Annotated in this window: 55 protein-coding genes, 3 pseudogenes and 3 riboswitches (1 of these 61 running past the window's edge); of the genes and pseudogenes, 43 read left to right on the plus strand and 15 right to left on the minus strand. The window is 35.3% G+C overall.

What is annotated here, in order from left to right; translation table 11 throughout:
- Positions 1–221: 221 nt before the first annotated feature.
- From ACX5JI_RS18990 to ACX5JI_RS19020, 7 genes and pseudogenes are all read left to right on the plus strand, one after another.
- A pseudogene (locus tag ACX5JI_RS18990) lies at positions 222–590 on the plus strand (formylglycine-generating enzyme family protein); the annotation flags it as partial.
- Between the two features lie 151 nt (positions 591–741).
- On the plus strand, positions 742–1,413 hold the full coding sequence (locus ACX5JI_RS18995) for a response regulator transcription factor (protein ID WP_459502588.1): 672 nt from the start codon (positions 742–744) through the stop codon (positions 1,411–1,413).
- Position 1,414: 1 nt separating this feature from the next.
- On the plus strand, positions 1,415–2,791 hold the full coding sequence (locus tag ACX5JI_RS19000) for a sensor histidine kinase (RefSeq protein ID WP_459502589.1): 1,377 nt from the start codon (positions 1,415–1,417) through the stop codon (positions 2,789–2,791).
- Positions 2,792–3,023: 232 nt separating this feature from the next.
- Positions 3,024–3,779 (plus strand): ABC transporter ATP-binding protein, encoded by a 756-nt coding sequence (locus ACX5JI_RS19005; RefSeq protein ID WP_459502590.1) that lies wholly within the window; start codon positions 3,024–3,026, stop codon positions 3,777–3,779.
- Between the two features lie 23 nt (positions 3,780–3,802).
- Complete coding sequence (locus ACX5JI_RS19010) at positions 3,803–5,773, plus strand: FtsX-like permease family protein (RefSeq protein ID WP_459502591.1); 1,971 nt, start codon at positions 3,803–3,805, stop codon at positions 5,771–5,773.
- A gap of 78 nt (positions 5,774–5,851) precedes the next feature.
- Complete coding sequence (locus ACX5JI_RS19015) at positions 5,852–7,438, plus strand: ATP-binding protein (protein WP_459502592.1); 1,587 nt, start codon at positions 5,852–5,854, stop codon at positions 7,436–7,438.
- The gene (locus tag ACX5JI_RS19020; RefSeq protein ID WP_459502766.1) at positions 7,416–8,033 is read left to right on the plus strand and encodes a response regulator transcription factor; all 618 of its coding nucleotides are present in this window, start codon (positions 7,416–7,418) and stop codon (positions 8,031–8,033) included. The genes ACX5JI_RS19015 and ACX5JI_RS19020 overlap by 23 nt, the downstream gene beginning before the upstream one ends.
- 229 nt (positions 8,034–8,262) lie before the next feature.
- Here the strand turns inward: ACX5JI_RS19020 and ACX5JI_RS19025 are convergent, their stop codons facing one another.
- The 3 genes from ACX5JI_RS19025 to ACX5JI_RS19035 form a co-directional block, all read right to left on the minus strand.
- Complete coding sequence (locus ACX5JI_RS19025; protein WP_459502593.1) at positions 8,263–9,054, minus strand: DUF817 domain-containing protein; 792 nt, start codon at positions 9,052–9,054, stop codon at positions 8,263–8,265.
- A gap of 330 nt (positions 9,055–9,384) precedes the next feature.
- Positions 9,385–9,606: a helix-turn-helix domain-containing protein gene (locus tag ACX5JI_RS19030; RefSeq protein WP_459502594.1), complete on the minus strand. Its 222-nt coding sequence runs from the start codon at positions 9,604–9,606 to the stop codon at positions 9,385–9,387.
- Between the two features lie 10 nt (positions 9,607–9,616).
- Complete coding sequence (locus tag ACX5JI_RS19035; RefSeq protein WP_459502595.1) at positions 9,617–10,093, minus strand: DUF2975 domain-containing protein; 477 nt, start codon at positions 10,091–10,093, stop codon at positions 9,617–9,619.
- Positions 10,094–10,483: 390 nt separating this feature from the next.
- Here ACX5JI_RS19035 and ACX5JI_RS19040 point away from each other — a divergent pair, with 390 nt between their 5' ends.
- The 8 genes and pseudogenes from ACX5JI_RS19040 (at position 10,484) to cuyA (ending at position 17,215) form a co-directional block, all read left to right on the plus strand.
- Positions 10,484–11,149, plus strand: a complete 666-nt coding sequence (locus ACX5JI_RS19040; protein ID WP_459502596.1) for an HAD family hydrolase — start codon at positions 10,484–10,486, stop codon at positions 11,147–11,149.
- Between the two features lie 385 nt (positions 11,150–11,534).
- Positions 11,535–12,476 carry a DMT family transporter gene (locus ACX5JI_RS19045; RefSeq protein WP_459502597.1) on the plus strand — a complete coding sequence of 314 codons (942 nt, stop codon included), beginning with the start codon at positions 11,535–11,537 and terminating at the stop codon, positions 12,474–12,476.
- 117 nt (positions 12,477–12,593) lie between these two features.
- Positions 12,594–13,658 (plus strand): ABC transporter permease, encoded by a 1,065-nt coding sequence (locus ACX5JI_RS19050; RefSeq protein WP_459502598.1) that lies wholly within the window; start codon positions 12,594–12,596, stop codon positions 13,656–13,658.
- Entirely contained in the window at positions 13,658–14,329 is a 672-nt protein-coding gene (locus ACX5JI_RS19055) for an ABC transporter ATP-binding protein (RefSeq protein ID WP_459502599.1), read from the plus strand. The genes ACX5JI_RS19050 and ACX5JI_RS19055 overlap by 1 nt, the downstream gene beginning before the upstream one ends.
- Before the next feature lie 342 nt (positions 14,330–14,671).
- Positions 14,672–15,019, plus strand: coding sequence for a DUF4260 domain-containing protein (locus ACX5JI_RS19060; RefSeq protein ID WP_459502600.1), 348 nt, complete (start codon positions 14,672–14,674; stop codon positions 15,017–15,019).
- A 104-nt stretch (positions 15,020–15,123) separates the two neighbouring features.
- Positions 15,124–15,890 (plus strand): annotated as a pseudogene (locus ACX5JI_RS19065) (CPBP family intramembrane glutamic endopeptidase).
- A 17-nt stretch (positions 15,891–15,907) separates the two neighbouring features.
- Positions 15,908–16,009 carry a hypothetical protein gene (locus ACX5JI_RS19070; RefSeq protein ID WP_459502767.1) on the plus strand — a complete coding sequence of 34 codons (102 nt, stop codon included), beginning with the start codon at positions 15,908–15,910 and terminating at the stop codon, positions 16,007–16,009.
- A 210-nt stretch (positions 16,010–16,219) separates the two neighbouring features.
- Positions 16,220–17,215 (plus strand): D-cysteate sulfo-lyase, encoded by a 996-nt coding sequence (gene cuyA / locus ACX5JI_RS19075; RefSeq protein WP_459502601.1) that lies wholly within the window; start codon positions 16,220–16,222, stop codon positions 17,213–17,215.
- A gap of 100 nt (positions 17,216–17,315) precedes the next feature.
- Here cuyA and ACX5JI_RS19080 read toward each other — a convergent pair whose 3' ends face one another.
- Positions 17,316–17,708 carry a VOC family protein gene (locus ACX5JI_RS19080; protein ID WP_459502602.1) on the minus strand — a complete coding sequence of 131 codons (393 nt, stop codon included), beginning with the start codon at positions 17,706–17,708 and terminating at the stop codon, positions 17,316–17,318.
- A gap of 114 nt (positions 17,709–17,822) precedes the next feature.
- Here ACX5JI_RS19080 and ACX5JI_RS19085 point away from each other — a divergent pair, with 114 nt between their 5' ends.
- The 5 genes from ACX5JI_RS19085 (at position 17,823) to ACX5JI_RS19105 (ending at position 24,764) form a co-directional block, all read left to right on the plus strand.
- A complete protein-coding gene (locus ACX5JI_RS19085; RefSeq protein WP_459502603.1) occupies positions 17,823–20,132 on the plus strand; it encodes an AAA domain-containing protein in 2,310 nt (769 codons plus the stop codon).
- A gap of 86 nt (positions 20,133–20,218) precedes the next feature.
- Positions 20,219–20,323, plus strand: a riboswitch (SAM riboswitch).
- A 91-nt stretch (positions 20,324–20,414) separates the two neighbouring features.
- Positions 20,415–21,617: a M20 family metallopeptidase gene (locus ACX5JI_RS19090; protein WP_459502604.1), complete on the plus strand. Its 1,203-nt coding sequence runs from the start codon at positions 20,415–20,417 to the stop codon at positions 21,615–21,617.
- Positions 21,618–21,733: 116 nt separating this feature from the next.
- Positions 21,734–22,771 (plus strand): phosphotransferase, encoded by a 1,038-nt coding sequence (locus ACX5JI_RS19095; protein ID WP_459502605.1) that lies wholly within the window; start codon positions 21,734–21,736, stop codon positions 22,769–22,771.
- Between the two features lie 32 nt (positions 22,772–22,803).
- Complete coding sequence (locus ACX5JI_RS19100; RefSeq protein WP_459502606.1) at positions 22,804–23,319, plus strand: GNAT family N-acetyltransferase; 516 nt, start codon at positions 22,804–22,806, stop codon at positions 23,317–23,319.
- A 116-nt stretch (positions 23,320–23,435) separates the two neighbouring features.
- Positions 23,436–24,764 (plus strand): YjiH family protein, encoded by a 1,329-nt coding sequence (locus ACX5JI_RS19105; RefSeq protein ID WP_459502607.1) that lies wholly within the window; start codon positions 23,436–23,438, stop codon positions 24,762–24,764.
- A 153-nt stretch (positions 24,765–24,917) separates the two neighbouring features.
- Here the strand turns inward: ACX5JI_RS19105 and ACX5JI_RS19110 are convergent, their stop codons facing one another.
- Entirely contained in the window at positions 24,918–25,262 is a 345-nt protein-coding gene (locus tag ACX5JI_RS19110) for a hypothetical protein (protein WP_459502608.1), read from the minus strand.
- Between the two features lie 236 nt (positions 25,263–25,498).
- Here ACX5JI_RS19110 and ACX5JI_RS19115 point away from each other — a divergent pair, with 236 nt between their 5' ends.
- The 6 genes from ACX5JI_RS19115 to ACX5JI_RS19140 all read left to right on the plus strand — a co-directional run bounded on the left by ACX5JI_RS19115 (position 25,499) and on the right by ACX5JI_RS19140 (position 31,143).
- Positions 25,499–26,077 carry a GNAT family N-acetyltransferase gene (locus tag ACX5JI_RS19115; protein ID WP_459502609.1) on the plus strand — a complete coding sequence of 193 codons (579 nt, stop codon included), beginning with the start codon at positions 25,499–25,501 and terminating at the stop codon, positions 26,075–26,077.
- A gap of 9 nt (positions 26,078–26,086) precedes the next feature.
- Complete coding sequence (locus ACX5JI_RS19120) at positions 26,087–26,584, plus strand: GNAT family N-acetyltransferase (protein ID WP_459502610.1); 498 nt, start codon at positions 26,087–26,089, stop codon at positions 26,582–26,584.
- Positions 26,585–26,898: 314 nt separating this feature from the next.
- Positions 26,899–27,528 (plus strand): YdcF family protein, encoded by a 630-nt coding sequence (locus ACX5JI_RS19125; protein ID WP_459502611.1) that lies wholly within the window; start codon positions 26,899–26,901, stop codon positions 27,526–27,528.
- 244 nt (positions 27,529–27,772) lie between these two features.
- A riboswitch (SAM riboswitch) is annotated at positions 27,773–27,862 on the plus strand.
- 114 nt (positions 27,863–27,976) lie between these two features.
- Positions 27,977–29,137: an acyl-CoA dehydrogenase family protein gene (locus ACX5JI_RS19130; protein ID WP_459502612.1), complete on the plus strand. Its 1,161-nt coding sequence runs from the start codon at positions 27,977–27,979 to the stop codon at positions 29,135–29,137.
- 489 nt (positions 29,138–29,626) lie between these two features.
- Positions 29,627–30,016, plus strand: a complete 390-nt coding sequence (locus tag ACX5JI_RS19135) for a VOC family protein (protein WP_459502613.1) — start codon at positions 29,627–29,629, stop codon at positions 30,014–30,016.
- A 173-nt stretch (positions 30,017–30,189) separates the two neighbouring features.
- Positions 30,190–31,143: a PLP-dependent cysteine synthase family protein gene (locus ACX5JI_RS19140; RefSeq protein WP_459502614.1), complete on the plus strand. Its 954-nt coding sequence runs from the start codon at positions 30,190–30,192 to the stop codon at positions 31,141–31,143.
- 35 nt (positions 31,144–31,178) lie between these two features.
- Here the strand turns inward: ACX5JI_RS19140 and ACX5JI_RS19145 are convergent, their stop codons facing one another.
- Positions 31,179–31,322 (minus strand): alpha/beta-type small acid-soluble spore protein, encoded by a 144-nt coding sequence (locus ACX5JI_RS19145; protein WP_459502615.1) that lies wholly within the window; start codon positions 31,320–31,322, stop codon positions 31,179–31,181.
- 446 nt (positions 31,323–31,768) lie between these two features.
- Between ACX5JI_RS19145 and ACX5JI_RS19150 the strand changes: the two are divergent.
- A pseudogene (locus tag ACX5JI_RS19150) lies at positions 31,769–32,553 on the plus strand (IS200/IS605 family accessory protein TnpB-related protein); the annotation flags it as partial.
- A gap of 370 nt (positions 32,554–32,923) precedes the next feature.
- On the opposite strand, the gene ACX5JI_RS19155 reads toward ACX5JI_RS19150, so the two are convergent.
- Positions 32,924–33,124, minus strand: coding sequence for a DUF1272 domain-containing protein (locus ACX5JI_RS19155; RefSeq protein WP_459502616.1), 201 nt, complete (start codon positions 33,122–33,124; stop codon positions 32,924–32,926).
- Positions 33,125–33,281: 157 nt separating this feature from the next.
- On the opposite strand from ACX5JI_RS19155, the gene ACX5JI_RS19160 reads away from it, so the two are divergent.
- Complete coding sequence (locus ACX5JI_RS19160; RefSeq protein WP_459502617.1) at positions 33,282–33,704, plus strand: Lrp/AsnC family transcriptional regulator; 423 nt, start codon at positions 33,282–33,284, stop codon at positions 33,702–33,704.
- Positions 33,705–33,893: 189 nt separating this feature from the next.
- Here the strand turns inward: ACX5JI_RS19160 and ACX5JI_RS19165 are convergent, their stop codons facing one another.
- Positions 33,894–34,238 (minus strand): hypothetical protein, encoded by a 345-nt coding sequence (locus ACX5JI_RS19165; protein ID WP_459502619.1) that lies wholly within the window; start codon positions 34,236–34,238, stop codon positions 33,894–33,896.
- Positions 34,239–34,722: 484 nt separating this feature from the next.
- Here ACX5JI_RS19165 and ACX5JI_RS19170 point away from each other — a divergent pair, with 484 nt between their 5' ends.
- The 11 genes from ACX5JI_RS19170 to ACX5JI_RS19220 all read left to right on the plus strand — a co-directional run bounded on the left by ACX5JI_RS19170 (position 34,723) and on the right by ACX5JI_RS19220 (position 44,840).
- A complete protein-coding gene (locus ACX5JI_RS19170; protein WP_459502620.1) occupies positions 34,723–35,406 on the plus strand; it encodes a copper homeostasis protein CutC in 684 nt (227 codons plus the stop codon).
- 21 nt (positions 35,407–35,427) lie between these two features.
- The gene (gene lepB / locus ACX5JI_RS19175; protein ID WP_459502621.1) at positions 35,428–35,982 is read left to right on the plus strand and encodes a signal peptidase I; all 555 of its coding nucleotides are present in this window, start codon (positions 35,428–35,430) and stop codon (positions 35,980–35,982) included.
- A 162-nt stretch (positions 35,983–36,144) separates the two neighbouring features.
- Complete coding sequence (locus ACX5JI_RS19180) at positions 36,145–36,912, plus strand: IclR family transcriptional regulator (protein ID WP_459502622.1); 768 nt, start codon at positions 36,145–36,147, stop codon at positions 36,910–36,912.
- The gene (gene pxpB, locus ACX5JI_RS19185; RefSeq protein ID WP_459502623.1) at positions 36,912–37,625 is read left to right on the plus strand and encodes a 5-oxoprolinase subunit PxpB; all 714 of its coding nucleotides are present in this window, start codon (positions 36,912–36,914) and stop codon (positions 37,623–37,625) included. Before ACX5JI_RS19180 ends, pxpB begins: the two co-directional genes overlap by 1 nt.
- Positions 37,615–38,604, plus strand: coding sequence for a 5-oxoprolinase subunit C family protein (locus ACX5JI_RS19190; RefSeq protein WP_459502624.1), 990 nt, complete (start codon positions 37,615–37,617; stop codon positions 38,602–38,604). The genes pxpB and ACX5JI_RS19190 overlap by 11 nt, the downstream gene beginning before the upstream one ends.
- Before the next feature lie 16 nt (positions 38,605–38,620).
- Complete coding sequence (gene pxpA / locus ACX5JI_RS19195; RefSeq protein ID WP_459502625.1) at positions 38,621–39,379, plus strand: 5-oxoprolinase subunit PxpA; 759 nt, start codon at positions 38,621–38,623, stop codon at positions 39,377–39,379.
- Between the two features lie 20 nt (positions 39,380–39,399).
- The gene (locus tag ACX5JI_RS19200; protein WP_459502626.1) at positions 39,400–40,095 is read left to right on the plus strand and encodes a DUF969 domain-containing protein; all 696 of its coding nucleotides are present in this window, start codon (positions 39,400–39,402) and stop codon (positions 40,093–40,095) included.
- A 1-nt stretch (position 40,096) separates the two neighbouring features.
- The gene (locus tag ACX5JI_RS19205) at positions 40,097–41,059 is read left to right on the plus strand and encodes a DUF979 domain-containing protein (protein ID WP_459502627.1); all 963 of its coding nucleotides are present in this window, start codon (positions 40,097–40,099) and stop codon (positions 41,057–41,059) included.
- Between the two features lie 15 nt (positions 41,060–41,074).
- Complete coding sequence (pcp, locus tag ACX5JI_RS19210) at positions 41,075–41,722, plus strand: pyroglutamyl-peptidase I (RefSeq protein ID WP_459502628.1); 648 nt, start codon at positions 41,075–41,077, stop codon at positions 41,720–41,722.
- A gap of 68 nt (positions 41,723–41,790) precedes the next feature.
- Complete coding sequence (locus tag ACX5JI_RS19215; RefSeq protein WP_459502629.1) at positions 41,791–42,510, plus strand: NAD-dependent protein deacylase; 720 nt, start codon at positions 41,791–41,793, stop codon at positions 42,508–42,510.
- 182 nt (positions 42,511–42,692) lie between these two features.
- Positions 42,693–44,840, plus strand: coding sequence for a peptidoglycan D,D-transpeptidase FtsI family protein (locus ACX5JI_RS19220; protein ID WP_459502630.1), 2,148 nt, complete (start codon positions 42,693–42,695; stop codon positions 44,838–44,840).
- 137 nt (positions 44,841–44,977) lie between these two features.
- Here ACX5JI_RS19220 and ACX5JI_RS19225 read toward each other — a convergent pair whose 3' ends face one another.
- Positions 44,978–45,739: a class I SAM-dependent methyltransferase gene (locus ACX5JI_RS19225; protein ID WP_459502631.1), complete on the minus strand. Its 762-nt coding sequence runs from the start codon at positions 45,737–45,739 to the stop codon at positions 44,978–44,980.
- A gap of 876 nt (positions 45,740–46,615) precedes the next feature.
- Here ACX5JI_RS19225 and ACX5JI_RS19230 point away from each other — a divergent pair.
- A complete protein-coding gene (locus ACX5JI_RS19230; protein ID WP_459502632.1) occupies positions 46,616–47,713 on the plus strand; it encodes a response regulator aspartate phosphatase in 1,098 nt (365 codons plus the stop codon).
- The gene (locus tag ACX5JI_RS19235; RefSeq protein ID WP_459502633.1) at positions 47,710–47,865 is read left to right on the plus strand and encodes a hypothetical protein; all 156 of its coding nucleotides are present in this window, start codon (positions 47,710–47,712) and stop codon (positions 47,863–47,865) included. The genes ACX5JI_RS19230 and ACX5JI_RS19235 overlap by 4 nt, the downstream gene beginning before the upstream one ends.
- 441 nt (positions 47,866–48,306) lie before the next feature.
- Here the strand turns inward: ACX5JI_RS19235 and ACX5JI_RS19240 are convergent, their stop codons facing one another.
- Positions 48,307–50,100 (minus strand): response regulator, encoded by a 1,794-nt coding sequence (locus tag ACX5JI_RS19240; RefSeq protein ID WP_459502634.1) that lies wholly within the window; start codon positions 50,098–50,100, stop codon positions 48,307–48,309.
- 281 nt (positions 50,101–50,381) lie between these two features.
- Here ACX5JI_RS19240 and ACX5JI_RS19245 point away from each other — a divergent pair, with 281 nt between their 5' ends.
- Positions 50,382–52,544 carry a serine hydrolase domain-containing protein gene (locus tag ACX5JI_RS19245; RefSeq protein WP_459502635.1) on the plus strand — a complete coding sequence of 721 codons (2,163 nt, stop codon included), beginning with the start codon at positions 50,382–50,384 and terminating at the stop codon, positions 52,542–52,544.
- 122 nt (positions 52,545–52,666) lie between these two features.
- Here ACX5JI_RS19245 and ACX5JI_RS19250 read toward each other — a convergent pair whose 3' ends face one another.
- The 5 genes from ACX5JI_RS19250 to ACX5JI_RS19270 form a co-directional block, all read right to left on the minus strand.
- Positions 52,667–52,972 carry an iron-sulfur cluster biosynthesis family protein gene (locus ACX5JI_RS19250; RefSeq protein WP_459502636.1) on the minus strand — a complete coding sequence of 102 codons (306 nt, stop codon included), beginning with the start codon at positions 52,970–52,972 and terminating at the stop codon, positions 52,667–52,669.
- A 96-nt stretch (positions 52,973–53,068) separates the two neighbouring features.
- The gene (locus tag ACX5JI_RS19255; RefSeq protein WP_459502638.1) at positions 53,069–53,578 is read right to left on the minus strand and encodes a GNAT family N-acetyltransferase; all 510 of its coding nucleotides are present in this window, start codon (positions 53,576–53,578) and stop codon (positions 53,069–53,071) included.
- Positions 53,575–54,147: a GNAT family N-acetyltransferase gene (locus ACX5JI_RS19260; protein WP_459502639.1), complete on the minus strand. Its 573-nt coding sequence runs from the start codon at positions 54,145–54,147 to the stop codon at positions 53,575–53,577. Before ACX5JI_RS19260 ends, ACX5JI_RS19255 begins: the two co-directional genes overlap by 4 nt.
- 129 nt (positions 54,148–54,276) lie before the next feature.
- Positions 54,277–55,740 carry an amino acid permease gene (locus tag ACX5JI_RS19265; protein ID WP_459502640.1) on the minus strand — a complete coding sequence of 488 codons (1,464 nt, stop codon included), beginning with the start codon at positions 55,738–55,740 and terminating at the stop codon, positions 54,277–54,279.
- 112 nt (positions 55,741–55,852) lie between these two features.
- Positions 55,853–56,045, minus strand: a riboswitch (Lysine riboswitch).
- 475 nt (positions 56,046–56,520) lie between these two features.
- Positions 56,521–57,420 (minus strand): sulfite exporter TauE/SafE family protein, encoded by a 900-nt coding sequence (locus ACX5JI_RS19270; RefSeq protein WP_459502641.1) that lies wholly within the window; start codon positions 57,418–57,420, stop codon positions 56,521–56,523.
- 212 nt (positions 57,421–57,632) lie between these two features.
- On the opposite strand from ACX5JI_RS19270, the gene ACX5JI_RS19275 reads away from it, so the two are divergent.
- Positions 57,633–57,671: the 5' portion of a VOC family protein gene (locus ACX5JI_RS19275; protein WP_459502642.1), read on the plus strand. 765 nt of this gene lie beyond the right edge of the window; 39 of the gene's 804 nt are visible here — the first part of the coding sequence; it begins with the start codon at positions 57,633–57,635; its stop codon lies off the right edge, out of view.

Genomic DNA, 57,671 nt, shown 5'->3' on the forward strand with positions numbered 1-57,671 from the left:
CATCGAAATCAATGCAGACGTAAATGCTGCGGCGAATATTTTACGAAAAGTAGTCCCGAATGCATGGAAAAACGGGATAGAGGGGTTAGGCGTGAAACAGCTCGCTAGTGTGTTAACTCCGCTGACGTTAATCGTCCGTTAGGCCGAAACGTTAGAAACCCCCACTTCAAGCTTTGCTAAGTGGGGGAGTATTCATAAGTAATAATGGTGAAAACATCATTTGTAATTGGGAGTCTGACGGCTATCGACTTCCGACAGAAGCAGAATGGCAATATGCATGTAAAGCAGGTACTGCGGGTTATAGATATGGGGAACTTGATAAGATTGCTTGGTATGATGAAAATTCAGGCGGGAAAATCCATGAAGTAGGTAAAAAGGAACCGAATGTATGTGGCCTATATGATATGCTAGGGAATGTTTGGGAGTGGTGCTTTGATTTATATGATGAATAAGTGTACGGCTCTTACCGGATTTTTCGAGGCGGTAGCTGGGCAGAAGCGGCCAGAGGATGCGGAGCTTCATGTCGTCGTCGTAGCCATCCATCATTTTGTATTGACGACCTTGGATTCCGTCTTGCTCGGTCTTTTTAGTTCTTACAAATAAGAAAAGATCCGGTATCTAAATTTAATTAGTCGTTAAAGATACAGTCTTTAATTTTTTTTGCCGTCTTTTTCTTGCAAAAAACATAGGTTTTTCTTAATGTTATGGTGTAGAAGGATAAACGAGGAAGGATTTAACGAGATGATACATATTTTACTAGCAGATGATGATAAACACATTAGAGAATTACTACATTATCATTTACAAAAGGAAGGCTACAAAGTTTTTGAAGCTGAGGATGGAAAAGTGGCGCAATCTATATTAGACAAAGAAAGTATACACCTTGCTATTGTCGATATTATGATGCCATTTGTTGACGGATATACTTTATGCGAAGAGATTAGAAAGTATCATGATATACCTGTTATTTTATTAACTGCAAAAGATCAATTAGTAGATAAAGAAAAAGGATTTATTTCCGGAACAGATGATTATATTGTGAAGCCGTTCGAGCCTGCAGAAGTGATCTTTCGTATGAAAGCATTGCTTCGTCGGTATCAAATGCTGAATGCGGATATTATCACACTTCATGGGACAACGATTGATAGAAAAAGTTTTGAGGTGAAGTGTAATAATCAAACGATTTTACTACCATTAAAGGAATTTGAGCTATTGTCACAACTTGCAAGTTATCCTGGAAGGACATTTTCAAGGGAAGAGTTGATTGAACTCGTTTGGGGGATGGATTTTGAAGGGGATGAGCGTACGGTAGATGTTCATATTAAACGTCTCCGCGATCGTTTTTCAAAGCGAACAGATGATTTTCACATTAAAACAGTACGTGGGCTTGGTTATAAGTTGGAGCTGAAATAAGATGAAGTCACTTTATTCGAGATTTGTATTGATTTCAATTGGAATTATGCTGCTTAGTAGTGTAATTGGTTTTTTATTAACAAATGTTTATTATCAAGTAAAATTAAAACCGTATAATAGTGAAAAAATTTTAAGTTATGCGCAGGAAGTCAAACATTTATATGAAAAACAAAATAAGGAAACAAAGGATGAATATTTACATTCTATTGCGGAATTAGGATATGAGATTTATATAGTAGATGATCAAAAGCAGGGGAAACGCATTGGAAATGCATTTCGTTCAATAAAGATTAGTGATGCTACTATTGAAAAAGTATTACAAGGGGAAACGTTTAACGGTGTTTCTTCGTATCCAACACGCTTATTTATAACTGGTTTTTTTGATAATGAATTAATTAATAGTGTCGGGGTCCCGGTGAAGAATGATGATAAACAATATGCATTATTTCTCCGTCCTGATATTGAACAACAATTCGGTGAAATGCGGATTTTCTTAGCTGTATTACTTGGTTTCATTATTATATTGAGTATTATTTTTATAACGATTGCAGCTGGTTATTTTGTACGGCCCGTTCGTACATTTACAAAAGCAACACAAAAGATTGCGAATGGTGAGTATGATATTGAGTTAGAAGAAGGACGAAAAGACGAAATAGGAACATTATCGACAAGTTTCAAAAAAATGACAAAAAGTATAAAAGAGTTAGATCAAATGAGACAAGAGTTTGTTTCCAATGTATCTCACGAATTTCAATCTCCCCTTTCTTCTATTCAAGGTTTTTCGAAAACGTTACAATCAGCAAAGATGACAGAAGATGAACGGAAGCATTATTTACAAATTATTGAGGGCGAAAGTAAGCGAATGTCTAGTTTATGTAAACAGTTACTTACGCTTGCTTCTTTAGATAAAGAGGAAAAAGTTCTTCAAATAAAAGAGTTTGATTTGCAAAAACAAATGAAGGACGTCATTTTTATGTTGGAATGGAAATGGCGTGAAAGAGATATAGCGGTTGAATTTGACGTACCTAGCATACACATAAAAGGCGATGAGAATTTACTTCACCAAGTTTGGACAAATATATTTACAAATAGTATTAAGTTTACAAATAGTGGTGGAACCATTGCCTTTGCTGCTTGGGAATTAGAAACGAGTGTAGTCATTTCAATCTCAGATAGCGGGATTGGCATGGAAAAAGAAGAAGTGGCGCGGATTTTTGATCGATTTTATAAAGTAGATACAGCAAGGGCGCGAAATATAGAAGGAAGCGGCTTAGGCTTATCTATTGTGAAGAAAATTGTTGAATTGCATCATGGGGAAGTTTCAGTGGAGAGTATAAAAGGGGAAGGTACGACGTTTCGAATTGAATTACCGAAATAATGAGAAGGACTGATTTGAAGAGGGAATCTTTAAATCAGTCCTTTTTTATAGAATAAAATGATAAAGGAACCATTTGAAAAAAGTAATTCATTTTCTATGAGATGGTTAAACAAGGTGGAGGACAAATAGAGTGAATTTATAACGTAAGTAGAATGTTGCGTTTTTTACTCATGCTTCTTTAAATAGTAAAGAATAAAATTAATATATTAATAAATTGAAAGGAGCAAATACGATGAGTACATTATTATCTGCAAAAAACGTTACGAAAATTTACAATAAAAGTAAATCACCTGGGCTGAATAAAGTTTCTTTTGATATTGAATCAGGTGAATTTATTGGCATTATGGGTGCTTCAGGATCCGGAAAGACAACGTTATTAAATATACTATCAACTATCGATACACCGACAGATGGAGATGTTTTAATCAATGGCATTGATATTAAAACACTAAATGATAACAAATCTGCGGACTTTAGGAAGGAACATTTAGGCTTTATTTTTCAAGAGTATTTTTTACTAGATAGTTTAACGGTGCAGGAAAATATTGCCGTGCCACTTACGCTGTTAAACAAATCTCCAAACGAAATTGAATCGACTATAGAAAGTTTAGCAAAGCGTTTTGGCATATTTGAACAATTATCAAAGTATCCTAGTCAACTTTCGGGGGGACAAAAGCAGAGAGTTGCGGCAGCAAGAGCGATTGCGAAACAGCCAAGTATATTATTTGCAGATGAACCAACCGGCGCGTTAGATTCAAATTCCGCAACAGAACTACTTCAAAAATTAAGAGAGGTTAATGAAGAACTTCATACAACAATTTTAATGGTAACCCATGACGCTTATGCAGCAAGTTTTTCAGGTAGAACTCTAATATTCAAGGATGGAAATGTTCTGAAAGAATTAAGAAGAAACGAAAAGGGTAGAAAAGAATTTTTTGAAGAGATATTAAAAGAAATCTCAAAACTTGATGAAAATCGATATAACTAAGAGTGTGAAAGGAAGGCACGACTGTGGGATTATTAACAATAGCAAAAAAGAATTTGAAGAATAACTTTTCCTTCTATTCGTTCTATTTCGTTTCAGTAGCTTTCGTTTTGATGGTGTTTTTCGCTTTTATTTCTTTTTCCATGGACGATATGATTATGGAGAAGATTTCGTCTGATGGTAGAGTGGAAACAATGTCGAGAACAGTAGCAATCTTTGTTATGGCATTTGTACTATTCTACATGTCATATTCCAATACTTTCTTTATGAAAAAAAGAATGAAAGAACTCGGAATATATTCGCTTTTGGGCTATCGAAAGTCAACCATGGTAAAACTATTAACCTTTGAAAATGTTATCATTTGTTTTGCGGCTTTAATTGTCGGTATCGCGCTAGGGGCTGTTGTTCATAAAGGGATTATTGAGGTGATAGTTAGAGTACTAAAATTACAAATGAATACTTCTGAAGTGCCATTCATTAATCTTAATTCGGTGCGATTCACTTTTATTTTTATATTTGCTGTTTTGACTGTCTTATTCTTATCAAACTGGATAATCCTTCGGAAAAGTTCCTTACTTACTTTGGTACGCATGGAGAAAAAGGAAGAAAAGCAGGTGAAAGTGAATACAACTTTATCGCTCTTAGGGTTATTCTTGATTTTGGCAGGGTATTTCTTAGCTATTGATATTACAAGAGGAATCGAATCATTGTGGAAAACGATAGGCTTTTCACCAATCGCACTTGTAACAATGTTAAGTGTAATATTAGGAACAGTCTTCTTTATTCACTCCTTTTTACCTTTTGTTATTCAAAAATTAAAGAAAAAGAAACGATGGTTTTATAAAGAAACGAATATTATTATTGTTCCAAACTTTATATTTAAAATTCGTTCGAAGGCAAAAACATTAATTTTGTTAACGTTATTAGCTGCAGGAACTTTGTCTATATTTGGCGCTACTATATTGACGCTTTATTATCCAGTTGCTGCTACAGAACGTATTGTACCGTCAGCTATTGAGTTCCCGTTGGAAGATAAAGAATTAGCTAATAAAGCTGTTAAAATTGTGCAACATACTGTCGGTAAAGAAAATATGGAATATAAAGAAACAACTATTATTCACGGAACATCTTCTTCAGAAAATGTTCCGAAAGAATATAGTGCAAAAAAAGAACATAGCTTTGATCTGATTTCTGAATCCGACTACAAGGAATTAATAAGCATTCAGGAGGAAGAGGTAGACTTTGAGAAGTTAACTAAAAATGAAAGTGTCCTAGTTAAATATCGACCTGACAAAGAAAAGTTCGATAAAGGGAAAATATATACTTTAAATTTAACGCCTACAAATAACGTGGATATAAAAGTAAAAGACACTACATTACTTAATCCAATCGGATTTGCAAATAGTGTAGGAACTCTTATTATTTCGGACCAACTTTACAAAGAAATAAAAGTATTAGGGCTTCCAGAGAAAACGATAATGAGCATTAATGGAACACATATGAGAGATAACAAACAAGTCTATGAAAACGTAGCGCCACTTTTTAAAGAAAATATATATTTTACAAGCAGTTATCAAAAAAATGATTACATTATTCAGCAGAATAGTTCAACATTCCTACTCATTAGCTTTATTACGATTATCTTTTTCATTGCGACAGGTAGCATACTTTATTTTCATAGTCTTTCGAGTATGATGTCGAATAAAAATGAATTTACAATTTTACAAAGAATGGGATATAACAAGAAAAAGATAAAAAGGATAATTAGAAAAGAAATTGTTACGTTATTTAGCATCCCTTATATATTAGGGTTAACGCATAGTATTTTTGCACTGGTAGCCTACAAAACGGCTTTAATGGACGATTTAGTAGGGAAAAGCAGTGCCTTTCTATTACCAATTCTTTTTGCAGTAATTATTTTTACAGCGATTTACATCATTTATTATTTGTTAACCAAAAGAGCATGCTATAAAATTATATGTAATGATAAAAAGTAAAAATTTATAGATAAAGCTGATGATAATAAACAAGCATCAGCTTTATCTGTATGTAATCTAGCAAAGGTAAGTGAGTCTATGAAAAAGTACTATGAGCAAAAACAAATCTTTGTTTTAATAAATCAACTTTGTATGATTATTTTTTTATGCTATGAATTTTGGCAAGGTAATATTGCAGGGACAGCAAAGTTACTTCCGCTAACGCTTATAACGATAATGGTCATATATGGAGCCTACATTAGTTTTGTAAATATAAAAGAAAATAGTACGTTATCAAAATTCTCCAAATTGCTATTTGTTGCTTCATGGCAATTTCTACTTACACTTGATGGGAAGCAAATGTTTTATACGTTAAGTATATTGCTTAGTGTAGTAATTCTATATAAGACAGTACAATTTTTGCTGCTGTTCTTTTTCCAAGATTCTATTTATGCTTATAAAACAGAATCTGATTGGATCTTAAAAGTTACATGTGTATTCACCTTGGTTGCGAAATTGATAAACGATAAACTATTTGCAGCTCTATTTTCATGGCAATGGATTGTTAGTTTTATTTGTATCATTTTTTTATCTTTGAAACATCGAAAACGACTTAGATTTATTTTCAAAAGCGAAAAAAAACATTTACTTACATCTATCGCCATGTTTAGCGTGCTCTTTATTGTATATGTTATGTTTTTTGCGGAAAGCCCTGAATATTTAAGTAATATAGGGTGGTATATTGTGATCCTATTACCTTTATTCAGTATTCATGCCATTGCTTTTAAAAGCCATATATTTTTGAAGCAATATTTTCTTTTAAAGGAAGGCAAAATGGTATTAATGTTTATCTGTTGTATTGTTTTTATTAGTTCGTTTGGGCTGTTGTTTAGATTTAATATGATTACTTATGTTGTCATTATACATACGATTCTTTGGTTTGTTCTCCTGTATTTTACACTATTATTTCAAGACATAAAAAATAAGATTTTACATGCTAATACAGAAGAACAAAAAGTCCTGCCAGAAAGTTTTTACGTTCATAACCTTTTGCAGATAGCGAAAGAGGAGAAGGTGAAAAGTGAGTTTTCTAATTACCTACATGATGAAATATTGCAAGATATATTAGCAGTTAAAAATATGATGAATAAATCTAATAAAGAAGAAATTCATGAAATGATAGTAGCAACACTGGACAACTTAAACCAATCTATACGCGTACAAATGCAAGAGTACAAACCAACATTATTAAAGACGCTCACATTAAAAAAGAACTATAATAATTTACTTGAGATGATACAGCAAAAATACGGAATGAAAAATATTGATATAAATTTTCATTGTAATGATAATTTATTTTTAGTTGAACCTTATAATCTTGTTATATATCGAATTTTAAAAGAATTAGTAACAAATGCATTCAAACATTCTAAATGTTCTAAGTTAGTTTTGAGTTTGACGCAAGAAAATAACAAAATAGAGCTTATAGTAAAAGATAATGGGCTGGGTATGGAAAATGAAAAGCATATTTCTAATGGACAGAGAGGGTTGAGCTCTATTAAAGAACAACTATTTTTGTTAAACGGTAACATGACAATTTCAGAATGCAACCCTTCTGGTTTATGTATTGTTATTTGTATTCCTATGAAAGGGGAGGATTCCTATCAATATTTTATTAATAGATGATCATGCTTTGTTTTCAAAAAGTTTAGAGATAGCTTTAGAAGATTACCCTGAGATAAATGAATTCTATTCATTACAAAATGTTGAAAATGTTATCACTCTTATTAAAGAGGTGAAGCCAGACATTATTTTAGTAGATATAAATTTAACCAATATTAGTAGCGAAGATGGTTTAGAAATAGCAAAACTGATTTTAGATAGTAAATGTGACACGAAAGTAGTTATACTAACAGGCTATGATTTGCCTGTTTATCGATATGAAGCTCAAAAAATTGGTGTGAGTGGCTTTATTAATAAAAATATTATGCCAGATAAGTTGCTCAAAATTTTAATTCAAATTAATGAAGGTGTTTGTTATTTCCCAACGTCCACGGACTATGTTGAAGAATTAACTGATAGTGAAAAACAAATTTTACAGTTACTATGTGGTGGGTATAAGCGTAAAGAAATTGCGACTATGTTATATGTTAGTGAACGCACTATTTCAAATCATATTCAACATATATTTGATAAATTGGATGTTTCGTCTTCGTTAGAAGCTGTAACAAAAGGAATACAATTCGGATATATTCAACCTCATTATCGAAATCGTTGTTAATGAAACTGTTGGCTTGAATTGAATGGTGAATTTTTGATTGTAATCTATTATTCTTATTTCTTTTTTAGATGAATACATAGAAAGAAATAGTTTTAGTTCTGTGTGAATGAAAACAATCAAAATTCAGTTATCTTATTCGGAATTTTATACGATAGGAGAACTGAAAACGAAAAAAGTCGAATTCCTTACGATGCTAAGGAATTCGACTTTTTTAGAGAGTTCTGAACAGTTATAAAAATTGATTAGTATTTACCTGAGTGGAAGTATGCCCCTTAATCTGCTTCAACGTCGCTACTATAAGAAAGCTCACAATTACTAATAAGAGCCATGAGCTCACTTTTCCTAAATGAACGAGACTCCATGCATCGGTTTGATTTGGATATTTCCAAGCTCCAAAGAACGTTGCGATATTTTCAGCTATCCATATAAAAAATCCGATGAGCACAAAAGAAAGTGCGAGTGGCATACGGTAACGAGTTCCATTAACCTCGTATGTGACCCATGATTGCCAAAAGACGATAATGACAAGTCCAGATAACCACCAACGAACATCAATCCAATAATGGTGGGTGAAAAAATTCAAATAAATCGCAGCTGCAAGAGTTGCAACTACTAAAAATGGTGGCCACTTAATTAATTCAACTTTAAGCCTCCTCCACGCCTGGCAAAGATAACTCGCTACGCTTGCGTACATGAATCCGCTATACAGAGGTACTCCGAAAATTTTGAAATATCCTTCCTCCGGATAAGACCAGGAGCCCATATGTACTTTAAAAAGTTCAAGAGCAAGTCCAATAAGGTGGAACAATGAGATAACCTTTAGTTCATCTCGTGTTTCAAGCCCAGAACGCACCATCCACCACTGCATCAGGAGGCAGATGATGAGCAGCCAGTCATACCGTGGGAGGAAGGGAAGGGGGATGATTTTTGTAAAAGCCAACGAGGCAAAAATCATGACAGGAAACAAACATGATAGAGCCTGCTCTAAGCCAAAATGAACGAGTTGTTTTATTTGTCTCATAATTTGTGCCTCCAAAGATTTTTTCTAAATATATAAATTCAATTTGATTTTCTAACAGATACATTATGGTTATGAAGAACAGACAGAGACCTGCACTCGTTTTCTCCTTCTGTTTTCACATGGAATGGGGCTAAAAAAGGCACTGACCGCTTCTATCCATGGCTGGATGCTCTCATCCATCTGAAAAGAATGGGTTGATGTTCGTTTTTAAATTTGGATTTATATATATGTAAGTCCTGCTTTGTATAATAGCTAAATAGATTTAGGGTTATGCACATAGGTTCACCGCCAAATAACTGTCTTTTCTTTTCATGTTAAATACCCGCTTTGTTAATCTTGATTGTTTTCATCACTTTTGTATTCTAAAATGTCTCCAGGTTGGCATTCTAATGCTTTGCAAATTGCCACTAAAGTGGAAAATCTAATTGCTTTTGCCTTTCCATTTTTCAATATAGAAAGGTTAGCCATTGTTATTCCAACCCTCTCTGAAAGTTCTGTTACGCTCATTTTCCTTTTCGCTAACATCACATCAATATTGATTATTATTGCCATGTTCATCACCTCAGACCGTTAAGTCATTTTCTGATTTTATACCAATCGCTTCTTTTAACAGTTTTTGAAGAACAGCCGCAAAGACTGCAATTACCATTGAAGCAAAAATAACGACCAATCCGATTAATATGATACCTGGGGCATCGTCTATTTCTGCCATGAGATAAAAGAGTGGCATGCCTACTACATACAACACGCTGATTGTGATCGCGCAAAGCTTTATATTTTTTAAAGCTCGTACAGATAATTTCGAGAACGCTTTGTTCTTATCAATGTAGCTTAGAAGTAAGAACGCCTGATACAATGCAACGAAAAATGGTATCGCTGATGCATACATAATAATTAAAATCGGATAGAGTATATGGGCATAATCTGGATTTACCGGATTATTAGCTAACCAAGGTAAGCCAAATATACATAAAGAAAGAATCGGAATTCCAATAAGAACAACAGTAATCTTTAAAAAGATCGTTGAAACTTGTTTCATAAAAAGCACCTCACTTATTTCTTGTCAATTTGAATTTAACATATTGTTTATTGTTTAACAATAAATTTTTATTTTTTATAATGATATTTTTGTTGTTGTATAAGTGTTGGGGTTAGGGGGAATAAAAAGCATTTCTCATTACAAAGAAATGCTTTTTAAAACTTAAAACGATTTAATTTATAAAATTTTCAACTAACCTGATCCTAGTAGTGAAAAATAGCATATTCAATAGTAGAGTGATAATAACCATTGTCATTGTTTGAATTATGGTGTAAATTTGATTGTTACATGCTGTTTTACTTCTGGAATTTTTCGAAAAGAGAGAAAAATATTGTAATTTTATGTTAAACTTTAGAAGTTATTTAGTAATGATAAAAAGGGGAGAGAGAAATGTTACAAGCACTGATTTTTGATATGGATGGGACTTTATTTCAAACAGACAAAATTTTAGAAATATCACTTGATGATACTTTTAACCATTTACGATCATTAAATTTATGGGATACAGTAACCCCTATTGATAAATACCGTGAAATTATGGGTGTACCTTTACCGAAAGTTTGGGAAGCTTTGTTACCTGATCATTCCAATGAAGTAAGAAAACAAACGGATACTTATTTTTTGGAAAGATTAGTTGAAAATATAAGGAGTGGAAAAGGTGCTTTATACCCCAATGTAAAAGAAGTTTTCAATTATTTGAAAGAAAATAATTGTTCAATTTATATAGCGAGTAATGGTTTAACGGAATATTTGCAAGCAATTGTGAGTTATTATAATTTGGATCATTGGGTTACTGAAACATGTAGTATTGAGCAAATACAAACGCTTGATAAAGGAGATTTAGTTAAAACAATTATACAAAAATATGACATAAAAAAGGCAGCAGTAGTTGGGGATCGCCTGTCTGATATAAATGCAGCGAAAGATAATGGTTTGGTTGCAATTGGATGCAATTTTGATTTTGCACAAGAAGATGAACTCGTTCAGGCCGATTTCGTAATAAATGACTTAATGGAGTTGAAAATGATGTTGCCTGAGATGAAAATAGTTTGCTAAACTAACGGGCGCTTTAACTGAATAAGCGAAATAATAAATCAACGCTCAGAATATAGATTTCTGATCACTTTTCTATATGTCCATCAACCAAAGATTTTGAAATACACCTTAAAAAATAGTTTAATAATTATGGGCAGGGCAACGTTTGAAGTTGCCACGCCCATTTTTTGATTAGTCAATATCGTACAATAAAAGGTGAAAAATATGCTACACTTACCTTTATTAAGATCGAAAGAGGGATGTTCATATGATACAAGAAGAAAGGACAGTTTGTTTTGGATATGATTTACAAATCTTTATGGAATTTATCGGACTGACACCTGGACAATACCAAAATATTTTTATAAACCATGATAAATAATCAATTGCAGGAAAGGAATAGACAATGGAAAGCAAACATACTATTGGGCATATAGCAGCACTTATTACCATTTTGATTTGGGGTACAACATTTATTTCTACAAAAATTCTATTGGATGATTTTTCGCCGATTGAGATCTTATTTTTTCGTTTTGTAATCGGGTTCATTGCGTTAGTCATTATATACCCGCACAGGCTGAAAGTAACCAATAAAAGACATGAACTCACCTTTGTATGTGCTGGTTTATGTGGTGTCACTTTGTATTATCTTTTGGAAAATATCGCGTTAACTTTTACAATGGCTTCTAATGTAGGTGTAATAAGTTCCGTTGTGCCATTTTTTACAGTCATTCTTACATATTTATTTTTGAAAGAGGAACCATTACGTCTTAATTTTTTCGTTGGATTTGTTGTTGCAATTACGGGTATTTATCTCATCAGCTTTAATGGCACTTCAAATTTTCACTTGAATCCATTGGGAGATTTGTTAGCAGTAACAGCTACTTTAGTTTGGGCTACGTATTCTGTATTAACTAGAAAAATCAGTAGTTACGGATATAATACGATTCAAACGACAAGAAGGGTGTTTTTTTATGGGATTTTATTAATGACTCCTGCTCTATTTCTATTTGACTTTCAATTGAAACTGGAACGGTTTGCAAATCCTGTTTCCTTATTCAATATATTGTTCTTGGGGCTTGGTGCTTCTGCTCTTTGTTTTCTTACATGGAGCTATGCCGTTAAAGTGTTAGGGACTGTGAAAACTAGCGTCTATATTTACGTGGTCCCAGTTATTACGGTACTTACTTCTATGGTTGTTTTACATGAACCAATAACATATTTGGCTGCATTAGGAACAATTCTTACATTAGCGGGATTGTTTATTTCAGAAAGTAAAATGAAGTTGAAAAAGAAAAGGGAATTTACAAATGAATATACAAAATTAAAAATGCGTAATGGGGATTGAATCTGCACCGCCTTCTTTAAAAGAAGGTGGTTTTTTTCTGTAATCGTTTGTTCATATTCCGTTCATATTTCTTTTTTAAGATAAGTGCATCGAAAGAAATAGGAAGGAGTGAGCGAAATGTTTTTAGCTCTGCGTGAATTAAAACAAGCAAAATTACGATATGGGTTAATCGGACTCATCATGATTTTATTATCATTTTTAGTCCTTGTAATTTCTGGATTAGCAAATGGATTATCGTATGATAATGCATCATCCATTCAAAATATGGATGCCACAAAATTTGTATTAGCAGATGATGCGGAAAATAAATTACTCCGTTCACAAATTAAGAAAGAAGATGTGGATGATGTAGTAGGGCAAGTAGATGCAAAAGATGCTGTGCCATTTCATGTGAAAGTTTCTACGTATGAAAAGAAAGATAGTTCAAAAAAGGTTGATATTGCGATTTTTGCGAGCGAACGTGACACGTTCTTGGAACCAAAGATTGTGCAAGGAAATGCATTAGGAACAGCACAAGATGAAATGGTTGCGGACGAGTCGATTAAAGAAAAAGGCATCGATATTGGAGATACGATTATTGATCCAGTTTCTAAAAAAGAATTTAAAATCGTTGGCTTTACGAAAGATCAAATGTTTAGTCATACACCTGTTGTGTATGTGAATCAAAATGTGTGGGGGGAAATTGCGCAGCCAAATCAAAAGGATTATAGCGCGATTGCACTTCGTACGAATAAAGAAGTGCAACATGCACATGTGATAGAGAAAAAAGAAGTTCTTCAAAGTATCCCAGGGTATAAAGAAGAACAAGGGACATTAACGATGATTATTGCGTTCTTACTTGTGATTGCTGCCTTATTAATTGGTGTGTTCTTCTATGTTATTACATTACAAAAAACACAGCAATTAGGTGTATTAAAAGCGATTGGAACGAAAAATTCATATTTAGCAAATAGTTTAGTTGTGCAAGCGTTATTTTTATCTATTGTTGCGATGGGGATAAGTATTGTATTAGTAGAAGGATTACAAAAGATTTTACCAGAAAGTATGCCGTTTCTATTAACGACGACAATGATTGGTCAATATGCAGGGATTTTTATTGTCATTAGTATTTTGGGAACACTTATTTCTTTATATCAAGTATTAAAAGTTGATGCATTAGAAGCAATTGGAGGTGGTATGTAATGACTTCATTATTGAAATTAGAGGAAGTAAGTAAAGTATACGGAGAAGGAAATACAGAAGTAACGGCTCTTCATCCGATTTCACTTAATGTGAAGGCAGGAGAATTTATCGGTATTGTTGGTCCTTCTGGATCGGGGAAAAGTACATTGTTATCCATTGCGGGGGCACTATTGTCACCATCAAAAGGGAACATATATATTCGCGAACAAAATATCACGCACTTATCAGAAAAAGAAATGACAGATATTCGTTTAAGAAAAATCGGATTCATTTTCCAGTTTGCAAACCTTGTTCCGTATTTAAATGTAAAAGAACAGTTGCTTTACATTGCGAAATTAAAGAAAGAAGACAAAAAAGAATCTGAAGAGCGCGCAGACCATTTACTCGCTGCATTTGGACTGTCTCAGAGAGAAAAACATTACCCAAATCAACTATCGGGAGGAGAAAGACAAAGAGTGGCGATTGCCCGTGCTTTCATGAATAACCCAGATTTAATCTTAGCGGATGAACCAACCGCAAGTCTTGATTCAAAACGCGGACGCGAAGTTGTTGACATGATGAAACGAGAAGTGAAGGAAAGTCAAAAAGCAGCGATTATGATTACGCATGATGAGAGAATGCTTGATGTATGTGATCGGATCTTAACATTACGTGATGGGAAGCTAGTATAGGTAGTATGAGAAAAAGTGCAGGAAAATTCCTGCGCTTTTTCAGTGTGTCGAGAAAGAAGAGCGGATAGGTTTTTGTCGTTATTTGTCGGTTGATCGATATTCTTTGTCGAATCGCTGATAAAATTTCATTTACCTATTTACACGCAATATATTGCGGCAATTTCTTTTCTCAACAGCATGGATTTCTACGTTTTTTTACGAATTGTTATCTGTTTAGATGAATTTTGGGGTTAAATGTTGTAATAATTTTATTATTCTGTTATTTTTCGAGGTGAGGAGGAACGTTTTATGGACAGTCGTTTGTCAAAGTTAGCAGATGTATGAACAATAGGAGGGTGAACTATGGAGAAAAATATCATACATGTTGAAGGGCTTATTGTTTTAGTCGCAAGTATTTATATGTACGCACTAAATGAGTTTAGTTGGTTAATATTCTTTTTGCTTCTGTTAACACCGGATATTTCAATGCTAGCATATCTTATCAATAATCGTATTGGAGCACAGATTTATAACCTATTTCATACGTACATAGTATCAATATTACTGATTTTGATCGGTGTATTTCTAAAATCAGATGTGGCTCTTATGATCGGCTTAATTTGGACAGCTCATATTGGAATGGATCGTCTGTTTGGATATGGTCTAAAATATCAAACGGATTTTAAAGATACACATATACAGAAGTTATAAGATGCAACAGGAATAAATGTTTACAATGCATATGAATCTTTTTATGTACCAAGCTATATTCATTTTATAATCTAATCATGATAAAGAGGGATAGGGATAGGTATATGAATAATGATGTTAAACGCTATTTAATATGTACGTTCATACTTACATGGACACTTTGGGGAATATTAAGTTGCTTGATAAAATGGAACGTTACCACATTCGGTACTCCATTAGCAATGATATTGTTTGTTTTCGGAGGTATCACGCCAGCAATTAGTGCAATTAGTTTAAAGAAAAAATATGGATCAAAAGAGGAGTTTAGAGTTTTTATCAAAAACATTGTTAACGCTAAACATCATTTTACATGGTATATTCTGATCATTGTTCTAGCTTTTATTAGTTGTTATCTGCCAACGCTATTTGGTGGGGTAACGATGCACAAGCCATTATACGTTGCATTACTTAATTTTCCAATAATGATTATTGGTGGTGGAGTTGAGGAAATCGGATGGAGGGGATTCTTGCAACCTGCACTTCAAAAAAGTTTTCTTTATTTTTAAGCACCATGATTGTGAGCATAATATGGGCTGTTTGGCACCTGCCGTTATGGTTTATTCCAGGCACGAACCAATCTCAAAGAAGCTTTATATACTTTATAATCATGATAATTGCCGTATCCTTCATATATACTACAATTTATAATGCAACTAAAAGTATTTTTATGTGTCTAATTTTCCATGCACTTCTTAATTCTTTTGGGAGCGTATACGTGCCAAATTCCAGTGATAAGATTTTGCCAGCCTGTTCAACTCTTATCTTTGGAATTTGCGTCTTTATCGTGTATAAAGTAGTGATAAAGAGAAAAAGTACATTATTAACAGGTTAACAAAGATAAAGTAATCTATTCATAATGGAAAAATGATACAAATGGAACGCGATGTAATAGTTGATGATAAAAAGAATATTCTTGTCGGTGCAACAGAGTATAGGGAATCAGGTTTTTAAATCATTAAAGTCGCTTTACTACGATGAATCAAGTATACTGAAAAATGTTTCCTGAAAATAATCTATTTCGAAAAAAACATTGAAGTTGTTTTTACTACATAAAGTTTCTTTCATTAAAAGTGTAACGGTTATAATCAGTAAGCAGAACATGTGAGAATACGTTAATTGTACGTATGAATCTTGAATAGAGGATAAAGAAGGAGAGTTAGTATGAACTTAGCAAAATTCCCTAGAAAGAAATATACAGAGTCATTTACGCCAATCGAAAAATTAAATCACTTTTCTGAAGTACTAGGAGGACCTTCTATTTATTTTAAACGAGATGATTTACTTGGTTTAACAGCTGGTGGAAATAAAACAAGAAAGTTAGAGTTTCTTGTGGCAGATGCGCAGGCAAAAGGTGCAGATACGTTAATTACGGCTGGCGGTATTCAGTCCAATCATTGTCGTTTAACATTAGCGGCAGCGGTAAAAGAGAAAATGAAGTGTATCCTTGTATTAGAAGAAGGACTTGAACCGGAAGAAAAGCCAGATTTTAATGGGAATTACTTTTTATATCATCTATTAGGCGCTGAGAATGTCATTGTTGTGCCAAATGGAGCCGACCTTATGGATGAGATGCAAAAAGTAGCGAAAGAAGTAACAGAAAAAGGGCATACACCATATGTAATTCCAGTTGGAGGGTCTAACCCTACTGGTGCGATGGGATACATTGCATGTGCCCAGGAAATTATGACTCAATCATTTGAACAAGGAATTGATTTTCATACCGTTGTTTGTGTAAGTGGTAGCGGGGGCATGCATGGTGGTTTAATCACTGGGTTTTATGGAAATCAAACGGGAATACCGGTAATTGGAATCAATGTAAGCCGCGGAAAAGCGGAACAAGAAGAAAAAGTATTCAACCTTGTACAAGAAACGTCAGCACACGTTGGGATTCCAAACTTTATTCCGCGTGAGGCTGTTACATGTTTCGATGAGTACGTTGGACCAGGATACGCTTTACCAACAGCTGAAATGATAGAAGCGGTTCAGCTATTAGCAAAAACAGAAGGGATCTTACTTGATCCGGTATATACAGGGAAAGCAGTAGCTGGGCTTATCGACCTAATTCGAAAGGGTACATTTAAGAAGGAAGATAATATTTTATTTGTGCATTCAGGTGGTTCACCGGCGTTATATGCGAATACATCTCTTTTTTCTTAAGGTTTAATTGTTTCATTAAGATAAACATAAAGAAAAGATGAAATAACCAGCACCGAAGTATGCGGTGCTGGTTATTTATTTTGGAAATGAAACATTAACTTCATCGCTCCGTCTCAAAAAATTCGATCCACTCTCCATCAGGACCAGCGAAGAAAATATAACGAGTTCCATCTGGCAGTGTTTCAATTTCTTCACTTAATAAAAAAGTGACTCCTAATTTTTTCAGTCTTTCCATTTCATCCTCTAATGAATCCACTTTAAAGCAAATATGATGTACTTTTCCTTCTGCAGGAAGAGAAGGGTTGTAACCTTCAATTAATTCAAGAATGGTTTCTTTTGCGTCTTTTACACCTAAAAAAGCAAGTTTTAAGTTTGGGTCTGGATGTCCCATGCGTTTAATAAGTTTTAGTCCAACGACCTCCTCATAAAATGAGATGGATGTTTCTAAGTTTGCAACCATAATTCCGACGTGTTCAATTCTTCTTACTGGCATGATGGCTTCCTTCTTTCCATAAATTTTATATGTATCATAATATTGAAAATTAAGAAAATAAGCAAGATAAAAACCTTACAAAGTTTACGGCGTTCTATGATATAGTGAGAAAGTATGTTTGGAGAGAAGGAAGGAGACAAAAAGATGAATACAACTTCGCAAACTCCTTCATTAACGGAAACGATGAAAGAGTGGCATCAAGCATTAGCATATGAGATTAAACATTGGAAAACGATAGGCGGTAGTAAGCTATCTATTATAAATGGCCGTTTTTTATATACAGATTATGAGAGTACGGTATATGTATTTCAGCTTATCTCGGAAGTGAGCTTACCTGATGGTACGCCCATTCGAATTGAATTTGATGGTGAGGAAGCAACGGGAGAAGTGCTATCTGTACATGGGTTAGAAATTGAACTGAAATTAAATGATTATATACAAGGTGAAATAAGAGAAGCGATTTTATATAGTGAGCCATGGCAGTTACTAGAACAACTGCAAGAGCGGTTGAAAGAAATACGAAAAGATAAACAAAAGCGTCAGCGGGTAAAGCGTCTTTTAGATGGAAAGAGCATACCAAAGCATATAGAAAAGATGAAAAACCAGAAGAATGAACTTGCATATCGTTCTTTTTACAATGCGACGACGTATGTGTGGGGACCACCGGGAACAGGAAAGTCTTATAATTTATCACGTGTTATTTCAGCACATTACCAAAAAGGAAAATCAGTACTTGTATTAGCTCATAGTAATGCGGCCGTGGATGTGTTAATGAGTGAAGTAACAAAGCAAATCGAAAAGAAGGAAAAGTGGACACCAGGAGAAATCGTTCGTTATGGGTTTAGTCAACATGAACATATACGTAATCATGATACACTGTTAGCTTCCAGATTAGTGGAAACAACGAATGGCTCATGGGGAGAAGAGAAGCTTTATTTAGAAGAAATGCGTCAAGATCTTCGCCAAAAAATCTTATCATATAAAGCAACTGCTTCTGATAAAAAGCGGATGCAAGAAATTGAAGGAGATCTTAGAAAACAAAGAGCGAAAATTAAAGAAGTAGAAAGAGAATATATTGAAAATGCAAAAGTAATTGGTGCAACACTATCAAAATGTGCCATTGATTCTCTTATTTATGAACGAACATTTGATTTAATTGTTGTAGATGAAGTGAGTATGGCATATGTGCCGCAAATCGCATTGGCGGCGTCTCTTGGTAAGCGAATTGTCATTTGTGGTGATTTTTTACAATTACCTCCAATTGCGATGGCAAATCACGAGCTTGTTAGAAAGTGGTTAGGAGAAGATATGTTTTATCATGCGGGGATTGTGCAATCGGTAAATAGTTATGAAGCGCATCCGAATTTATTTATGCTACAAGAGCAAAGACGTATGCATGCGGATATATCTAAATTTACAAACTCATTTATTTATAAGAATAGAGTGTTCGATCATCCTTCTGTTTCAGCAAGGAAAGAATTAGCGCAATTACAGCCATTTGCAAATGAAGCAACAGTATTATTTGATACAAGTTTAATGGGAGCTTATTCTTTAAAAGATGCGGCTTCTGGCTCTCGTTTCAATATTATGTCGGGGTTAATTGCGATGCAGATGATTTTAATTGGATTGTTAGATGGTGTTCAATCGATTGGAGTTGTTACGCCATATCGCGCGCAGTCTCGCTTTTTATCAACATGTATAAGAGAAATATTGCAAAAAACAAAGTACCGAAATACACCTGTTCTAGCAGCGACAGTTCATAAATTTCAAGGATCAGAACGAGATATGATGATTTTTGATACAGTCGATAGTTATCCGCAAGAAAGACCTGGCGTACTGTTTTTTGATCATAAAAATCATCGTCTTGTAAACGTTGCGGTAACGAGGGCAAGAGGGAAGTTCATTCAGTTATCGGATTGCCAGTATATGCGGCGAAATCTTTCTAGAAAACAAGCGCTATCTAATCTAACTTCCCACATAGAAAGACACGGAAATGTATATGATCGCAGGTCGTCACGTCCATTGCTAGAACGGAAAATTACAAAACGCTTAAAATGGTTTATGCAAATGAATTTGGAAGAGACGAATAGATTATTAAAAGATATTCTTTCAGCAAAACAAAAAATTATCATTTCCCTTCCAAGTACAAGACAAGTAGATAAAAGAGTATGGCAGGCGTTAATGCGGATGGCGGCGCAGGTAACAATCTATAGCGATGGACCAATTCCATTAAAAAACGTGAGAGTACAAAGGCAAAATAAATCGCTCCCATTTTTACTAATTGACGATGAAATCTTGTGGGTAGGTGCTCCGTTAACATCTCAAATGATGTTTGAAGGGAGTCCAGAATTTCCTTATATATGTGCAAGATTACAAGCTCCTGAAACAATTGGCGTTTTAAAAGGATTTTTAGATATTCGGTAAAATCAGAACGGAATTCCTTGACATTTAGTCGGAATAAAACTAGAATGAAATTAATTTCATATTATTTTTTGAAAATAAAAATAAATTTCTTATCAAGAGAGGTGGAGGGACTGGCCCTATGAAACCTCGGCAGCGGATTCAATATGAATACTGTGCCAATTCCAGCAAGTGAAGGACTTGAAAGATAAGAAAGACGGCTATTTTTGAATTTGTATTTTTAAGCCTCTTTCTATCTTTTAGGAAGAGGTTTTTTGCATGTGAATTTAAAGGAGGACGGGGAAAATGACAACAACACAAGTAACGTCACACAGAAATACGATTACGGAAAGTATAGAAAGAAATAAAGAAAAATACTTACAAACAAGTCATGATATTCACGCGAATCCTGAAATCGGCAACCAAGAGTTTTTTGCATCTAGAACGTTAAGTTTATTGTTAGGAAGTGCAGGATTCCAGCTTCAGCACAATATAGCAGGACATGAAACAGGTTTTATCGCACGGAAAAGCTCAGGGAAACACGGGCCTACAATTGCCTTTTTAGCAGAATATGACGCTTTGCCTGGATTAGGTCATGCGTGTGGGCATAATTTAATTGGAACAATAAGTGTTGCGGCGGCCGTTGCATTATCAGAAACAATTGAGGAAGTTGGCGGTGAAATTGTTGTATTTGGGACACCAGCAGAAGAAGGTGGACCAAATGGAAGTGCGAAAGCAAGTTATGTAAAGGCAGGATTGTTTCATAACATCGATGCTGCACTTATGATTCACCCAAGCGGAAAAACAGCAACAACGAGTCCATCACTAGCAGTTGACCCACTTGACTTTCACTTTTATGGAAAATCGGCACATGCAGCTGCTTCACCAGAGAAAGGCATTAATGCATTAGATGCCATTATTCAGCTTTACAATGGTATTAACGCACTGCGTCAACAGCTTCCGTCAGATGTGAAAATCCATGGTGTCATTACAGAAGGCGGGAAGGCACCAAATATTATTCCAGATTACGCATCAGCACGTTTCTTTATTCGCGCAGCAACACGTCAAAAGTGCGCTGAAGTGACAGAAAAGGTACGAAACATTGCGAAAGGAGCTGCACTAGCAACAGGGACAACAGTAAAAGTGAATCAGTTCCAAAATGAAATTGATGAGTTATTAGTAACAAAAACATTTAATGAAGTGATTGCTGAGGAATTAGAAAACCTTGGTGAAGAGGTAAATCGTAAAGAAAGGCTGGGCATCGGTTCAACAGATGCAGGGAATGTGAGTCAAGTTGTACCAACGATTCACCCTTATATCAAAATTGGTCCAGATGATTTAATTGCACATACGAATGAATTTAGAGAAGCAGCTCGTTCGGAACTTGGAGATAAAGCATTGTTTACATCAGCAAAAGCTTTAGCTTACACGGCGTATCGCTTACTTACAGAAGAGGGAACATTGGATAAAATTAAGGAGGAATTTAGAGAGGTGCAGCGAAATCAGTAATGTGAGCTACAGTACAGAGATATTCGTTTATAAAAGGTTTGGAGAAAGGAGTCTCTAAACCTTTTTTTTGATGTGACTGGAAGAGGGATAAAAAGGTAAAGGAATGGCGGGAAAGTATGACTTTAATTTATGGATTAAAAAAAGAAGAACAAATGGTCAAGAAAGTAGTAACGAATTACTTTGAAGAGATTCATACATTAAAAATAGAAAAAAATTTACACGAAGGTAGTTGGCATAAAGATTTACATTATAAAATTAGCGTGAATGGAAAACGATATTCCGCAAGATTTTTAGGTGAAAATCGAACAGGAAATCCTGCTTTCGGGCATATAACAAATAAGCAATTAGAAGAACAAATACGGTTTTCGTATTATTTAAGAGAACATGACATTCCTTTTATGAGAATTATACAACCATCTACGAGTCATCCATTTATTTCTTTTATATGGAATGATGAAATGTATCGATTTGTATTATCGGAATGGATAGAAGGTAGACATATTACATATTGTGATGAAAATATTGCCGAGGCATTTGGTAGAGAGGCAAGAAAGTGTCATGATATTTCGGGTAGTTTTGAAAGTGCCGCGTTTATAAAAAAATCTCATTTGGTCGGATATACAGAATTTATAGCATTACTTCGTAATAAGATAACTCAGCAAAGTAACGTAAGTACGTGCAATAAAGCGTTACAAAATTATCTAGAATTGGCGGAATACCATATAGCTACAGCGCATTCGGACAATTTGAATTTTATTATGCAATCAGATTTAAATCCGCTTAATATCCTATGGGATGATAAGCGTAACATGAACGGGATTGTAGATTTTGAATCAATTAACTATGGAGACAGAATTGAAGGATTAGCCTGGCTTATGAAATGGTATTCTCGGACGAAAGGGATATCTTCACATGAAGTTTGTCCTAAAGTTGCTGAAGCATTTTTGAAGGGATATGGTTCAGGAGATTTCTTAGATTCGACTAATTATGAAAGATTATCCTCACTATTATGGTTGTCTGGTTGCTTGAATTGGAATTTCGTTAACAAGACACTTGAAATTTTAGAAGAAGATTGTGAAAAGTTACTTGAAGAACATCTAGAACTTTTTAAATCACGAGGAGAAAATTTATATTCCTTATTAAAGGTAGATTGATAGTTTTTTTCAATAAAAAGGAGGGAGAAAAATTGCCTCAAAATACTCTTAAAGGTTATCAAATTAGAACTGCACATAACGATGAAAGTATTTTCATTATTAATATGCTAAAAGAAGTTGCTAAGTGGTTAAAAGAGAAAGGAATCGATCAGTGGCAATATCTTTTAGAAGGTGGAGATGATGAAGAAATCATTCAAGCTGTAATCAATAAAAACACTTACATTATTGTAAAAGAAAATGAAATGATAGGTACTTTCACAGTATCTCCTATACAAAGCGAATGGGATCGTCATATTTTTGGAGAAGATGCTCTCTCTGATTCACTATATTTACATAGATTGGCGATTATTCCTAAGTATATGAAAAGTAGAATAGGTGAAAAGACTTTGATGTGGATTCAAGATCAACTGCACGCTGACAAAACGTTCTTAAAGCTGGATTGTGTTGCAAATAATAATAAACTCAACAACTTCTACAAATACAACGGTTTTGAGCCTTTCGGCGAGATCGATGGTCATAATAAGTATCGAAAAAGGATGGGGAAATAGCTCCCATTCTTTTTTGATAGATTGTTTATTTTACACTGTACAGTTGTTATTTACAGAAAAAAGAGGAATATAGACTATTTATATAGAATATTCAGATAACTGGAGGTGTAGAGGAATTGAGCGAAATTGAATTAGAAAACAAAACAGTAAAAGTAGGGCAGGAGAAAAGAATTATTCTTCGTTTTATTCTTGCAAGTTTGGTCGGTATTTTTATGTTTTTTGTTCCTGTTACAATCAATGGTGCTTCATCAATTATGATTGATCACATTGTATCTTGGATTCGGACTGCAGTCCCATTCGTTATACCGTACTATGCTTTATTTGTAATGGCAATTGGTGCAGTATATCCGTTTTATACAAAGAAATGGAATGCATCGATTGTAGATATTTGTTTTTCATTCTTAAAAGTTGTTGGAGTCGTATTTGGGGTATTGTACTGTTTTAAAGTAGGGCCCGCATGGTTTTTTGCTCCTGATGTAGGGCCGTTTTTATATGAAAAACTAGTTGTTTCAGTAAGTTTACTTGTTCCGATTGGATCGGCCTTTCTAGCATTATTAGTTGGTTATGGCTTATTAGAGTTTATCGGTACTTTTTGTAGACCGATTATGAGGCCACTCTGGAAAACACCAGGACGATCAGCAATTGATGCAGTTGCTTCGTTTGTTGGGAGCTATTCTTTGGCGTTACTAATTACTAATCGTGTGTATAAAGAGGGGAAGTATACAATTAAAGAAGCGGCGATCATTGCGACAGGTTTCTCAACAGTTTCGGCAACATTTATGATCATCATTGCGAAAACGTTACATATTATGCACATATGGAATTTATATTTTTGGACTACACTTATCGTCACATTTATTGTAACCGCTATCACTGTAAGGATCCCACCATTACGAACAAAACCAGACACATATATTACAAAAGAAGGTTTTCCAGAACCAGTTTATAAAGAGAAGATGTTAGAACGTGCTTGGGAAGATGCATTAGAAGTATCGAAATCTGCACCAAGTGTGATGAAAAATATTTTGGTTAATCTTAAAGATGGGTTCATTATGACGATGGGAATTTTGCCATCTATTATGTCTGTTGGATTAATTGGTATCTTATTAGCAAAATATACGCCGGTATTTGATTGGGTTAGTTATATTTTTTATCCATTTACATGGTTAATGCAACTTCCAGAGGCCGAACTAGCCGCAAAAGCAGCATCAGTTGGAATTGCTGAGATGTTTTTACCATCATTACTTGTCGTTAGTGCACCGCTTGTAACTAAATTTGTCATTGCAGTTGTATCAGTATCATCTATTTTATTTTTCTCTGCGTCTATCCCCTGTATTTTATCTACAGACATTCCGTTAAAAGTTTCAGAACTTATTATTTTGTATATTCAAAGAACGATTTTAACATTAGTTATTATTACACCAATTGCATATGTATTGCTTTAAAAGGCATAGAGGACTCCTATATGTTAAATAGGTGGGTCCTCTTATTTATTGGAGAAAAGCCTTCATTAGGTAATGTAATAGATAGGGATTGTTTCATATTTAGTGAAGATAAAGAACCTAGCTACTTAAAGTTTCTCTTTATAAAAGGAGTCACTACTGATGCCACTGTCCGCCTCCACCTTGAGAGTGCCAGTGTCCGCCACCTTGAGGATGCCACTGTCCACCATGCCAGTGCCCGCCTTGAGGGTGCCACTGTCCGCCATGCCAATGTCCACCCCCGCCTTGAGGATGCCACTGTCCGCCATGCCACTGTCCACCCCCGCCTTGAGGATGCCAATGTCCGCCATGCCAATGTCCACCCCCGCCTTGAGGATGCCAATGTCCGCCATGCCAATGTCCACCCCCGCCTTGAGGATGCCACTGTCCACCTTGCCAATGTCCACCCCCGCCTTGAGGATGCCACTGTCCACCTTGAGGTCTATCTGTAAAGTAAGTCATTTTTTTTCCTCCTAAAATAAATGATTAAACTAGTTATTAGCGTATGCAGTTTATTCTGTTTGGATATAGGCAAAAGACACATTTTCTATATAAAAGAGGTGTTATTATCTTGTATTACAGAGTTTCGAATCAAAGAGAATGTATTTTTGTAGGAAGATAACGATAATTTTGTATATTGAAATTATTTGTGATGTTAATTATTATATAGCTAGATACAGAGAAAGGGAGATTTGTATATGGAAATAGTAAACAATAGAGCAAGGTTACGATTAATGGATGCAAATGATGTAGAAAAACTGTTTGCAATTGTAGAAGGAAATAAAGAAATATGGGCGTATTTAATAGCTACAATGGATCAGTATGAAGATATGGAAAGGTATGTGCAAACAGCGGTAAAAGGATATAAAGAAGGAACAGACTTGCCATTTGTTGTTATAGATCAACAAACAAATGAAATTATGGGGAGTACACGCTTATATAGTATATCAAAAGAAAATAAAACGGCTGAACTAGGGCAAACGTGGTATCATCCAAGTGTCCAAAGAACAAGTATCAATACAGAATGTAAATTCATGTTATTGCAATATGCGTTTGAAGAATTACAGCTGTTACGCGTACAAATAAAAACTGATTTACGCAATGAAAGGGCGCAACGTGCAATTGAGAGGCTTGGTGTAGTAAAGGAGGGCGTACTGCGAAATGAAAGGAAATTACCGAGTGGTTACGTTAGAGATGCAGTTGTGTATAGCATTATTGCAAGCGAGTGGGCGGATGTGAAAGAACAGTTGCTTCAAAAAATGTGCATGTATAAATAGGAGACGTATATGACAAATATTGAGACTAAGAGATTGAAGATGATTCCTTTTACGTTAAAGCTTGTAGAAGCAACGATGAGAGGGAGGGCAGAACTACAAAAAATAATTTCTTATCAAATATCGTCAGAATGGCCCATGGCTGATTATCAAGAAATTTTACCATGGATTGCGGAAGAATTAAAGAAAAATCCCGAACAAAGCAAGTGGAGTGGACTGATTATTCATATGGAAGATAACATGATTATTGGTGATATGGGATGTAAAGGTTCTCCTGATGCAAATGGAACGGTAGAGATTGGATATAGTATTGTATCAAAGTATCAAGGGTATAGATACGCAACTGAGATGGCACAAGCATTTGTAGAGGGGTTACAGAAGAATGAAGATGTACAAACAATTAAAGCAGATTGTCTAGCGAGTAATATTGCGTCAAAGAGAGTGCTAGAAAAAGCAGGATTTACATGTGTAAGTGAGGAACAACATATAAAATATTGGCTTGTACAGTAAATGGAAAGAGGTATATCCTTGTAAAAGGGAAAAATATACCTCTTTTTCTTACAAAATGATAACTTCTTTTATATACTTTTGTTTCAGCATTCCATTCTATGAAAAAATTCGTTACAATGGAGTTGTATGAGAAACTTATAAAGTATGAACCACAAATAATAGTAAATACAAAAATCCTCTATTTGAATGAAAACCCTTTATCGCACGGATCACTTTTAAGAAAAGTGCCTTCTTTCAAATAAACTCAAATACAATAATTTAAAAGATATTAATTTTTTTATAGAAGTATGGATGATGCACGGAGGCTAGTACAAATGAAACAAAAAAAGAAAAGTAAGAAAAGAAGAGTTTGGCAAGTGTTCTTGCTAATGTTTAGTTCTATCATTTTATTTATAAGTTATGCAGCTTATGATATTTGGAGTAATCGATTTAAAACAGATGAAGTACCTACAGATGCTGCAGTTGTACTAGGAGCAGCTTCTTGGAATGGCAAACCGTCTCCTGTATTTCGCGAACGAATCAATCATGCAATCTCTTTGTATAAAGAGGGAAGTATTAAAAAAATTATTTTTACGGGCGGGACTAAGTTTGAAGCAGAGCTAGAAGAAGCACGTACTGCGAAAGCGTATGCATTAAAGCATAATGTAAAGGCGGAAGATATATTAATTGAAACAGAGTCGCGTTTTACAGAAGATAATTTGAAGAATGCGAAGCAGGTTGGAACTGATAATGGCTTGCGTACATATACAATTGTAAGTGACCCTCTTCATATGAAGCGGGCGATGCGAATTGCGAAGCATATTGGGATGGAGGCATATGCATCACCGACCCCGACATCAGCATATAAAACATTAGACACAGAAATTCCGTTCTTTTTTAAAGAATTATGTTCTTATATTGGGTATGTTGCATCGTTGCCTTTACGTACTTTGAAGGGTGATTAAGAAAGGATAGATTTATTTAAATAGACTAGACTAAGAAGAGGATATTATGTTCAATATGTGAGCATATATCCTTTTCTTATACAAATGTGCTGTTAGTTCAAAATGAAGTGTGGTAATTCGAAATACATTTCGATTATTTATAAAAAAGGTTAATCAAGATTTAACAAATTATAGAAATAAATCGAATGAAAACCTTGTAATTTTATAGGAATAGTGAAACAATAGAAATGCATAATCAAATACAATCTTATCGAGAGAAGTGGAGGGAACGGCCCGATGAAACTTCAGCAACCTGAACGAGAATGAAAAGGTGCTAATTCCGAGTAGATAAGAAGGGAAAGCGATGACAACCTTCTTATATGTAAGGTTGTTTTTTTAGTAGTAGGAATTTGAAGAACAATTTGAAGTTTTTTGCTTCTGGATTACTTAAAGTAAAGGGGATCTTGATATGACATTATCATTTATAGAAACAGAAGAACAAGTTCTCATACTGGAGAAATTAAAGGAGCTAGTTCCTCAATTTGCGGCTAGGGAACAGCAACTGAGCGAACTTGGGGCTTTTCCTTTTGAAAATATTAAAGATTTACAAAATATTGGTTATACAAAGCTAACGTTACCAAAAGATATCGGAGGAAAGGGAATTTCGTTGTATGATTTTGTGTTATTTCAAGAGAAAATTGCCGAGGGAGATGGTGCGACAGCTTTGTCGATCGGTTGGCATCTTGGAATCGTGAAAGAGCTCGCTGAAAATCGGTCTTGGCAACCTGATATGTTTTCTTGGTTTTGTGAAGAAGTACAAAAAGGCGCTCTGTTTAACCGGGCAGCAACAGAACCAAATACAGGGAGTCCGACGCGGGGCGGAAAGCCAGAAACGTTAGCTGTACAAAAAGGTGACAAATGGATTATAAACGGGAGAAAGAATTTTACAACGATGGCACCAATGCTCGATTATTTCATTGTATCTGCTAGCATTGAAGGGCGAGATGAGATAGGTGAATTTGTGGTTTCAAGGAATGAAAAGGGTGTGTCTATTGAGGAGACATGGGATAGTGTAGCGATGCGTGGGACTGCTAGTCATGATCTTGTATTACAAAATGTTGAAATCTCGAATCAATTCTTTACAGATATAAAAGGTTCACAAGCGAAACGAAAAGGAGTTGGATGGTTACTTCATATTCCAGCATGCTATTTAGGAATCGCACAAGCTGCAAGGAATTATGCGATTCATTTCGCAAAATCATATCAACCGAATAGTCTCAATCATCCTATTAGCTTACTTCCGAATATCCGCAGATTAGTAGGAGAATTAGAGTTAGAACTCATACAAGCTCGTACCTTTTTATACCAAATTGCGAAAAAATATGATGTGGTAGAAGAGAAACAATCTTTACAAGCAGAATTAGCAGCAGCGAAATATATCGCGACGAATGCGGCGATATCGGTTGTGGATAAAGCGATGCGAATTGTAGGGGCGAAAAGTTTATCTGAAAAGAATCCATTGCATCGATATTATTTACATGTTCGCGCTGGATTACACAATCCGCCGATGGATGATGTCACACTCTCATTACTAGCAGATGATGCCTTTCAATCGACAGAAAAGGTGTGATATAGACAATTGAAGAGTGAAAAGATATTTTAAACGGGATCGAGTTGTAAAAATGAAATGACCTTTGTAGAGAAACTACTTTTGAATATGTATGAACTGTTTCCTATGAAATGGATAGTTTAATAAAAGATCTTTAAAAAATATACACTTAAAAAATGGTTCTGGTATTGTACTGGATCCATTTTTTTGTGTCTATTGATTAACGCTCATAATTATAATCTTCTATTACTTCCTCAAGAGATTGGAACGTTTGACAACACGTATAGTCTATTCCATATCATTGCATATGAAAAAGGTGAAGTTCTATATCTTTAGGTGCATATTCATAGAATCAAATTTCAATAAACTTCATACCAAAGTCCTACTGTGTATTAATTTATACGTCTTTCATCTTAAATAGCTCTCCCCTGAATGATGGATTTTAATCCGGATATCTCTAACATATAATAGTTATTGTAAGGCTTTTACAATTTTAAGGGAGGGAATTGCATGAAGAATTGGGTTCAGTTTAGATTTGCAAGACCAACAGATAAATTTGAAGAAGTTATAAGTTTTTATGAAACAGGATTAGGTTTAAAGCGTATAGGGGAGTTTCAAAATCATGAAGGATACGACGGAGTCATGTTTGGATTACCTGATGAAGAGTATCATTTAGAGTTCACAAGGCATGTTAATGGCAGTCCATGTCCTGCGCCGACAAAAGATAATTTACTAGTTTTTTATATGCCTAATAAAGATGAGATTGAAAAAATAACGAATCGGTTAGATAAAATGGGCTATCATGAAGTTGAACCGGAAAATCCGTATTGGATAGAGAAGGGAACGACGATAGAAGATCCGGATGGTTGGAGAATTGTACTCATGAATGCAGCTGGATAAAACAAGCTGTTTTAGATACTTAATAGAATGTAGCAAACTTACTTAGACATTAATCCCTACAACATTTGTAGGGATTTTTATATAAGGCTTAGTAAGAGAGCTATTACAATATAAAAAGTACTTTGACTAGACGCGAATTTAGTAAGTATGAGATGTGAAGGAGGTATAGGAATATGACATTAAATCATTTTGAGGAATTTTCTCGAAAAGTCGGAAATACACCTCTTATTAAATTAGAGTGCAAAGAAACAAAGAATCTTTCTATCTATGCTAAATGTGAATGGCACAATCCTACAGGGTCGATAAAAGATAGAGCAGCACTTGGAATGATAAATAAATATTTAAAAGAAACGATTAAAAAACAACATATTTTAGAGTATAGTGGTGGAAGTTTAGCAAGGTCAATTGGCTGGATTTGTTATCACTTAGGTATTGAGTGTACTTTAGTTTTAAGTTCTGGATTAGGAAAATCATTATTAAATGAACTCGATAATTATGGCGCAAAAGTTATCTTGGTTGATAAATTAAAGGGATTTTACTCAGTAATAGAGAAGGCGATAGAGATTAGTAAACAAAATCCCGATTACTATTTTCTATTTCAACACTATAATAAAGCTAATCTTTTAAGTCATCTGGAAGGGACAGGTCCAGAAATTATTACACAAATGAAAGGGAAATCTATTAACGCTTGGGTAGCATCCGCTGGGACAGGTGGAACTCTAATGGGGGTGTATAAAGCAGTAAAGAATTATACACCTAATGTCGAGTTACATTTAGTAATGCCTGCTGAATTACCTTACGGTTCTGAACAACCTCCAAATGCTTTAAAGAAATATGCTGGATCAGGTGGATTTGGTCTGGGGAGGAAACAACATTTCTTAGAAAAGGAAGATTATTTGATAGAAAAACAATGGACTTATTCATATGAAGATACCTTGTACGAAATGGCACGTTTTTATAATGAAACTGGCATTAAAATAGGTACGTCTGCTGCAGCAAACTTATTAGCTGCTAAACAAATTGGAAAAGAAAAGGGCGCGGAATTCACTGTTGTAACAGTTTTTCCAGACGCAGGATCTACAGAAGAGTGGTCGGATGTAGAGAGTTTATTAGAAAAAGGGAGATGATTTATCTCTCCTGAATATCCATTTACTATATCAAGTTAGCGAGTAACTCCAACGCCAAGTTGTGGTTCAGCTAATGATATGAGACGTTTTGTGATTTCTCTACTAACAGATCCATTTTCACTTGGCGATGTCATTTTGTTTCGTTTTGGTGTACTTGCTTCTCTTAAGTTGATGAGCATGTAGCGGGGAACACATGCCCATCAAGCGAATGTTTTGAATTGTCCCCGAAATGAAATTTCTATCTGGAAAATAAACCATTAAATGCAAAATGAAATAAATGTAGTTTTTAATGTCTTAAATACGCATAACCCCGTTCCAATTTTAGAACGGGGTTAAAATAAACTTTTTTAGTTTCTAGTGTGATATAATTCCATATTAAAAATATAATAACACACATTCGTTTAAATATGGTTTTGGTTATTCTCAAATCACTCTTGATTGCTGTAATTTATATATGTTCCGCCCACTTTTTATCATTTTAACTGAGAAGACTCCTTCCTCTAAACGAAGTGAAGGTGGGGGATGAATCCGTTTTTATCTTTTTTTAAGAAAATGTTTCTTTTTATAGAACGTACGTTTGTTTTAGTGTATAATAATCGTATCAAACAAAATGGGGTGAGAACAGGTGAAGAAAGCGTATTTTTCGAAACGAATCTATAAGACCGATTTACCGCATGAAATGGTAGATGCACTGACACAGACAATCGAAACATTTAATCGCGCGAAACGTTTTGCATTTCAAATAATCGTCAGGGAAAAACATTGGAATCGTAAGATACACACAGACAGTCTTCATCTTGTTCTCAAACGAAAATACCAATTGAATGATTACTATGCCAACAGCGCGGTGCAAGAAGTGAAGGCGTTGTTTACAGGTTTAATGGAGTTACAAAAACTATATGAGAAGCAAACGCAAGAGAAGCTTAAGAAACTCAAGAAAAAATTAAAACAAGAACGAACAAAACTAACAACTCTTCGTAAAATCAAACAAAGTTGCGTGAAGGGGAAACTAACATTTCCGAAAAACACTCGCTTCGCGAAGCACAACAACCTCATCTCCTCATCTCCTTATCTCGTAAAAAAGAAACTCTAATTTGGCTGAGTGAATATCTATTTGAGCATCGGTACTTAGATGTTCAGATCAAAAGAATTCAGGCAAAAATTGGCCTTCTAACCCACAGACAATTCCGTTTAACACAAAAACTTTCATCTTATCAAACAAATATCCCAAGCGTAGTATTTGGGAGCAAAAAACTATTTAAGTCTCAATTTACCATCCGTGAGTTTGTACGGAACCATGACAAATGGAAAACATTATTTTCTCATGGTCGAAATAAACAGCTTATACTATCTGGCCGTAAAGATGCTAAATATGGGAATTTTGTGTTTCAGTATATGCCGGAGACAAAGGGTTACACTTGTTTGAAAATGAAAAGAAAAAGCTAGCAAAGCTATTTGTATGATAAAAAAGAACACTTTGCCCCAGATTTTTACGCTTATTACCAGAGCAGATAACAAGTCTAGGAACTGGATGCATGACAAAGTGTTCGATCCTCGATATAAGAAAAAGTAGCTGTACCTGTTTTGTTTTCTTTGTGCTAGAAGATAAAATAGGTCGTCTTCCATAAGGACACTACGGAACTCTATATCGTTGTATCCTCTCTGTTGAACGAGAGGAACTGTTTTTACCTTGGCAGAAACAGGAGAATCTCCCACCTCAAGCTCGTGTAGAGGTAGGTGGGGTAGTTCAATTCGTTACGAACTTAATAAAGTAGTATTGTTATCTGTTAAGAGAGCAGACACTACTAAATAGGGGTCTAGGTCTTTTGACAAGTTCTCCTTGACAATTAGGACATACATAATTCATTAATTTTGTACACTCCTCACAAAATGTACATTCATGTGTGCAAATAAAAGCTAAAGATTGCTCGTCAATTTTATTATTACATTTCTCACAACATTTTCTCATCTCAAGTCCCATTTTTATTCCTCCAATAACATTTTTTTCATTATATACATAAAATTATAAATATAATATAATTTTGTTTACATACAAATTATTAGCTATTTCATCCAAAAGACTTAAAAAATTTATTTATTATAACCGTTTTACTTTAAATAAAAAGGGGATGTTTAGAATGGACCATATCGACCGAAAAATTTTACATATTCTTCAAGAAGATGGACGTATATCTATGACTGAACTAGGAAAAATGGTGAACTTATCAACACCTGCTGTAAAGGAACGAGTAAAAAAATTAGAGGATAAAAATGTTATTACAGCCTATAGGGCAGTTATAAACCCAGAGAAATTAAATAAGAATGTAACGGCTTTTGTTTTGTTTGAATCAAAAAAATGTCAACAATTCAGAAGTTTTTGCAAAGAAAACCCCATGGTCTTTGAGTGCCACAGATTAGCCGGACAATATAGTTATTTGGTGAAAATAGTCACTGAATCGGTGCAACATTTAGAAGAATTTATAGATGCTTCAATGGAGTTTGGCTACCCATCAACTTTAATTAACTTATCATCACCAGTAAAATATAGATGTATTTTTTAGAATAGGGTTCTTTGAAGATATTTAAGGGATGCGGCCACATAGCTATCAAGCTAGACTTATATAAGCTTAGCTTGATAGCTATGTGCGGGGGATCCAAAGGAGAATAGAGTGTACTTTGCCCATTCCTCCTTTTCGGAGAAATGGGCAAAAATACCCATGTTACTTCTTGATGAACAAGTAAAAGAGAAGTTATACGACTTTTGCGTTTGTATTTTCTCTTTTGTGATATTCAGGCATGTAGACATATTGGGATATAACAAGAAGAACGCTTATAAAGAATACAGGGAATAGGCTAGATATAAATAAACCATCAACCTTTAAATTAGCGATGAGACAAACGATAATGATGAGTGAAGTATATAAATGAGAAATGTATTTTTTAAATCGTATTTTAAATACTTCTAGCAATATTTCACAGCATACAAATAGGATGACTGTACTTAAAAAAATTATATTTGTATCATAAATAATAAAACAACAGATTAGGCCAAAGAAAGCTAGGTATTCGATGAGTAACGGAATATTACGCGGCATAAGATGTTACCATACTAAGTAAGGAAATGGAATAGTTGCATTTGTTTTCTCAAAATTCCATTCCTCATTATGTAATTGAAAATGAAGATGTTTCTTAGTTACTGTTTTCGTATTCATCGTATAATAAGCCCCCTGTATCATTTATGATAAAACTTAGAATTATATTAAAAGAATAACAGAAATATAATAATTATGGAAATAAATGAAAGAGATTTTTAATTTTCTCAACATAAGATTGACTGATCATATTTAGTGAAATCAATGAAAAGTAGCTGGTATTTTCTAAAAGAGTAACTGTTTTATAGAATTTGCAGATTTCGCGTGGCAAATAGGACAAATTTGAGAATATATATAGATATAATACAAAAAACGGCATGAAATCTTTCTTTTCTAGTCTTTTTTTTACATTATAAATAGGAAACCTATGTTTCTCATTTATACTACGGTATAATAATGTGAAAAAAGTACGAAAAGAGGTAGCCCTATGCTAGAAGTCATTGCAACTTGTTTAGAAGATGTGAAACGAATTGAAAAAGCTGGTGGAAATCGAATTGAGCTTATTTCAGCATATACAGAAGGTGGATTAACGCCAAGTTACGCTTTTATAAAACGAGCGGTGGAAGCAGTACATATACCTATCCATGTTATGATTCGTCCGCATGCTAAGTCATTTATATATACAGTAGAAGAAATTGAAATGATGAAAGAGGACATACAAATTGCACAAGAACTTGGTGCTGCAGGAGTTGTTTTAGGGGTATTAAATGAGCACAATCAAATTGATGAAGAGCAATTAGCTGATTTATTATCTGTTGTAGACGGGATGAACGTCACATTTCATCGTGCGATAGATGAAGTGGATGATCCTATCAATGCGGTTCAAACATTACGTAATTATGCAAAGATAACTCATATTTTAACTTCTGGTGGTCAAGGAAAAATAGAAGAAAATATGTCTATACTTCATGACATGCAAAAAGTAAGTCAAGGTGATATACAGCTCATTGTTGGAAGCGGTGTGACAACAGAAAATATAAAATGGTTATTAAATGAAACAGGAATTTCAGAAGCACATGTTGGTACTGCGGCTAGGCACGATAAATCTTGTTTTGCTGAAATTGATCAAAAATCTGTACAAGATCTAGTAGGAGTAATAAAATCACTATAATGCTAGAGATGAGGGGAAACGATGGAGAAAAACAAGAAAAAAGAAATTATTTCATGGATTAAAACGATAGGGATTACACTCGGAATCGCTTTTATCGTGCGCGGGATTTTATTTACGCCTTCACTTGTACAAGGTGAGTCGATGATGCCTACTTTAGAAAATAATGAACGTGTACTTGTAAATAAAGTTGGTTTTCATATACAAGGATTAAACCGTTTTGATATTATCATTTTCCACGGAAATGAAGGATACGATTTAGTAAAACGAGTAATTGGTTTACCAGGGGATACGATTGAGTATAAAGATGACACGTTGTATGTAAATGGAAAAGCAGTCGATGAACCTTATTTAGCAGATTATAAGGCTGCGGCATCTAAAGGGAAATTAACTCCTGATTTTACGTTAGAACAAAAAACAGGGAAAACAAAAGTACCAGAGGGAAAAGCGTTTGTACTAGGAGACAACCGTCAAGTTTCAAAAGATAGTCGTATGTTTGGTTTTGTTTCTGAAGATCAAATTGTCGGAAAAGGTGAAGCGGTGTTTTGGCCGTTGCAACAAGCAAGAGCGCTGCATTAAGAATTGGTTTGTATACACGTTAAAAAGCAGTGAATATTCATTTCACTGCTTTTTTTATTTGAGAAAAAATATTGTCTAAATAGAAAGAATATTTTATAATTTATATATTCGTTTCGAAAAATGGAATTTTTGTTCCGAATTATGGAACTTAGGGGAGTTAAAATGAGCGTAAATAAAACAGCAGTAAAAACGATGGATATTTTAGAGCTTTTTTATGAACATGAAGAACTAACGTTAACGGAAATGGTTCATCATACAGGCATGCCAAAAACTTCTGTATATCGTTTGATTGGTTCACTCGAAGAAATGGGTCTTTTACAAAAAACAAAAAAGGGAAGCTATAGGCTGGGCTTGGTATTTTTACGGTTCGGTCAACTTGTGTCAAAACGATTATCGGTACGAAATATTGCAACGCCATATATGAAAAAACTTAGAGATTCTCTTGGACAAGCTGTTAACTTAATTATTCAAGATGATAATGAGGCCATTTATATTGAAAAAATGGATGGGGATCAACCGGTAAGAGTATACACAGAGATTGGAAGGCGGGCTCCTTTATATGCAGGGGCATGTCCGCGTATTTTACTTTCGCATTTTTCGGAAGATGATCAAATGCAGTATATAGAGGAAGTACAATTACAACGATTTGCGGATGGAACGATTGTTGATAAAGAAGAGTTACAAAGCCGGTTACATAAGGCGAAAAGAGAAGGTTATACGATAAGTTATTCGGAACTTGAGAATCATACAGCTGCACTTGCAGCCCCTATCTTTGCAAGTGATGGACATGTCATAGCTGGCATTAGTATTTCAGGATTAGAAGTAGAGTACAATGAAGTGACCATTCCAAACTTTATTACAAAAGTAAAAGAAACAGCGTATCAAATTTCGAAGGAACTTGGCTGGATTGGTGAAAAGGAAGGGATATGATGAAATTTTCAGCACTAGGAGATCAAGCAGTTGTTGTTACGTTTGGAGAGGAAATTGATTTAGATATATATGAAAATGTCCAAAAATTACGAGGGCTATTACAGGGGAATCCATTCTATGGACTGATTGAATGTGTACCATCTTTTACTTCTTTAACCGTTTACTATGATGTATATAAACTATGGAAGGGGTATGAAAGAAAGGTCGTACCGTATGATTTTGTATGTGAATACGTGAATAGATTGTTTCGTCATAATCAAAATAACACGAAAAAACAATGTGATTATATTTCAATACCAGTTTGTTATGGCGGGGAATATGGACCTGATTTAAAAGAAGTTGCAGCGTATCATGGTCTATGTACAAGTGAGGTAATTCGTCTTCATAGTGAAGCGACTTATTTTGTTTATATGTTAGGATTTACACCTGGTTTTCCGTATTTAGGTGGTATGCCAAAAGAGCTGGAAACACCTAGAAAACAAACGCCACGTTTACAAATAGCACCTGGTTCGGTTGGGATTGGTGGAAGTCAAACAGGAATATATCCATTAGAAACACCAGGGGGATGGAATATTATTGGCCGAACACCTATTGCGTTGTTTCAGCCAAATGAAGAAAAACCTACATATGTGCAAAGCGGAATGTATTTACGTTTTACCCCAATATCAGAAGAAGAGTACATGGTTATGGAGGAGCTAGGGCATGAACATTGAGGTTTTACAGGCTGGGATGTTTACAACTGTTCAAGATTTAGGAAGGCAGAACTATCAACAATATGGTGTACCTGTTGGCGGGGCTATGGATCAAGTAGCATTAAGAATGATAAATATGCTAGTTGGAAATGAAGAGGATGAAGCTGGATTAGAAATTACAATGGTAGGACCGAAATTGCTTATAAAGAAAACGACGCTATTTGCAATTGGTGGTGCAGATATGGAAGTGCTATTAAATGGAGAACCAGTCCCACCTTGGCGACCGGTTTTAGCAAAAGAAGGGAGTATGCTTTGTTTTGGGAAGATGCAATTTGGGTGTAGAACATATGTAACCTTTGCCGGTGGAATTAATGTTGCTAGTAGTATGGGAAGTAAAAGTACATATGTAAGAGCGAGTTTAGGTGGAATAGAAGGCCGAGCACTGAAAAAAGGCGATTTTTTTCAAATTGGTACACCATCCAGCTTCGCAAATTGTGTGATGAAAAAATTGATAGATGAAGACAGAATAAAAACAATGTGGGGGATATGTCATCATATTTTACCGAAATATAGTCGTAGCCCAACGATTCGTGTCATTCCAGATTTTGAATGGAATCAATTCAAGAATGAAAGTTTAAAAGCATTTTTCACAAAGGAATATAAAGTATCCAATTATGCTGATCGTATGGGATATCGGTTTGAAGGAGAAGAACTAGAAAGAATCGAACAATCTGAGATTCTATCAAGTGCAGTTACATTTGGAACGATCCAGGTGCCGTCTAGTGGTCATCCTATTATCTTAATGGCAGATAGACAAACGACAGGTGGATATCCGCGAATTGGTAATGTTATATCAGTTGATTTACCTATTCTTGCGCAATTGAAACCAGGTGACTATGTTACGTTTGCAAAGACGTCTATCACAGAGGCGACAGAACTTTGCATAGAGCAAGAACAAAATATGAATGTATTAAAGAAATGTATCGCTTCACAAGCGTAAAGTAGGAGGAGAGATAATGGCTACGATTGATTTGAATTGTGATTTAGGAGAAGGATTTGGTGCATATCAGATAGGAAACGACGATAAGATTCTTCCATTTGTTTCATCCGTAAATATTGCATGTGGTTTTCATGCCGGTGATCCAACTGTTATGCGGCAAACTGTTGAAAAAGCGCTAAGAAATAATGTGGAAATAGGTGCGCACCCTGGTTTTCCAGATTTAATTGGATTTGGGAGAAGAATGATGCGTGTTTCACCAGATGAAGTATATGATTATGTTTTATATCAAGTAGGGGCATTAGATGGATTTATAAGAGTAGCAGGAGGAAAGATGCACCATGTAAAGCCACACGGTGCACTTTATAATATGGCAGCTACTGATCTAAAGATTGCAGATGCAATTGCAAAGGCAATTTACGATATAAATCCAGACTTATTCTTGTATGGATTAGCAAATAGTAAATTTAGGCAAGCGGCCGAAAGATATGAACTGAAAATTGTGCAAGAGGCGTTTGCCGATCGTACGTATCAAATAGACGGAACATTAACAAACAGGACAGAAGAAAATGCACTCATAAAAAATGAAGATATAGCAATTGAACAAGTATTGCAGATGGTTAAGAGAGGGGAAGTAAAGACGGTTGGTGGAAAGACTATTAATATTGATGCACAAACAATTTGTATACATGGTGATGGTGAGCATGCAGTTCAATTTGTAGAGAGAATATACAGAACATTACAATTAAATGACATTTGTATTTGTGCACCAAAGTAGGATAAAGGGGGATTATAGACATGGTGAAATTAATAGGGATTTTACTTGTAGCGATTGGTTTTTTATTTCGCCTTAACACGTTATTAGTTGTTATGGTCGCAGGAATTGTTACTGGTATGGTTTCGGGGATGAGTTTTTATGATGTGATTAGTATGTTTGGAAAGTTTTTTATAGAAAACAGATATATGTCTATGCCGATATTATTAACTTTACCTGTAATAGGAATTTTAGAACGCTATGGACTGAAAGAACGTGCAGAAGCGTTAATATCAAAATCTAAGGGAGCAACGACTGGTAGAGTGTTAATGTCATATTTTACGATTCGCGAAGGATCAGCGGCAGTAGGTCTTAATATTGGCGGGCATGCACAAACAGTAAGACCGTTAGTTGCACCGATGGCAGAGGGAGCAGCGCAAGGTCGTTACGGAAAACTTCCAGAAAAACTGAAGGAAAAGATTAAAGCAAATGCGGCGGCAGCTGAAAATACAGCATGGTTTTTTGGTGAAGATATTTTTATAGCAACTGGGGCAATTCTACTAATGAAAGGATTTTTTGATTCTGTAGGAATGCATGTTGGTGTGTGGGATATGGCGCTTTGGGGAATTCCTACGGCAATCTCAGCTTTTATTGTAAGTTGGATCCGCTTTCGACGATTTGATAAGTATATTGAAAAAACAATGAAAAAAGATGAAGATCAAAAAAGGGAGGCGATATAAGATGAATCTGATTACACTTGATACACTTTATTATTTATTAGGTATGATTGTTGCCTTTGTTGCGGTTCGTGTCGCTTTAGATCGAGAGCATCCAAATCGTCTTGGTTCTAGTTTGTTTTGGGCATTATTTTCTATTACATTCTTATTTGGAAACATACTTCCATCATTTTATATTGGCTGTATTGTATTAGCGATGGTCGTTTTAGCCTCATTGAATAAAGTAACGAAATCGAATGAAAAAGAAGCACCTACTGAAGAACGTGTGAAACATGCGGAAAAATTAAGAAATAAAATTTTCCTACCTGCTATTTTAATTCCTATTTTTACGATTATTGGTACGTTAACTTTAGGGAAGGTGAAGTTCGGAAATGTACTTCTCGTTGACCCAGATAAAGTCACATTAATTGCATTAGCTCTTGGAGCATTGCTCGCTTTCGTAGCAGCGATGGGAATCACAAAAGCAAAAATAACAGCCCCTGTGCAAGAAGGAAGTAGATTGTTACAAGCTGTTGGATGGGCCGTAATTTTACCACAAATGTTAGCGGCGCTTGGCGGTATTTTTGCAAAGTCTGGTGTTGGCCAAGTTGTTTCAGATTTAGTTGGACAAGTTTTACCAACAGAGTATCCGTTTGTTGCTGTTATGGCATATTGTGTAGGTATGATGTTATTTACAGTTGTCATGGGGAATGCCTTTGCTGCTTTTGCTGTTATTACGGGCGGGATTGGTTTACCACTTATCGTTCAAATGCATGGCGGGAATCCAGCGATTATGGCAGCACTTGGTATGTTTGCTGGTTATTGCGGGACGTTGTTAACGCCAATGGCAGCGAATTTTAATATCGTACCAGCGATGTTATTAGAATTGAAAGATAAAAATGCAGTCATTAAAGCGCAAGTACCAGTTGCACTTACCATTTTTGTGATTAACATGTTTATTATGTACGGACTTGTGTATAGATTTTAGTAGGGAGTGAGAAAGATGAAGACAATGTTAGTAACAGGGTTTGAACCTTTTGGTGGAGAAGAAATGAATCCTGCTTGGGAAGTTGCAAAGCAGCTTGATGGACAAGTGATTGGAGATTACAAGATTATTAGTAAACAAGTTCCGACTGTGTTTCATAAATCGTTACAAGTGCTACAGTCTTATATGGAGGAAGTAGAACCAGAGCTTGTTATATGTATAGGGCAAGCAGGAGGAAGACCAGACATTACAGTGGAACGAGTGGCAATTAATGTAGATGATGCAAGAATTGCTGATACTGAAGGAAACCAGCCAGTGGATGAACCTATTATCGAAAGGGGGCCTGCCGCATATTGGTCTACACTCCCCCTAAAGGCAATTGTGAAAAAACTTCGAGAAGAAGGAATACCAGCTTCTGTCTCACAAACTGCAGGTACATTCGTTTGTAATCATCTCTTTTATGGGCTGATGCATATATTAGCAACAAGTGAAAATGAAGTTCGTGGAGGTTTCATACATATTCCGTTTTTACCAGAACAAGCAAGCAATCACCTTGGGCAACCGAGTATGTCACTGCCTGTTATTACAAAAGGAATTGAATTGTTAATACAAGTTGCATTGGAAGTAGAAACAGATATTGTAGAATGTGGCGGGACGACACACTAATAAAAATACAGCACCTACTATGGACAAATGTTATAATAAAGGAAGAATTATACATAGAGGTGAAAGTAATGCGGCAATATGAGGAATTTCGTTCGGTTATAGAAAAAGCAAATAAGATCACCGTATTAACTGGTGCTGGCGCAAGTACTGAAAGTGGAATTCCAGATTTTCGTTCAGCAAATGGTTTATACGCAGATGCGAAAGTGGAAATGTACTTATCAAGAGGCTATTATCATAGAAATCCGAAAGAATTTTGGAAGCATTATAAAGAAATCTTTCAAATTAATACGTTTCATCAATATAAACCAAATCGTGGGCATGAGTTTTTAGCGGATTTAGAAAAAAAGGGGAAAGATATCAAGGTATTAACACAAAATATTGATGGTTTACATCAATTAGGTGGTAGTAAACATGTTATCGATTTACATGGTACACTTCAAACAGCGCATTGTCCAAAATGCAAAATGAAATATGATTTGCAATATATGATAGACCATGAAGTACCACGGTGTGAAAAGTGTAATTTTATATTAAACCCTGATGTCGTTTTATATGGTGATACATTGCCACAGTATCAAAATGCAATACAACGTTTATATGATACAGACGTATTACTTGTGATGGGAACGTCGTTAAAAGTTCAGCCGGTTGCATCATTCCCGCAAATTGCAAAAAGAGAAGTAGGGGCAACGACTATTTTAGTGAATGAAGAGTTAACTGGGCAAGAGTATAATTTCGATTATGTCTTTCAGCAGAAGATTGGGCAGTTTGTAGATTGTTTTAAATGATATAGGAGAAACCGAGATAAGAGAATGTATCTCGGTTTTTTTGTTAGAAATTCGAATTTTCGTAATCTTCTTTAAAACACTATAAATTATATTATCTATGTGATTTAATATTGTTAGTAGAGAAGATTTTTTATCCCCAGATGAGATAAAGATATTTTAGACAATAGAAAGAGGAGAGTTGAATGAAAAAGAAAGAGCAGAAAAAGAAACGGAAAAAGAAAACCCATATTCCTTTTCGATTAAATGTGTTATTTTTCTTTGTATTTCTTATGTTTTCAACGATTATTGTTCAGTTAGGGAAAGTTCAAATTATTGATGGAGAAACATATACAAATGAGACGAGAAAAAAGGAAGATTCAACAGTTAGTACGCCTGTCCCGCGTGGTAAAATTTTTGATCGAGAAGGTCACTCGATTGTGGATAATAAACCGTTACGTACAATTACATATACGAAAGTGAAAGGTTTGAATTCAGATGAAATGCTACATACGGCAAGACAACTCGCGAAGATAATTGAAATGCCTCAGGAGGAAATGGATAAGTTAACAGAGGTAGATAAGAAAGATTTTTGGATGCAATTACATAAGAAACAAGCAGCAGAAAAAGTGACAAAAGATGATGAAAAGAAATTAAGAGCAAAGAAAATAGAGGGAAAAGAGTTTGATAAAAAGGTGGAAGAACTGAGGCGTGAACGAATTACAATGGAAGAGTTAAATGAACTTACCACGCAAGATTTAGAAGTACTAGCTATTAAAAGTAAAATGAATACAGGATATAATATGACTCCTAAAATCATAAAAAAAGATGTAAAACCTGAAGAATATGCAGTGGTTAGTGAAAGGTTAGTGGATCTTCCAGGTGTGGATACAACTGTAGATTGGGAGCGCGAGTATCCCTATGATAAGATACTTCGTTCTGTACTCGGAAATGTTTCAAGTGCTGATGAAGGACTTCCGAAGGAGCAATTAGATTATTATTTAGTTCGAGATTATAATCGTAATGATCGGGTTGGAAAGAGTTATATTGAAAAGCAATATGAAGATGTGTTACATGGAACGAAAGCACAATCGAAGAACATTACAGATAAAGAAGGGAAAATCCTTCGTACAGAACAAGTTACGAAAGGTAGAAGCGGAAACAATTTAATGTTAACAATTGATATGGAACTGCAAAAGAGAGTGGAAGAAAGTATTGAGAAAAACTTAATGGCGTTCAAAGCTGTAGAACCAATGCTTGATCGTGCTTTTGTCGTCATGATGAATCCTAAAAATGGGCAGCTGCTATCCATCTCAGGAAAAAAACTAGTAAATAAAGATGGGAATATACAAGTAGAAGATTATGCACTTGGTACAATGACAAGTTCGTATGAGTTAGGTTCAACAGTAAAGGGAGCTACGTTACTAACAGGTTATCAAACGGGTGCGATTACACCATTTACTCATTTTTTTGATGCACCAATGACATTTAAAGGAACAACAAAAGCAAAGAAATCATGGAAGGATTTTGGGGATATTGATGATGTAAGAGCGTTACAAGTTTCTTCTAACGTATATATGTTTAACACCGCTTTAAAGATTGCCGGGGTTGATTACGTACCAAATAGTCCGTTAAATATTAAACAAGAAGCTTTTGATAAAATGCGCTATCATTTTGGACAATTTGGTTTAGGTGTTCCGACAGGTATTGATTTACCGAATGAGACAGCAGGACAAAGAGGAAGAAAAGATCATACACCAGGATTTTTACTTGATTATTCAATCGGCCAATATGATACGTACACACCTCTTCAGCTCGCACAGTATATTTCAACAATTGCGAACGGTGGTTATCGTATGAAACCACAAATTGTACAAGAAATTAGAGAGCAACCAAATAAAGCAGAGGATATCGGTAAGGTCGTTCAATCAATAGAGCCGGCTATTTTAAATCGTATAGACATGGATATTTCTCATATAAATCAAGTAAAAGAAGGATTTAGGAAGGTATTTCAGGAAACGGATGGAACTGGTGTAGCCTACTTTCAAAATCTACCGTATAAGCCTGCTGGCAAAACAGGAACAGCAGAAACAATATACGGTGGCGATAGTGATATAGGTAAAGACGGAAATGGAGATAGAAAAAAATGTTATAATTTAACCTTAGCTGGTTATGCACCGTATGATGCTGATCCTGAAGTTGCATTTTCTGTAGTAGTACCATGGGTAAACGATGATAAATCAGGTATTAATTCTAAAATTGGAAGAGAAATTTTAGATGCATATTTTGATTTGAAAGTGAAAAGGATGGGCGGGAACCCACCTCCTGTAGAACAGCCAAAGAAACAACAATAAAAGACTTGTAGATTTACATAGGATAAGTAGAGTTTGTATATTATCCTTTTTCAAAAGCTAAAATGTTAGAATAATCATTCATTCGAAAAAGCGTCCTAATAGGTAAGAAAATATACCTATTAGGACGCTTTTTTATTTTACATATTTTGAGCTTCTATCATAAAACGATGTTGTTTCACATCAAAATACCCATGTTGCACGATACGTTGATGTATTTTGTATAGCTCATTTACATATGTTTCAATTTTGAAATCAGGCACTTGCCAAGGAATTGCTTGTAAATAATAGACGAAAGCACCGATATCATAAAACCTTTGAACGGGAAACTCTTCTTTACATGTTAAAACTTTAAAACCATGTTGCTCAAGTTCGTTTAGAGCCGATTTTAACTTCCAATCTGTAAATTCAGGATTGAGTGGTACGCCGAGTGCCTCATTGATTTCCGCACAATCTAAGCCACCTACTTGTTGTGTAAGAAAGATGCCATTTGGAGACAGAATCCTTTTTACTTCCGAAACAGAGTAAGATTCGTGTTGGTTTAAAATCAAATCAAATTGCCCGTCATCAAACGGTAAGATGTTGTCATCCGTTACTTCTAGAACCTTTACACCTAAAGGTTCTAGCTTCTTTTTCGCAATAGGGATATTAGGCGTATAACCTTCCGTCGCATAAATAGTAGAAGGGAAAGGTCTTAACAAGGATAAAAATTCACCACCGCCTGTTCCCATATCAAGCACGGAAGTGGCATTTTGCATAAGTGAAAAAGCCATGCTACCGTAAGACCAAGAAGGAGGTTGACTTTTCATACGACCAGTTTCTGTAATAAAGGAAAAATCCCATCCGCTAAAGCTCTTATTGGCATGTTCTAAAAGTGCTAAAAATAATGTATCATATTTCATGCTAAATCCTCCTGTTCATTCTATTAAAATAGGGTGAATAAACAGCGGAGGGGGACCTCTAATTACAATATACGGTTGTTACGTTTCGTATTCTAGTATGTTCATAGGAATCACTCCTGGCAAAAAGTATATTGTTTTACTTTCTAGATTTATGAGTAGAGTACCTTCTAAAAGTAAAAAAATGACGGCTATTTAGGATTTATATAATGTGAAATCATAGTATTAGGTTGGTAGGACTTATATGGAGAATAAAAAATATTTTTTCTAATTACTTGCATTTCACTTTTTATAAGTTTGTTCTTTTTGGGGAAAAACTTGATACATTGTTTTTTATTACGGGAGATCTAAAAGTAAAGGGAGAAAAAATTGTAAATATTATGTAGTACTTAAAAGAAAATAGTTATAAGAAATCTGATGTTCTAGAAATGAAATCATTTTTTGATAGTAAACAAACCCAATATGGAGTACACGTTATATTTAAAGATGAACTGAATACATAGTGTAGTATGTACTGCGGAAAAATCCCATACTGGGAAAATTGAAATTGGACAAGACCATGATGAGCCTGGAAAACATAAAGAATTAGAATTTAGTATAAAAAAGAATGAGGTAGAATGTATGATCCTTACATTCAATAAAACTACAAAATCCACGCTATAATCTATCTTCTATTAATAAATGAACTTCAAATAAATGCAAATTAAATTATATTTATTTTAAATATATAAATATGGAATGAATTAGTGATAGCCTTGCTTAATTAGGGGTATTGTATTGAGAAATATTTTTTTTGGTTTGTTTTTTCGGAATATTCCGTTTATTATTTTGTTTTTTTGCTATTATATAATTAATTTACAGATAAAGGAGAAGGGGTCTATGAATATACAAGTGATTACAAAAGAGCATATTAAGTCACTTCTTTATGAGTGGTATCGAGAAATTCGTATGCAAAACATTGAAAGAGCGGGAGAATTAAAAAAGGAAATAGAAGTTAAAATTCAAAATGTAGAAGAACAAGAAAAAAATATAACGTTGTATTATTCACTCTTGAATTATAGACATGCAGAGTTAATTAATAAAAATGATGTAGATGTCTATATAATCGAATCCCTAGATGTACCAAAAGATAGTCTTATGGAATATTACTATTATTTTTTTAGAGCTTCTCAAGCAACATTACTTGGACATTATAAGAAGGCGAAAGAACTTTACGGGAAAGCTGAAATTCTTTTAAAATATGCCCCTGATGAATTAGAAAAGGCGGAATTTTATTCTAAGTATTCTCTGTTTTGTTATTATATTCACCAACCCCTTTTGGTTATTGAAAATGCATCTAAAGCAAAGGATATATTCTCTAAACATTTTGGACATGAATTTAAGATAGCTAGTTGTTATAATGTACTAGGACTTGCTTGTGTACAAATAAAACAATTTGAACATGCCGAAATACATTTTACATCTGCAATGGATATCCTGCAAAAACGAAATATGAAAAATGATGGAAGTTTCATTTTAAGGATTCGACATAATTTAGGGTTTATGTATACAGAACAAAATCTTTCTCAATTGGCAATCCGTTATTTATCCGAAGTAACAAAAGAACTTCCAAATCATTTTAGAGCGATTTTTCTAGAAGCTAGAGCATATGTTAAATTAGGTGAAACAAAAATGGCATCGGATTTGATTCAAAAAGGTATGAAGGTTTGTAAGGAATTAGATCAAGCAGAATATGAACATCACTTTATAATCTTACAAGCTATAAATCAAAAAGTAACAGCCGAAGAATTAGAAAAAATTATTGTAGAAAGTTTTAGTTTTTTTGAGAAAGAAGGTTTATGGAAGTATGTCGAAGAATATTCAGATATATTAGCGATTCAGTTTTATGAGAGTGGTAATCCTGTAAAAGCTAGTAAATACTTTTATCTAGCTCATAAAAAAAGAGAAGAAGAGTTTGAGAAAGGGGCTTTGAAATGAAAAAAATACTATTTGGAACAATTAGCTTTGCATTCACAGTAATTTTACTGGGGGGATTAAACAATTCGTCATATGAAGCACAAGACGCTCAAAAGGTTGCTAAATCTTCAACAGAGAATATCGTACAATATATGCATGGAGATGCTTGGTAAACAAAATAAGTATAAAAAGAATTCTTTTAAAAGAGTTCTTTTTTTATTTGGCGTTGAATCCGGATTTAAGTATTCATATTCAAAAGATTAAACCAATCAATTTCCCCCTTTTCTAAAGGGGGGAATGTAAAATGTACAAGATTCTTCTTTAAGTTTTTCAATGATGTTAATTGTGATAGCTAATATCTACGATAATCAAAACTGAACAAAATAATCCTTTTATACGTCACAAGTACGATATTAGAAGAGTTGATTAAAAATCCTTTGGAAGATATCACCTACTCTATTGAAGGGGATTTTAATAACTCGTATGGGAGTGAATAATATTTTACTTTTATTTTCCATCTTAATACTGCGTGAATTGTCTCCATTTTTCTTCGCCAAGCGTAAATATATCGAGATGATCTAAATCGTGAGTACTACCAGAAGGTCCTACAGCGTCTACAAGATATTCTCTGTTCGCGCCCTTTTGATTGCTTCTTCGCGGTTGTTGACGCCGAGCTTCGAGTAAAGGTTCGAGCAGTAATTACGTATCGTTCCCTCCGATAAAAACAACTTAGCGGCAATTGACTTGTAGCGAAGCCCGTTCGACAGATGCTCCAAAATTTCCATCTCGCGTTTCGTAAGTCCGTACGGATAGTTTTCCTTACTTGAGCTGATTTTCTCCAGTTGCTCGCGTTGACGTTTCATTTCTTCGAAAACTCGCGTAGCGACCGATTGATCAATCCAGGTTCCTCCGTTATAAATAAGTTTCAAGGCTTCTTTCATCTCTCGTGGATGGATTGACTTCAGCATGTAGCCTTCTGCTCCGTGCTCTAATGCAGTTGCTGCCTGTAAGGAATCCTCAAATGTTGTCATGAGCACAATCTTCATACCAGGCCATCGCTGTTTCATCTCAAGTAAAGCTTCAAGCCCGCCCATTCCTGGCATACGAATATCCATTAGCACGATATCAGGATGTGAATGTTCACAATGCTCTAATGCTTCGAGCCCATTCTTCGCTTTACCAACAACGGTAAAATCAGTATGCTGCTCTAAAACTTGCTCCAAACTGTCGGTAATAAGTGCTTGATCATCAACAATCAACAGGCGGATCGTGTCATGTACAAGCTCTGTCTGTAACGGAATATTACATATAACGAATGTTCCTTGCTCAGTACCAGAGTGAACAGACAATGTGCCGTGATATAGTTCAAGCCGTTCCTTCATCCCATTGAGCCCAAATCCAAATTGGATTTCTTCCATTCCGATGCCGTTATCTTCAATTTGTAACCGGAGTTGTTGTCTATCGAAATAAAGTTGAACGGATATCGCGCTCGCTTTGCCATGGCGAACCGCGTTTGTTAGGGACTCTTGAAGGCAGCGATATAAGCAAAAGTTTATTTTTGGCGTTATGAGAGTCTCATTGCCAATCATACGGAATGTAACCGTTGTACCTGTCGACCTCATAAACTCTTCAGTTAATTGTCTCAGTGATTCGCTTAACGAATGATGTAATGAATTATGAGAGAGCTGATGAAGGTGCTTTCGGATATCATCTAGACTGTGCTGGGCGATGCCGACAAGTGAATCAATTCTCTCAAACTGTGAATCTGGCACTGACGATCGCATTGATTCGATACCGACGATGAGAGAGGTAAGGGTATGACCAATTGTGTCATGCAGATCATGTGACAGCCGGCTGCGCTCTTCTATGAGCGTAAGCTCCTCAATCCGTTTAATATGTTGCTCCAGTAACAGCTTTTGCGCTTGTATAATCTGAGCTTGCTTATGGTACTGAATTAATACATTAAATGCCATTCCAATGACAAAACCAATGCTGCAACTAACGATAAACTCATACGGAAGATAATCAGCAATCCAACTGTTCAATGCTGGGAATACGATTCCACAGAGGACACCTGTCCACACATAATTTTTTTGAATGTTTGCTAAGCCGATAATCATCACGAGTAAAACGAAAGACCAAAGTAATCCTGGCGCTACATAGGCTAAATAAAGATAAAATAAGCCCGATGCTGTGACATCGACTGCAAGATACCAGTCTTCTTTTTTATAGAGGACAATCAATGGAACACAGTAAACGACGATAGCAAGGGAAAGTACAATCCAAAGTGACGTATTGATTAATGCTGGATTTATAAAATTAGCACTTATAATAACGAACAGCCAAACTGTTCGTATGGATACAAATATCCAATCATACCAAAACCATTTTTTTATTACTGAGAACATAGATTATGCACACCTACTTGTATGTTTTTAAAGTTAGTTTTCTAATTATTCAGATTCATCATGTAACATAACTGCCAATTCGTCAATAGAAAGAGGGAGAAAGGTTAGAGATTGGCTGTAAAACATGTCATATGAGATAGTTGACAATTTATCACACGGTTTATGTGACAGATCTGTCATGAAAAATGTAGTCGTTTCGTCACTATGTCATTTAACGGTTTCGAAGTTAAGGTGAGGGTGTGAAGCAACAGAAAAATTCAAAATAATAGGAGCGATGCATTATGAAATCATTCATCATTAAAAAAGGAACTGCACTTACCTTAACGGCGACGATACTGGCTGGGACACTAGCATTACCTACTTATGGAAATGTTCACGCGGTGTATAAAAAGACATCAACGCAACAGGCTGTGGATAAAGCTGCTAATACTGAAAATATTCCAGGTGTTATTGTTACCGTAAAAAAAGGAGAGGCAAGCTGGGCATATGCTTCTGGTGAAGCAAACATCGAAAGAAATCATAAAGTGGACGCTGATTCTACTTTTAGGATTGGGAGTACAACGAAGACATTTGTTGCTACAGTTGCATTACAACTTACTGGAGAGAAGAAGCTCAATCTCGATGATACGGTAGAGAAATGGTTGCCGGGGCTCATAAAGGGGAAAGGCTATGATGGAAACAAAATTACAATTCGGCAATTATTAAATCATACAAGCGGAATTCCAGACTTCTTGACTTCAGAGCTTAAGGAGAAATTACTTAAAAATCCAAGTGAAAATTATACACCTGAACAATTAATCGCTCGTGCTTTGAAGTTAGAGCCGGTAACGGGGTGGGCATACTCGAATACAAATATGGTTCTTGTTGGGCTTATTATCCAGAAGATTACTGGGGAAACCTATGCTGAACAAATTAAGAAACGAATTATTGAGCCACTCGGGCTTAAAGAAACATTCCTTCCTGGAAGTTCGATGGATATTCCGAAAAAAAATGCTCGTGGCTACTTGAATATGGGAGATAAATTAGTAGACATTACTGCACTGAATCCTTCATTTGCTAACGCTGGGGGGGAAATGATTTCGACAGGAGAAGACTTGACGACGTTTTTCCGCGCCTTATTAGGTGGAAAGCTGCTAACACCGGAGATGCAAAAGGAAATGATGACTAGTACAGTTGATTCCCCGTTAGGAAAGTATGGGCTTGGCATACACGCAACAAAATTACCGGACGGTACCAAAGTATGGGGGCATGGCGGGGGGATTCCGGGATTTACTAACTTTGCAGGAGGAACGGAAGATGGTCAACATGTTATCTCGATCAATATCAATGTATTAGGAGCTGAAAAACATATCAATAATATTTTAGCTTCAGAATTTGTAGCAAAATCAAAAAAGGAACCCACAGACAAGGAAAAGAAAAATAAACATCGAGAAGAAGTCAAGTACGTAATGGATCAGGTGGTAACGAATAAAAAAGTTCCAAGTGTCATAGCAGGTGGATTAAAGGACGGAAAGCGCTGGTCCTACGCTACAGGGACAGCGAGTTACGAAGTACCGCGCCCGGTGGAGCCGAACTTTTCATTTCGTATCGGAAGCATAACAAAAACGTTCACTGCTTCTGTTATATTGCAGTTGGCTGAGGAGAAACAATTGAATCTTGATGATTCGGTTGAAAAATGGTTGCCGGGAGTCGTGCAGAGGAACGGGTATGACGGTAATAACATTACAATTCGTCAGTTATTGAACCATACAAGTGGAATTGCATCCTATACAGATGAAGATATGCGAGATATTACTTTGCCTCAAAATCCATTTCATTACTATACTACAGATGAACTTATCGGATTAGCACTGGCAAAACCGCCTGTATTTACACCAGGAGGGGGGTGGAACTATTCGAACACGAATACGGTTTTAGCTGGTCAAATTATTCAAAAAGTAACAGGGGATACGTATGCGGAGCAAATTAGGAAACGTTTCATTGAGCCGCTTGAGTTAAAAGAGACATTTGTAATGGAAGCGAGTCCTCACATTCCTGGTGAGCACGCTACAGGATATAATATGGACAGATCAGGTCATTTGTACGATTTAACAGAAATGAATCAATCATGGGCAAACGCAGCCGGAAATATGGTTTCAACAGTTAAAGATTTGACCACTTTCTTCAGTGCACTGTTGGGAGGAAAGCTTTTAAATCAAGAGATGATGGATCAGATGCTCACAGCAGTAGATTCACCGATTGGCAAAGTCGGACTAGGGATTTATGAAGAGAAAACACCGGACGGACAATCATATTGGGGGCATGCCGGCGGTACTTTTGGATTTGAAACGAGAGTCGGTGGACCTTTAGGAGGTGAGCATATTTTTGTAACTGCCATCAATGCAGTAGGTCCGGAAGTCATCGAGGGGCGGAATGAAATTTTCAATAAGGAGTTTGGCCGTTAAGTTTCAAGTTGACACATGCCCCTTTATACAAGGGCATGCGGTGGTACCATAAGCATTATTTATTGCCCGAAATCTAGTGAAAAGTTCCCCCATACTTCGATTAAGAAACATGGGGGAACTTTTCACTTTTTAATCGATAAACCATATACAAGCGTTTCACTAGGAGTCGTAATACTAAAACCTGTCGTTTTATAATCAAGTTTTAATGTATCGCCGATATAGTCTTTTGTAAAATCATCCATTTGAATGATAAGCTGTGTATCTTCATAAACAACTTCATTTGCGTTATATTCATCAAAAATTAAATCAACATCAACAAATATACTACAAGAATTCGTCATCGTGCCTCTAATACGTATGATGTTTTTGTTAGTAGCGTTGAGTGTATGTAGTACTGCTTTTGCATCATCAGTTACGCGAATGTTCATAGAATCCCAACCTTTGTCTATATTTCTATTCTATTATTGCAAAAACATGGGGAATAGGGAAGTAAAGGGATTCAATGAATGATAAGCAGAGAGGGATCACGATTTGAAAAGTAAGGATGGAACTGTAAATGTTTGTGCTAAACATAACTCGTCATCACTTATTTTCTCAACTTCTTGATACTTTATCTCATTCTTTTGGTAGAACTTTTTCCAGAAGTTCACCGCTGTTGTATTGTTTTTTAATTGCATGACATAATAAGTTCCTTTGTACTGTTTTAAAAGTTCTAAAATTGATAGCTCTGCTATCTTTTTTCCGCGGTACGCTTTTAATAGGAAAAAATCGTTAATGCAGAAGTCTGTTTCAGGAGCTGTGAATGGTGATTTCGCGAATAGTAGAAACCCGACATATTTTTCTTCATATACAATGAAGTAAGGCGAAAGCTCTTCACGTTTACAAATAAGTTCAAAAGCATCAAATTCAAAAAATCCATTTTCATTTGGATGAAGGGTAGGGGAGAATTCGGATAAATCATGTAAATATAGAGCATAGAAATTTTTTAATATTTCTATTTGCTCTGTAGAAGCAGCTTCAAGGGTAATGTTCATTTTAATCCCGCCTTTTGTAAAAATAACTCCTTTGTAATCTGAAAGTACAGCATACCTTCATACTCTTGGAGAGATTCCTCTAAGTTTTGCACAGTTTCTTTAAATTGAAATCCAAGCTTGTCTAATACATGAATAGATTTTTTGTTTTCTGGGAAGACAGAAGCGATGATCCTTTCTAGCCCAATTACTGAGAACGCATATTGCAAAAGAGCAGATGTCGCTTCGGTGGCATAACCTTTTCCCCATGTATCAGGAGAGAGTGCATAATATAGTTCAGTTGAAGTTGGTTCAAAGTCCGATGGTCCTAATCCGCAATAGCCGATTAATTTTTGAGGAGACTTTTCTATAATAGCAAGGTTAAATTTAGCAATATGATTTACAGAGTTTATTTTATTCATGTCGATGCTCCAGTAAATAATATCTTCAATTTCTTGAAGAGAATAAATCGGTTCTGGAATATAGACATTTACTTCAGGCTGTTTTTGTAATTCGTATAGGGCAGATGCATCGTGGATCCTATACGGACGTATATGTAGTCTTTCTGTTTCAATTTGAGCATTTATAAACATGTCGCACCTTCTTTATATTTAATTTCTTACATGTAGTACACCATTCGACATAAAAGGGATATATCCTTTGAATGTGAACTATAAACAAAAAAGTCAGCAAACATCGTTGTGTTTGCTGACCCGTATCATTTAAAGTTCACATTTATCAAGAGGAATGACTTTTGTTTTCTTTGTAAATTTATATCCTAACCAAAGCGCAAGGAACAGTGGTAAACCAATATAAGAAACGAGTACACCGTTCCAGTCGATAGATTCGCCCATAAATGCACCATAGTTTTGTCCAAGAATAACAATTACGCAAAGTGAAAATGCAAAGATTGGACCAAATGGGAACCATTTTGCTTTATACGGTAAATCATTTAAATCTTTCCCTTGTGCGATATAAGCTTTTCGGAAGCGATAATGACTAATTGCAATTCCGACCCATGCAATAAACCCAGACATTCCAGAGGCATTTAATAACCAAATATATATAGCACCGTCGCCAAATAGGGAAGCTAGGAAAGCGGCGCAGCCAACTACGGAAGTGGCGATTAATGCATTAACAGGTACGCCGCGGCTATTTAACTTACCTAAAAATTTTGGTGCTTTTCCTTGTCTTGCTAAATCCCAAAGCATACGAGTTGAGGCGTACATGCCTGAGTTACCAGCAGATAAAACGGCAGTTAGAATAACGGCGTTCATGACAGAAGCGGCAAATGCAACACCTGCTTTTTCAAAGACAAGCGTAAATGGACTTACTGTTACGTCACTTGCGGCAAGACTTTCGGTTGTATAAGGGATCAATAGACCGATAACAAGAATCGCAAAGATGTAGAATAATAGAATACGCCAAAAGATGGATCGAATTGCTTTTGGAATACTGCGCTCTGGATCGGCAGTTTCACCAGCAGCTACACCTAATAATTCAGTTCCTTGGAACGAGAAACCAGCAGCCATAAATACACCGATAATTGCCATGATGCCACCGTTAAATGGTGCATCCGCAACAGTGAAGTTTTTAAAGCCAACAGGTTCACCGCCCATAATGCCAAAAATCATCATAAATCCAACGATTAAAAAGATAATAACAGTAACTACTTTAATAAGTGCGAACCAATATTCTGCTTCACCAAACCCTTTAACAGATAAGTAATTTAAAAGAAACATAATGATTAAACAAAGACCACTCCAAATTAAAGAGGGGCTATTTGGGAACCAAAACTTCATAATTAATGTTACGGCTGCAAGTTCAGCGGCAATCGTAATTGCCCAGTTATACCAATAATTCCAGCCGAGTGCAAATCCAAGTGACGGATCAACAAATTTTGTTGCATATGTGCTAAAAGATCCAGCGACAGGCATGTAAGCTGCAAGTTCTGCTAAGCTTGTCATTAAAAAGTAAACCATAATTCCGATTGCCGCATATGCGAGGAGAGCTCCGCCAGGCCCTGCTGTATGAATGACACCACCGCTAGCAAGAAAGAGTCCGGTACCAATTGTACCGCCGAGAGAAATCATCGTAAGGTGACGAGATTTTAATCCGCGTTTTAATTCACCTTGTCCTTGTGTAGATTGTTTTGTAGAGGTAGCTTGATCAGCTATGCTATTCATGTTCAACACTCCTTTTCTTGTAAGATTAGGAAGGAACGGGGAGAAAAGTACAAAAAACCGCCAAAGGAATTTGGCGGAATGTTTCACAAATAACCACCCCATCATACCCTTCCGTTAAGATAGCACCCCACATTTACACGGTATTTTGTAAACGTGACAGTTCTGTTCCTATTCGAAGACAGCCCCAGTCTATATTTCCAGAGAAGAAACACAAACTTCGGCAGCATTTCCTTTCAAACGGAATCATTGACATTCTCTGTGTCTCAGCCGTCCTACTAATAAAAGCCGCAACCTCTACCTCATCGGATTGATGAGGATTTATTCATTGCTATGATTTTTAATATATGGCAATTGTAATTAGTTTCTGAAAATATTGCAAGGAATTTTTGTAGGAAAATATCAAAACCAATCGGTTATTGTATAGGAAACGTTTTCAAAACTCCGCCCGAACCTACTTTCTATGTAAAAAAATGAAGAAAAAATTGTTATACAAATGTTTCGCAAAAAGATATGGAAATTCCTCTAAAATTAAAAGAAAATTCAGAAAAATAAATTCGACATTATTTATAAGCAAAGTAAAGAGTGCTAAACAAACTAAAAAAGGTAAGCAAATGATACATTTGCTTACCTGGCTATTTCACAACTATTTTTGTTTTATCCCGCTATTTGCGGGTAGTAAGACTCCTACCTCAAAATTCAGTGATGCCCGTAAAAGCCCGATTCGTGAGGGCTAATAATCAGTGGGGGATGAAGAAAACCGCCATTGATTAACATTTCACTTTATGGCAAAATTTGCTTTTGTCCAGTGGTATATCCAACATTTTGTTTTGCCGATTCGGCATGATTCCGAACTGAAATGAAAAGTGCAATAATAACGACAAGGCCTACCGCAATATAGGAAAGGTTAATAATTGTTGGATCCACTTTAAATGATGTAAGTAGGGTACGGATATTTGTAAAAATAATGAGTCCACCAACGAGTACACCAAGTAAATGCGAAGGCACAATTCGCACTAGCCATGCAGCGATTGGGGCTGCAATAATACCGCCGAGCATAAGCGCAAATACCCAAAACCAGCTTACTTGTTCCCAGCCTAATGAAATGAAAAAGCCGATTGTTGCAGCTAAAGATACTGGAAATTCACTTGTATCAACGGAGCCAATGACTTTTCGTGCTTCATTTCCTCGTGCAAGTAGTACTGGTGTTGTAATTGGTCCCCAGCCGCCTCCGCCAGTTGAATCAACAAACCCAGCAAACAACCCAAGTGGTATAAGTTGCTTACTAGACATACGCTTATTAGATTTAATAATCTGTTTTTGAATAATAAATCGCAATAAAATGTAGACACCTAAAGTGAACAAAAAGAGTGAAATGTACGGCTTAATTACATCTCCAGGTAAGTTGCTTAAAAAACAAGCACCAACAAATGCACCGATCGCACCGGGCAATGTCAGTCTTGAAACGGTATATTTATCAACATTCCCAAAACGAATATGAGATACGCCAGACGCTGCAGTCGTAACAACTTCAGCTAAATGAACAGATGCGGAAGCGACGGCAGGTGCAATGCCAAACATTAATAATAATGAAGTGGACGTTACGCCGTACGCCATTCCAAGTGCTCCATCAATCAGTTGAGCAAAAAAACCAATAATAGCAAAGATAATTAATTTCTGCATATAAAATCCCCCTGTAATAATAAATGAAAAAGGCTCTTTTCTCGTGTGAGAAAAGAGCCTTTGGTTTTTCCAATCAGCTTAATTTCAATTTTTTATTATTATAATGCATATTAATCATATAAATCAACTAGGTTTTTAATAATTTTTAAAATTGAATGAAATGAAAGAATAATTATATAATAGAGAGATGAAAATAAGAGGAGGGGAAAATCATGTTAGCATTTGATCATATCGTTCATGCTGCCAAGTGC

This window comes from Bacillus sp. C1 (assembly GCF_054570475.1).

Excerpts from the sequence above, each read along its gene's own strand:
- ACX5JI_RS19130 (WP_459502612.1), top strand. The coding sequence starts at position 27,977 with ATGACATTATCATTTATAGAAACAGAAGAACAAGTTCTCATACTGGAG.
- ACX5JI_RS19235 (WP_459502633.1), top strand. The coding sequence starts at position 47,710 with ATGAAAAAAATACTATTTGGAACAATTAGCTTTGCATTCACAGTAATT.
- ACX5JI_RS19160 (WP_459502617.1), top strand. The coding sequence starts at position 33,282 with ATGGACCATATCGACCGAAAAATTTTACATATTCTTCAAGAAGATGGA.
- ACX5JI_RS18995 (WP_459502588.1), top strand. The coding sequence starts at position 742 with ATGATACATATTTTACTAGCAGATGATGATAAACACATTAGAGAATTA.
- ACX5JI_RS19115 (WP_459502609.1), top strand. The coding sequence starts at position 25,499 with ATGGAAATAGTAAACAATAGAGCAAGGTTACGATTAATGGATGCAAAT.
- ACX5JI_RS19255 (WP_459502638.1), bottom strand. The coding sequence starts at position 53,578 with ATGAACATTACCCTTGAAGCTGCTTCTACAGAGCAAATAGAAATATTA.
- ACX5JI_RS19035 (WP_459502595.1), bottom strand. The coding sequence starts at position 10,093 with ATGAAACAAGTTTCAACGATCTTTTTAAAGATTACTGTTGTTCTTATT.
- ACX5JI_RS19085 (WP_459502603.1), top strand. The coding sequence starts at position 17,823 with ATGTTTGGAGAGAAGGAAGGAGACAAAAAGATGAATACAACTTCGCAA.
- ACX5JI_RS19015 (WP_459502592.1), top strand. The coding sequence starts at position 5,852 with ATGAAAAAGTACTATGAGCAAAAACAAATCTTTGTTTTAATAAATCAA.
- ACX5JI_RS19145 (WP_459502615.1), bottom strand. The coding sequence starts at position 31,322 with ATGCTCATCAACTTAAGAGAAGCAAGTACACCAAAACGAAACAAAATG.
- ACX5JI_RS19050 (WP_459502598.1), top strand. The coding sequence starts at position 12,594 with ATGTTTTTAGCTCTGCGTGAATTAAAACAAGCAAAATTACGATATGGG.
- ACX5JI_RS19220 (WP_459502630.1), top strand. The coding sequence starts at position 42,693 with ATGAAAAAGAAAGAGCAGAAAAAGAAACGGAAAAAGAAAACCCATATT.
- ACX5JI_RS19245 (WP_459502635.1), top strand. The coding sequence starts at position 50,382 with ATGAAATCATTCATCATTAAAAAAGGAACTGCACTTACCTTAACGGCG.
- ACX5JI_RS19155 (WP_459502616.1), bottom strand. The coding sequence starts at position 33,124 with ATGGGACTTGAGATGAGAAAATGTTGTGAGAAATGTAATAATAAAATT.
- ACX5JI_RS19000 (WP_459502589.1), top strand. The coding sequence starts at position 1,415 with ATGAAGTCACTTTATTCGAGATTTGTATTGATTTCAATTGGAATTATG.
- ACX5JI_RS19200 (WP_459502626.1), top strand. The coding sequence starts at position 39,400 with ATGGTGAAATTAATAGGGATTTTACTTGTAGCGATTGGTTTTTTATTT.
- ACX5JI_RS19170 (WP_459502620.1), top strand. The coding sequence starts at position 34,723 with ATGCTAGAAGTCATTGCAACTTGTTTAGAAGATGTGAAACGAATTGAA.
- ACX5JI_RS19110 (WP_459502608.1), bottom strand. The coding sequence starts at position 25,262 with ATGACTTACTTTACAGATAGACCTCAAGGTGGACAGTGGCATCCTCAA.
- ACX5JI_RS19140 (WP_459502614.1), top strand. The coding sequence starts at position 30,190 with ATGACATTAAATCATTTTGAGGAATTTTCTCGAAAAGTCGGAAATACA.
- ACX5JI_RS19265 (WP_459502640.1), bottom strand. The coding sequence starts at position 55,740 with ATGAATAGCATAGCTGATCAAGCTACCTCTACAAAACAATCTACACAA.
- pxpA (WP_459502625.1), top strand. The coding sequence starts at position 38,621 with ATGGCTACGATTGATTTGAATTGTGATTTAGGAGAAGGATTTGGTGCA.
- ACX5JI_RS19090 (WP_459502604.1), top strand. The coding sequence starts at position 20,415 with ATGACAACAACACAAGTAACGTCACACAGAAATACGATTACGGAAAGT.
- ACX5JI_RS19055 (WP_459502599.1), top strand. The coding sequence starts at position 13,658 with ATGACTTCATTATTGAAATTAGAGGAAGTAAGTAAAGTATACGGAGAA.
- ACX5JI_RS19230 (WP_459502632.1), top strand. The coding sequence starts at position 46,616 with ATGAATATACAAGTGATTACAAAAGAGCATATTAAGTCACTTCTTTAT.
- ACX5JI_RS19250 (WP_459502636.1), bottom strand. The coding sequence starts at position 52,972 with ATGAACATTCGCGTAACTGATGATGCAAAAGCAGTACTACATACACTC.
- ACX5JI_RS19165 (WP_459502619.1), bottom strand. The coding sequence starts at position 34,238 with ATGCCGCGTAATATTCCGTTACTCATCGAATACCTAGCTTTCTTTGGC.
- lepB (WP_459502621.1), top strand. The coding sequence starts at position 35,428 with ATGGAGAAAAACAAGAAAAAAGAAATTATTTCATGGATTAAAACGATA.
- ACX5JI_RS19060 (WP_459502600.1), top strand. The coding sequence starts at position 14,672 with ATGGAGAAAAATATCATACATGTTGAAGGGCTTATTGTTTTAGTCGCA.
- ACX5JI_RS19120 (WP_459502610.1), top strand. The coding sequence starts at position 26,087 with ATGACAAATATTGAGACTAAGAGATTGAAGATGATTCCTTTTACGTTA.
- ACX5JI_RS19190 (WP_459502624.1), top strand. The coding sequence starts at position 37,615 with ATGAACATTGAGGTTTTACAGGCTGGGATGTTTACAACTGTTCAAGAT.
- ACX5JI_RS19135 (WP_459502613.1), top strand. The coding sequence starts at position 29,627 with ATGAAGAATTGGGTTCAGTTTAGATTTGCAAGACCAACAGATAAATTT.
- ACX5JI_RS19240 (WP_459502634.1), bottom strand. The coding sequence starts at position 50,100 with ATGTTCTCAGTAATAAAAAAATGGTTTTGGTATGATTGGATATTTGTA.
- pcp (WP_459502628.1), top strand. The coding sequence starts at position 41,075 with ATGAAGACAATGTTAGTAACAGGGTTTGAACCTTTTGGTGGAGAAGAA.
- cuyA (WP_459502601.1), top strand. The coding sequence starts at position 16,220 with ATGAACTTAGCAAAATTCCCTAGAAAGAAATATACAGAGTCATTTACG.
- ACX5JI_RS19215 (WP_459502629.1), top strand. The coding sequence starts at position 41,791 with ATGCGGCAATATGAGGAATTTCGTTCGGTTATAGAAAAAGCAAATAAG.
- ACX5JI_RS19125 (WP_459502611.1), top strand. The coding sequence starts at position 26,899 with ATGAAACAAAAAAAGAAAAGTAAGAAAAGAAGAGTTTGGCAAGTGTTC.
- ACX5JI_RS19180 (WP_459502622.1), top strand. The coding sequence starts at position 36,145 with ATGAGCGTAAATAAAACAGCAGTAAAAACGATGGATATTTTAGAGCTT.
- pxpB (WP_459502623.1), top strand. The coding sequence starts at position 36,912 with ATGAAATTTTCAGCACTAGGAGATCAAGCAGTTGTTGTTACGTTTGGA.
- ACX5JI_RS19025 (WP_459502593.1), bottom strand. The coding sequence starts at position 9,054 with ATGAGACAAATAAAACAACTCGTTCATTTTGGCTTAGAGCAGGCTCTA.
- ACX5JI_RS19005 (WP_459502590.1), top strand. The coding sequence starts at position 3,024 with ATGAGTACATTATTATCTGCAAAAAACGTTACGAAAATTTACAATAAA.
- ACX5JI_RS19040 (WP_459502596.1), top strand. The coding sequence starts at position 10,484 with ATGTTACAAGCACTGATTTTTGATATGGATGGGACTTTATTTCAAACA.
- ACX5JI_RS19225 (WP_459502631.1), bottom strand. The coding sequence starts at position 45,739 with ATGAAATATGATACATTATTTTTAGCACTTTTAGAACATGCCAATAAG.
- ACX5JI_RS19080 (WP_459502602.1), bottom strand. The coding sequence starts at position 17,708 with ATGCCAGTAAGAAGAATTGAACACGTCGGAATTATGGTTGCAAACTTA.
- ACX5JI_RS19095 (WP_459502605.1), top strand. The coding sequence starts at position 21,734 with ATGACTTTAATTTATGGATTAAAAAAAGAAGAACAAATGGTCAAGAAA.
- ACX5JI_RS19045 (WP_459502597.1), top strand. The coding sequence starts at position 11,535 with ATGGAAAGCAAACATACTATTGGGCATATAGCAGCACTTATTACCATT.
- ACX5JI_RS19205 (WP_459502627.1), top strand. The coding sequence starts at position 40,097 with ATGAATCTGATTACACTTGATACACTTTATTATTTATTAGGTATGATT.
- ACX5JI_RS19260 (WP_459502639.1), bottom strand. The coding sequence starts at position 54,147 with ATGTTTATAAATGCTCAAATTGAAACAGAAAGACTACATATACGTCCG.
- ACX5JI_RS19030 (WP_459502594.1), bottom strand. The coding sequence starts at position 9,606 with ATGGCAATAATAATCAATATTGATGTGATGTTAGCGAAAAGGAAAATG.
- ACX5JI_RS19270 (WP_459502641.1), bottom strand. The coding sequence starts at position 57,420 with ATGCAGAAATTAATTATCTTTGCTATTATTGGTTTTTTTGCTCAACTG.